Here is a 57,671-nt window from a genome sequence, read left to right as displayed (position 1 = left end):
CAATTGTGACCCGGAGATCCTGCAGGCGATCAGGGACAGGAGGTATGATCTGTATCTACTGACGTATATCGATATCCCCTGGGAGGAAGATCCTCAGCGCGAGCATCCTGACCCGGCTATGCGGGAATATTTTTACAATGTTTACCGGGAGCTGGTGATGGAATCGGGCGTACCCTGGGTGGAGATCAGGGGAAGTTTTGAAAAAAGAATTGCTTCGGCGATAGCAGCAGTTGATAAGCTGTTATAACGGACGGAGCTGAAAGCAATAAAAAAAAAGCGTCTTGCCTGTGGCGGACGCTTTTTTGTTATATCGTTGACTATGCGTGTTTTATTTGCTGCTGACCAGTTCGGAGATATCCGGGTCAGGCGCGATAAAACGCATTTGTTGTAATATCTTACGCTGGCGGAAGGAAGTGACCCGTGCCGGAGGTATAACGGTGTATTTCACCGGATTAGGCAGACAGGCAGCGATCATAGCGGCCTGTTCACGATTCAGGCTGGCGGCTCCTTTATGATAATACTGCTGGGCGGCAGCTTCTACCCCAAAGATCCCATCTCCCATCTGGGCCACATTCAGATACATCTCGAGAATGCGTTCTTTCCCCCATATTTTTTCGATCATAAAGGTGAAGTATACTTCAAGTCCTTTACGTATCCAGCTACGCCCCTGCCAGAGGAAAACGTTTTTAGCGACCTGTTGGCTGATGGTGCTGGCGCCTCTTATTTTCTTGCTTTTCTGGTTGTGCTTCATGGCCTTTTCGATGGACTTGAAGTCAAAACCATTGTGATCGGGGAACAGCTGATCCTCACTGGCCAGTACCGCCAGTTTGGCATGTTGGGATATCTCGTCGTAATTCACCCAGGTTTTATGAAAGTGTTTATCGGTACCTATCAGACTAAACCAGCTAGATATCATGGTCAGGGTGATGGGAGGATTAATCCACTTCAGAATAATGATGTAGACAAATTGTGCTATAAACAGAATAAGTGCGATCTTCTTGACCCTTCTCCATGTTCTCGGAACAATCCCTTTTGTATTCATCCGGATTGGTTTTTCAAATTGGCCGGAAAGATAGTAAGATTATTTAATGTGCAACAGGTGTTGGCCTGGAAATTGGGGCTGCTTCCGGCAGTAGTTTTGTAAATTTGTAATATGCTCTTAACAGTACATCCGGACAATCCGAATCCCCGTCATCTGAAGACGATCGTAGAGTGTCTGAAAGACGGAGGCGTGATCATATATCCAACCGATACCGTGTATGGTATGGGGTGTGATATCTGTCAGCCGAAGGCAGTAGAAAGAATCTGTCGTATTAAACATATCAACCCCGCCAAAGCCCAGTTCTCTTTTATATGTTATGACCTCAGTCATTTATCAGATTATGCTAAAAGTGTGGACACCCCCACTTTCAGGATGCTGAAGAAAGCGTTGCCGGGACCATATACATTTATCCTGTCGGCCAGCCGGGCAGTACCCCGTTTGCTGAAGCAGAAAAAGGACACTGTTGGTATACGTGTACCCGATAATAATATCAGCCGTGCAATTGTAAAAGAACTCGGTAATCCGATCCTGAGTACGTCTCTTCCGATAGAAACGTACGTAGAGGAATATACTGATCCCGAGATCATACACGAGAAATTTGGTAGTATTGTAGACATCGTGGTGGATGGCGGAATCGGTGGTATGACCTTCTCTACCGTGGTAGATTGTACCGGCGACGAACCGGAACTGATCAGAGAAGGTGCAGGTAGCTGGGAAGAATTAGTATAAGATCAATAAAATGAAATAAAGATGAGAAGAATTACGACCATAGCGGGATTATTGTTGATTGGTTGCCTTACACAAGTATCCGGGCAGACCAAATTGATAGTGGGACCACTTTATCCTTTGACCAAGTCAAGTAAATGGATGCCGGAAAGTAAAACAACGGTAGCGGCGCCGCTTTATTTTTCCTCTTTTCAGTTGCCTCAGCATAGTGCAAACCCAAGGGTAAATTCTCCCCTGAAACCAAATGATTATTATGATCAACATTTTGGTTTTTTCTGCAAAAAAGAATGGAACTGGGAGAAGCAAACACAGGTTCCTGTGAAGCTCAGATTAGGTACTTACCAGGAAGCGCAACGCATAGAAGGGAAATAAAACCTAAAGACAGGGAATTGGGGATTTCCTTTATAGTTGTGGTTTTGGTCTCTTAAATATGACTATGTCAACTAAAGTGCTTGCTTTAGTCAATAAAAATCAGACACTGCACCCCCGTGATTTTTATGCTGAATAAACCTCCCCCTCTCCAACAATAAAATTTTCCTGTTCCCAGCGTCTTTTTGACCAGAAAAACGCATCAAAAAGCATCCCCCAAAGGCAGGTAGTTGACTAAATCAAATATTCTTTTTTACGGAATCGTTCTCGGCATCGTTTGCGTAAAAATATACCCCTTGATTATGCTGTTATGTGTTGTTTTTAGATAATTTCGATCATCAACCTGTAGCAACCTTATCGAACACGGATCTGAATCAAAAGCGAACAATAATACGATAGTTCAACCCTGATGAAAGCCCAGCTTAATTAGCCCTTTTTCCATTTCAATCATTGCTGTTTTAAAACTGAACCTATATGGTACCGGCATCGTCATGCCTGCTATTCCACTGTATGAATTATTGATCATTTATAAATTCTACTGACATGAAAACAAATCAGATTTTATTGTCGGCTATGTTAGCCGGCGTTCTTGCTATGGGCTGTAAAAAGGAACACGCCTCCGATGTAGCAAACATTACTCCCGATGTAATTGCGGCAGTGGGTGTTGGTGCAATGGCCAACGTAACGATTACACAAACCATTATTGTAAAAGCAGGAGAAACCTATGACGGCAAGGGTAACACTATTATTGCGCAGGGTCTTGGCGATGGTAGTCAGGCAGAAAATCAGAAACCTATCTTCAGACTGGAGAATGGCGCAACATTGAAGAATGTAAAGATCGGTGCTCCTGGTTGCGATGGGGTGCATGTATATGGTAATGCAACGCTGGATAACGTAGAATGGATAGATGTAGGAGAAGATGCCATGACGCTGAAGTCAAAAGGAACGGTTACGCTGAACAACTGTATTGCGAAGAATGCATACGATAAGGTGTTGCAGATAAATGCAGATGGCACAATTAACATCAACAACTTCAGGGTGACGACTTTTGGTAAGGTATTACGCACGAATGGCAGCGGACAATATAATGTAACGGTTACGATCAATGGAGGTACTTTCTCCGGCGGTACCAATATCGTACGTACCGAGAGCAAGAACCTGAAAGTGCGTTACAGGAATATGACGACATCCGGTGTGACTAAACTCTGGGAAGTACCCAGTGCCTCACAGGTATCGACTTATTAAAATAAAGGAGGCGGTCTTTTACAGACCGCCTCCTTTATTTTGTTGAACACGCTTGTTAAGAGCATCAGCTTATCTTGAAGTACCAGTGTTTATTTGATACCCAGTTTCTTTGCTATATCGGCGGGGATTGCCTTTTTGTTCACCATGATGCTGGTGGTTTTGTACGCAAAGTAAGGCTCAGAAGCGTAGAAGTAACCGTTACCTGGATTGGCAGTACCCCATGAGTTTTTCACACGGAAGAATACTTTACCATTCTGGTCTTTCGCCATACCTACGATGTGCATACCGTGATCATCCTGTGTTTCGTAGTTGTCGAAAGCCTGCTGACGCAGTTCAGGAGTGATGGTCAGTTCTTTTACCGGCTCGGTGAATGCTTTCTGCAGCTGATCAGGTGTCAGGGCAGCAACATCCGGAACGATTGCCAGACCCTGTGCAAAGTTGAAACCTTTTTCGCTTACGTCAGCAGCCCAGGCGATAGTATAACCATTCTGGATTGCGTTTTCTGCAATGGTAGTCAGGTCGTTTAAAGTAACGTTGTACATTTTATCCCAGTTCCAGTTGTCTGGTACTTCCAGCACGAACTGTTCATAGTATGGGTGGTGTGTGAAGGAGGTGACCATTACATAGTCATCTGCATCCAGACCCAGGTCTTTTGCGAAAGTCCTGGAGGTATAAGATTTACCGTTGTATTCGAATTTTTCAGGAGCGTCGCCGATGTAAGCATTCAGGACACCGTCAACAGCTTTGTTCCAGTTTGGGTTGATGGTCGTTTCGGTAGCACCGATTTTTTTCACCACACCTTCCAGCAGCGCTGTCATTTCGGCATGATTGTATGTTTTTACGCGGTTGCCATCATATACGCTCTGAGGTACCAGACCATACTGACGGAGACACAGCAGGTCATCCGGGAAACCACCACCTTCTCCGAAGTTGGCTTTACCATGCATACGCACATAATTCGCTGCCTTCAGCGGGTACATTCTCCTAACAACGAACATTTCACTCAGGTTGACATCTTTACCCTTGCCATTGCGGAGAGCTTCTGCCTGGAAGAAAGAAAGACCGGAGAAAGACCAGCAGGTACCTGTGTTACCCTGGTTTTCAACATCACCTGCGTCCAGGTTCTTCACAACAGTGAATTTGTAATTACTGCCTTCTTTATTGGTTGTTTGTGCAATCGCCGCTGTAGAACAGAAAACGGCAAGGCATAGCGCCCATTTCTTCATTCTTAATGGTGTTTTAGCTTTTGTTGTAAAATAAAGAGGTCGAATCTAAGCTAAAACGGTCATTTTTAAAGACTAAAGATTGATGAATGGGGGATGCAATAGATTGCAGGTGGCTGGAATCTCAATCCTGCGGCCATTGGTATTGGTCGCGGGTTATTTCCCATTTCCAGAGTTGCTCGGGATCTTCTCCTACAAAATGCATCCCTGATTTCTGGAGCACTTTGACGGCTGCATTGTATTCTTCTTCTGTGTGGGCAACGACTTTGTTCACGTAGGAATGACTGAACGCGAAGCGTACGAGTGCCTGAGTCAGTTCTGTACCATAGCCTTGTTCCCGGTAGGGAGCAGAGATTTCATAACCGATTTCAACAGTTCCGTCTTTGTCGGGGCGTCCTTTAAAGCCACCGGCACCAATCAGGCATTTGTCTTCTTTGTGGATAACGAGGTAGAAAAACCAACCCAGCATAGAGGGGTCATTACGCAGTTTATCGTAAGCAACGAGGATTATTTCCGGATACTCGGTCCAGGGTTCGGGGATACGGATGTGGAGTAACTCACTCAATACCTCCTCGCCCTGCAACAGCGCTTCGAAATACTGCAGGGTACATGATAACAATTGGAGACGGGAGGTCAGGATCATGGCCGAAAGCTAGTAAACGATTTTGGAAAACGCAAGAGGCAAAGGAGGTTAAAAAATATTAATTATCAGGGATAAATACAGTAGCTGCAATGATGTTGCGAGGGAGTTTTACTATGTATTCCGGGGCTGTACTGTGGGTGGGACAATTACGAATGAGGGACGCTATCAGTGCCCGCCGGCATCATTCGTAATTGCTTTTCCACAGCTATATAATTGTAGTAATAAGACTCATATTAGTGGGCCTGTAACCAGTTGACGCCAATACCTATTTCAACATCTACCGGTACCGCCAGTGGCAGGGCATTGCGCATACCATCCTGGATCAGTGGTTTGATCTGCTCTATTTCATCTTTATGCACATCAAAGACCAACTCGTCATGTACCTGCAATATCATGCGGGAACGGAGGTTTTCTTTTTTGAGCGTTTTATGGATAGAGATCATCGCCAGTTTAATCATATCGGCCGCAGTACCCTGTATCGGCATATTGATGGCGTTACGCTCCGCGTAACCTCTTACCACCGCGTTGGAAGAGTTAATGTCTTTCAACCAGCGTTTACGACCCAGTAAGGTTTCCACATAGCCGTTCTGCTGGGCGGATTTTATCTGGTCATCCATGTACTTTTTGATGGATGGGTATTGTGCAAAGTAGTTGTCGATCAGTGTTTTGGCTTCTCCCCTGGCAATACCCAGGTTCTCCGACAGACCGAAGGCGCTCACCCCGTATATGATACCGAAGTTCACACTCTTGGCATTCCGGCGCATATCCGCAGTTACATCAGCCAGTTCAACACCATATACCTTTGCCGCGGTGGCAGCATGGATATCCAGTCCCTGACGGAAGGCATCGATCATGTGTACGTCGCCACTGATAGCGGCGATGATACGTAATTCGATCTGGGAGTAATCCGCAGACATCAATACGTAATCTTCATTTTTCGCAACAAATGCCTTACGTACTTCGCGACCTCTGTCGGTACGGATCGGAATATTCTGGAGGTTCGGGTTGTTGGAACTCAGACGACCGGTTACTGCTACTGCCTGGTTATAGGAAGTGTGTACACGGTTGGTACGCTTGTTCAGCATCAGCGGCAACGCATCCACATAGGTGGATTTCAGCTTGCTCAGTTCGCGGAATACCAGGATGTCTTCTACAATCTGGTGTTTATTGGCCAGTTTTGCCAATACGTCCTCACCGGTAGCGTATTGGCCAGTCTTGGTCTTTTTCGCTTTAGGATCCAGCAGCAGTTTTTCAAACAGCACCTCTCCCAGTTGTTTAGGAGATGCGAGGTTGAAGCGGACACCCGCCTGTGTATATACACTTTCTTCTGCGCGTTTGATCTCTGTTTCAAGTTCACGGGAGTAATCGGATAAAGCCTGAATATCCAGCGCAATGCCCTCATATTCCATATCTGTCAGTACTCTTACCAGTGGGTTTTCCACGTCATAGAATACTTTATCTACCGCTTTGAGGGGCAATAAAGGAGCGAATTTCTCTTTCAGCTGCAGGGTGATATCGGCATCTTCTACTGCATATTCCTTGATCTTGTCGATCTCCACATCCCGCATATTGCCCTGGCCTTTTCCTTTTTTACCGATCAGGGTTTCGATAGAAACAGGTTCGTATTGCAGGTATTGTGCACTGAGCAGGTCCATACCACGACGGCCTTCCGGCTCGATAAGGTAGTGGGCCAGCATGGTATCGAAGACAGGACCGTTGAATTCAACCCCGTACCATTTCATCACGATCATATCGTATTTGATATTCTGACCAATGAGGGTAATATGGGTAGTATTGAACAGTGGCAGGAAACTATCTACAATAGCTTGTGCCTGTGCTTTGTCAGCCGGAACGGGAATATACCAGCCCTCTCCTGCTTTGATGGAGAAGCTCATCCCCACCAGGTCAACCGCATTGGCATCTGTGCCGGTTGTTTCTGTATCAAAAGAGATCTCCTGTTGTTTCAGGAGGAGTTCTAAGAGCTCCGCTCTTTTTTCAGGCGTATCTGCCAGGATATAATTATGCGGAGTGTTGTTGATATTCTTATCAGCCACCATGATACTGAGCGGTACGTCCTGTGCTTCTTCGCTAACCGGTGGTGCGGCGCCCTGTATTTCATTGCCGAAAAGATCCAGCTGTACTTTAGGAGGCGTTGCCGGTTCTGCAGCAGGCGTTGCGAATCCATCACCCAGAATACGTTTACCCAGGGTTTTGAACTCCAGTTCTGTGAAAACTTCTATCAGCTGTTCCCTGTTAGGGTCTTTAATACAGAAATCTTCTTCATGGAAAGTAACCGGTACATCTGTGATGATGGTGGCCAGTTGTTTGGAAAGAACGGCACTTTCTGCACCGGCCTTGATCTTCTCTCCCATTTTTCCGCCGATCTTGTCCGCATTCGCAATCACTTCTTCTACGGAGTGATACTGAGACAAGAGTTTCATCGCCGTCTTCTCTCCCACACCAGGGATACCCGGGATGTTATCTACAGCATCCCCCATCAGTCCGAGGATATCTATTACCTGGTGAACATCGGTGATCTGCCATTTTTCACACACTTCCTTCGGACCAAGAATTTCTTCTTTGTTGCCCATGTAAGGAGGTTTGTAGATAAACACATTGTTTCTTACCAGCTGACCATAGTCTTTATCGGGGGTTACCATGTATACGTCGTAACCGGCATCAGCAGCCTGCCATGCCAGGGTGCCTATCACGTCATCTGCTTCATAGCCATCCAGTTCAACAACAGGTATATTGAAGCCTTTGATGATGCGTTTGATATCGTCCAGTGAATCGAGGATATCTTCCGGCGCATCCATACGGTTGGCCTTATAATCAACAAAGGTGGTGTGTCTTTCGGTGGGGGCATGCGTGTCAAACGCCACAGCCATGTGGGTTGGCTTTTCCTTATTGATGAGGTCCAGCAAGGTGGAGGTAAAACCGAACTGTGCGTTGGTATTTCTCCCGGTGCTGGTCAGGCGTGGATTTCTGATCAATGCATAGTACGCGCGATAGATGAGCGCCATTGCATCCAGTAAAAACAATTTCTTTTGCATCTGCCAAAAGTAAACAATTAGGAATTACGAATGACGAATTAGGAGTTGGGGAAAGAGAGTGTACGAGCTGTAATTCAGGTGAAAAAATCAAACAATAAGCAGGTAGAAATCAGTATTGGAAAGCGTCGGTTAATGACCTTTTTTCTGCTAAGAAAATTTGTACAAGGAAGCTTGACAGCGGGATGTGAAAACGGGCAATGTATGTGTGTATAACGCAAAGCGTGTTAACGTAAGCGGACAAGGGATGCGTTGGACATTGCCTGTAAAAAAGGATATTTGCGTAGCAAAGCGTAACGACATGAAGAAAATATATCATTTATCTACCTGCACCACCTGTAAGCGTATATTGGAGGAAGTGAAGGCAAAAGAGAACGGATTTGTGCTGCAGGATATCAAGACAGAAAAGATCACTCCTGCACAGCTGGAAGAGATGCATGCGTTGGCAGGTACTTATGAGGCACTGTTCAGTCGCCGGTCACAGAAATACCGTCCGATGGGATTGCATGAAAAAGAACTGACGGAGAATGATTACCGCGATCTGATATTGCAGGAGTATTCTTTCCTGAAGCGTCCGGTAGCGATTGTTGGCAAACAGATATTTGTGGGTAGTGATAAGAAAGCGGTAGAAGGATTAACTGCAGCTGCAGCGAAGTAAGTTACCTGAAAAGATAAAAAAGAGAAGCGTCCACCTTGGCGGACGCCTCTCTCTTATTTTATGTATATCCCGAATATGTTAGTTGTTCTGCTGGAGCTGTGCGACCCATTTCCTCACTACATCTTTATACTGCTCCATATCCTGCTCATGTTCAAATGATTTGAAGTCGAATTTATCGGCAGCTTCGAGTGCTTTTTTAAGGTCGAATGTATGCTGCGGGATATTGTAGAAATATCCTTTTTTCATGAGGAACTTACCCAGGTATTCCTGTTCTGACTGCCCAGGCGTCGGGATCAGGATGGCCTTTTTATTCAGCTTCACCAGGTCCATCAGTGTGGTATAGCCGGAACGGCTCAATACCATTTTGGACGCCAGCATAGCTTCATTCAATTCCTTGGCATTCATGTGGTTAACCTGCTGTACACCCGGAGCGATCTGTTTCTTCTCTGGGGTACCTGGTTTACCGCTGACGATCAGGGCGCTTATCTGTAAAGATCCGATCTGGTCAAGTATCATTTTCTCCAGGTTGGAACGTTGAGGTTCCGGACCGGAGATGAGTACCAGCAGATCATATTGTTGTTTTACGTCCTGACGGTCTTCAAAACGGCTGAGACAACCCAGGTAGGTTGTATTGGCCGGCAGCTTTGAAGGATGTGCCAGGATACCGGAAAGGTTATGGGTGTCAGCATAGTCAGGGATCCAGCAGGCGCCGTACCGGTTGATATAGCGGTAGTTGAGTGCCTGTAGCCACTTTTCGATGAAACCACCGAAAGGCGTCTTGATCAGTAACTGATGTGAGATGAAAACAGTAGGTATTTTGCTATGGTACAGACCAAAGCGGTTGTCCGAAATCACGGCATCTATCTGATGCGCTACCACCATTTTTTCCAGCCATTGCTGTTCGAATTTGATCGCATTCAGGATCTTAGGGATCTGCTGTATGATTTTCCAGCCGAAAAACCAGCCTTTTTGTGCGTATTCGATGCGATAACCAGGTAAGGGAAGGATCGTCAGTTCCGGGAACTCCTGCTGCAAGAGAGCGGCATGTTTACCCTCTGCTGCAATAACAACCTTGCAGCCAGCGTTTAATAGTTCATGGATAAGCGGGATGTCGCGGGTGGCATGTCCCAATCCCCAGTCGAGCGGGACTATGAGAATCGTTTTGCGCGTAGAAATTGTGGACAAATATTTGAAATTTTTACGAAATTAGCTTAATTTAGAAAAGCGCACTGTTAAGAAACGGTAAACTCTCGTACGGACAGGCTTTATAATAAAGTGAACTAACTTAAGAGTAATATGAGAATAAAAAAATGGATGACTATCTTTCTAGTGTGCGGTAGTCTTATCATTGTAAGTCAGGGTTGTAAGGTATTGAAGAAGAATGACTGCGGATGCCCTACCATGAATAAAAAACGTATGCACTAAGTAATAAGTACTTTGTCTTTTGCCGTTGAGTTCCCGATCTTGAAGGAAAACTTGTGACATCCAGTTGTTATATACGCCAAGCCGCTTACACCTATATGGAAACGCCTTTAACAATTTTAAGGGAACAGTCAAATTATTCAAATGAAACAGGTTGAGAGGGACTTATTGATCTTACTGCATGAGGATCGGTATAGCGAACAACAGATTCAATATGCAGTGAAGCAGATCAGCGATATGCTTACGATGGTTGAGACCATGGAATACCTATGTAATGTTATGGAAGTTGCTGATTGCAACAAAAACCGCATCACCAGCAAACGATCTGTACTACAGAAAGCATTTTCCAGGAAGGAGCATAAAGCATTCGAATTCATCGTCCACAAGAACTAATCTCACAGCTTCGCGGATTATTTCATGACCATACATTGATCATGTGACCCCTGATGTGCCCTATTGATAACAATCCGCTGTTCGTCTTTTCCAGACACAATAAATTCATAATTGATTCGTAGGTTTGCCGCCAAACAAAAGTTGTTGTGATGTCAGACTTTACGCATCTGCATGATTATCTGTTACCAATCTCCAAAGGCAGCCTGAATAATGACCAGGCATATGACGACTTCCAGATCGGCGGTGTTACCGATGCTTATGAGGAAGGTCATATCCCCAATCTCGATGCAGCAGACGTGGTCCTCCTCGGCGTAAGTGAGGACCGTGGATATGGTCCCGGTAAAAGAGGACCAGAATCGCCGGACATCGTCAGAAGCGAATTTTACAGTTTATATTACTGGCACAGAGACGTCAAAATAGCTGACCTGGGTAATCTTCGTAAAGGGGTTAGTCTGCAGGACACCTATGCCGCCTTAAAAACGGTACTGGCAGAACTGATCAATTCCAATAAAACAGTGATCCTGTTAGGCGGTTCCCATGACCTGACCTATGCACAATACAAAGCCTACGCTTCTCAGAAATATGTGATCGAAGTAACCGTTGCAGATGCCATCATCGATCTGAAGGAAGAATCACAGGTGCCGGCAGATAAGTTCCTGATGGAAATGCTGACGGAACAACCTAATTACATCCGCCATTATAATCACCTCGCTTTTCAGAGTTACTTTATACATCCCCATATGATTGAGACGCTGGACAAACTGCGTTTCGACTGTTATCGCCTGGGAAGGGTAAGAGAAAACCTGGAAGAGATAGAACCCGTACTGCGTAACACAGACCTTTTCAGCATCGATATCAATATTATCAAGCATAATGATGCGCCGGCCAATACCCTCTCTCCTAACGGACTGGGTGGTGATGAAGCCTGCACATTGGCACGTTATGCCGGTATGAGCGGAAGACTCAGCACCTTCGGTGTGTATGGCTACCGTCCGGAAAGAGACCGGGAGTCGCTGACAGCCAAACAGATTGCTCAGATGCTCTGGTATTTTGTGGATGGTATTGCCATCAGAAAAAAAGAAGCGCTGCTGGAAGAAAGAGACGGATTTTATGAATTCAATATCGTTTGTGCAGATATCGATACCGTGTTTTTGAAGAGTAAAAAGACCGGTCGCTGGTGGATGGAACTGCCGGGAAAAGGGAAATCAAAAGAGAAGAGTTTCCTGCCTTGCTCCTATGGTGATTATCTGATGGCGAGCAATAACGAAATACCGGAGAGGTGGTTGAGACATCAGGAAAGATTGTAAGTTTACAGATATGTCACAAACCAGGAAGACGCGTGCCCGCATTAGTTACATTCAGAATATTCAGGATATCGTATTGATCGGTATCGGAGTTTTACTGGCAGCCGTCGGGCTGAAAGGATTTCTGTTACCTAATGGCTTCCTCGATGGAGGTGTAACGGGTATTTCCCTGCTGATAAGCCGGCTCACGGGCTGGTCTATCTCGGTATTGCTGATTGTGATCAATATCCCGTTTATTCTGCTGGCGTACAGACAATTGTCTGTTGCGTTTACCATCAGGGCGCTCTGCGCGATCCTCGGACTGGCCGCTGCCCTGGTGTTTATTGATGTACCGACTATCACCAGTGACAAACTGCTGATCGCTATTTTCGGTGGCTTCTTTCTTGGTGCAGGTATTGGTATGTCAGTAAGAGGTGGTGCGGTACTTGATGGAACCGAAGTACTGGCGCTTTACATCAATCGGAAAACGGTGTTGTCTATGGGTGAAGTGATCATGTACTTCAACATTGTGATATTCAGTATTGCAGCAGTACTGATCAATGTGGAAACAGCCTTGTATGCGATGCTGACCTATCTGTCGGCCTCTAAAACCGTTGATTTTATCATCCAGGGTTTTGAAGAATACATTGCACTTACCATTATCTCCAATGAAAGTGAACTCATAAGAAAAACCCTGACCTTGTCACTTCGTAAAGGCGTAACTGTTTTTAAGGGACAGAGTGGATTCGGCAAACGCGGATCTGTTGACAGGGATATTGATATCATCTATACTGTTGTTACCCGTCTGGAAGTACACAAGATCATCGATGAGATCGAGAAGATCGATGAAAAGGCTTTCATTGTGCAACACAATATCAACGATACCAAAGGCGGCATGATCAAACGCCGCGCTACCCACCATTAAACTCAGGAGTGTTTGCCCAGGAGCTCTACGATACGTGTTTTCAGGAAAGCGGCTTTGTTATCGGTAACGATCATATCATCGTCCAGACCGGATAAGGTGAGCGGTCTTTTCTTTTCTACACGCACATCAATGTCTTTGAAATAGGTTTCTCTTTTTTCTTCCCATTGCTGTTGAGAGATCTGGAGGGTTTGCCGGCGATTGTTGTCCAGGTTATCATACAGTTCGGTGTATACGCTGTGCAGCAGGCTATCCATCTGCGTATAATACTGGAGGGCGCAATTAAAATTGCTTTTTCCTTCTGACAGACATTGCTGATAGCGCTTCTCAAGAGAGTCAACGGCAGTTTTGCTGGTTTGTGCGAAAACATTCAAACAGATGCACAACGGTAAACAAAGGATAAGGCGTTTCATAGGATTGAACAATTAGGGTTGCAAATATAATAAATTATAAATATGTGAGATTGGCTGTTTTCAGGGATAAAATGAAGACAATCTGCAAAAAAAAGAGGCTTCCACACATTGTGGAAGCCTCTTTTTTATAATAACAGCGATAAAACTGTAAAAATTAAAGCAGGATCAGATTACTACCAGTTCATAGAAGTCTTCAGGAGACAGGTATTCCTGTGCTAATTCCTGTAATTCTTCGGCGGTGATCGTCTTGATGGTATTGATGTTATTGTAGAAGTAATTTTCATCCAGTCCGTTCAGGATCAGATTTTTCCAACGCTGGATCACTTCGAATGCGCCATCCAGGTCTCCGAGAATAGAACCGATCATGAAGTTGCGCACCAGGTGCAGTTCTTCTTCAGGTACGATCTCTTTCTGGAGGGTACGCAGTTCTTTGTAGATCTCTTCGATGGTTGCTTCGCATACATCACGTCCGGCTTCTGTCTGGATATTGATAGCGCTGGACTGGCGGAAGTTATAGAGCTGAGAGTGTATCCCGTAGGTATATCCTTTTTCTTCGCGGATATTGCTCATCAGACGGGAGCCAAAGTAGCCGCCCAGTATGGTGTTCAACACCAGCATTTTAGGGAAGTCGGGATGGTAGCGGTTCGGAAATGGACGAGCCACACGAACGGCTCCCTGTACACCATTTTCATCATTGAAGATGCGGAACTTCTTCTCTTCTGCGGCCATAATAGAGATCTCAGGACGAATGATAGATGCTTCTCCGTTCCATTTCGTTTTACCGAAATATTCGTTCAGCATTTCTATCATATTTGCCGGCAGGTGACCTGCTACAAAGATCTTACAGTTATTGTAGGTGTAATGTTGTTTGTAGAAAGCCTGCATAGTGGCTGACTGCAAAGCGTCATAGGCTTCCATGCTGCTCACTCTGCCATATGGGTGAAACTCACCGAAGAGGTAGCGGTCAATATGCCTGTTGGCTACGAAGTCGCATTTCTGCAGATTTACCGCCAGTCTTTGTTTCATATTCTGACGGAAGATCGCGAGTTCTTCTTCTGGAAAAACCGGATCAAGGATCACTTCCTGTAATACGGGCACCAGATCAGCAAAGTGTTTGGTGAGGCAGTGCAGCGTATAGGTTGCATATTCATGATGACTGTTCCGGTTCAGATATGCACCGAAGTAGTCGATATTTTCATTGATCTGGAGGGCAGAAAGTTTTCCACTACCATTCTTCATAAGGAAGTTGGTGGCGGATGCAACCAGATTTTCTGATTCATACCAGCTGCCACCCGGGAATACCAGTTCCAGCTGTAAAGTATCCTGTTCGTCTGATTTGATGATATGGACAGGGATGCCATTGTCCAGTGTGACCTTTTCGTAAGGTCTCAGCTTGATATCGAAGGCCGTGGCATCTTTTATTTCAGGGGCAATTTTCCGGTTTATCATTAATCTAAAAGCATATTTATTTACAAAGGATTAAACGATGTCAGTTGTGTATGAACATCTTTATCCTGCGTAATAGTAAATCGTATTGGAATTTTTCTCGTCGAAAAGATGTTGTGCTTCTTCATGCATTTCGGCCGCTGTTACGGCTTCGTAATGACTGAATTCATTATTCATGAGAGAAGCGTCACCGATCAGTTCATAAAATGCCAGGTTATTTGCCCTGTTGAGCAGTCCCATATCTTCAAAAGCCAGCATACTTTCCACCCTGTTTTTTACTTTCTGTAATTCTCTTTCAGGGATGATGGTTTGCTGTACTTTATCGAGTTCTTCCTGCACGGCTTTTTCTGCATCTTTCATTTTCACACCTTTCACCAGTTTGCCTTCGATGGTCAGCAGACCGGCATCGAGTGTACCGAAATGATAACAGTCAATATTGCTGAACAGTTTTTTCTCTTTTACGAGTACCTGGTTGAGACGGGAAGAAGCGCCGCCACCCAGAATGTCAGAGATCAGGTCTGTGGCGTAATAACCTTTGCCTGTACGACCAGGCATGTGGTAGCATTTATACAATGCATCCAGTGGCACATTGGCTTTCACTTCCAGTTTATGCGCTGCCGTCTGTGGTGGTTCCGGTGCGATATTACGCTGCATGCGTTCTCCACCAGGAATATCACCGAACCATTTTTCTGCCAACGCTTTTACCTGTGCGGTCGTCACGTGACCACCTACCACGAGGATTGCATTGGCCGGACGGTAATGTTTGAAGAAGAAATCTTTTACATCCAGCAGTGTTGCATTTTCGATATGAGAGAGTTCTTTTCCGATGGTCATCCATTTATAGGGATGGGTGGAATAAGCAAGGTCTCTCATTTTGTGCCATACGTCACCGTAAGGCTTATTGATGTAGTGTTCTTTGAACTCTTCGGATACTACTTTACGCTGTACGTCCAGGCTTTTTTCGCTGAATGCGAGTGAGAGCATACGGTCGCTTTCCAGCCAGAATGCGGTTTCGATATTCTCTGCCGGCAGTTGTATATAGTAGTTGGTCAGATCGCTGGTAGTGTAGGCGTTGTTTTCGCCGCCGGCCATCTGTAAAGGTTCATCGTATTCAGGAATGTTGATGGAGCCGCCGAACATCAGGTGTTCGAATAGGTGTGCAAAGCCGGTCTTTGTTGGATCTTCATCACGTGCGCCCACATCGTACATCACGTTTACCACTGCCATTGGAGTGGTATGGTCTTCATGCACAATCACGCGCAATCCGTTGGCTAAAGTGAATTTATTGAAATGAATCATATTTCCCTGTTTATGAGAGTTGCAAGTTAACTAAAAGAATGGGAGAATGGACCGCTACTATTTTTCCAGGAATAACTCGCGTCCGGTATAATTAATCGTAATGGATTTGAACTGGCGCCATACCATATAACCAATAGAGCCGGCCATTTCGCGGATAGAGCCGGCATCATTCACATCTTTGCTATAGCTGGCTCCAACCTGTGTCAGCTTTGTGCTGCCCAGTTCAAGGGCGGGCAAACTGGTATTGGTGTAGGTTAAATCTTTATACAGATCACCTACTTTATCGGTGCTCAGGATGGGCAGACGGGTATTTAAGTGATGTTTTTCCACATAAGGGAAGTTAAAAAGGATACCGTATTCTCCGCCTGAAACGAGATGATAGTAACTGTTGAGCGTCTGACCGTCGGGCAGGGTAATTGTGCCTTCCAGTGCCGGCGTTTCAAAGTTCCTGGTGAGTGTCATTCTTTGTCCGGGTGTATTAGGCGGTGTCTTTTGTGCACGGTAAAGCTCTAAAACTTCTTTCTCATAATCGATCTTCACGATGAATGCCTTGAGCAGGTCTACGCCAATAATACCGTCGATAGTGACGGGAATATCATTGAATTCGGTGAGGGGTTCGATATATACTTTGACGAAAGGAAGCCTGGTCTTTTCAAAAAACAGGACGCTGAGCTCTGCGGTCGGTACTCTGACCACAACGGCATCTGTACCACTGAGTCCACCGTTGTTTTTCGTTTTCAGTTGCAGCCGGTCGGCTGTCTGTTGCCGCAGGGTAGTTACTTCTGCCCCGGTATCAAAAATGAAGTGCAGACTGTCTACAACACCGGTAGGCGTTACGCCTGAAAGGGCGCAGCTAATCACCATGTAACGGTCGAACAGCCGGAACGGGACCGTTGCAGTTGGTTTCTGAATGGCCGGTACCTGTGCAAAGAGGAATACCGGCAGGCATACGAGTATGGCAAAAAGGTACTTTCTCACGATGAACATTATCTCCTTTTAACGGGATGGCCCCACACAGATTTCTAACGGAGGAATGTGCAATGTATTATATCAGGCGCTTATAATATGCTTTTGATCTGCATTTTTTTTATCAGCAACTCTTTGTTGCGCATGATCAGGAGTGAAGGACGGGTGCCTACATTTTTCAGCAGATCGCGGTATATCTGCAAATTGTTGGAAAAGGTATTGTTGATCGCCATGATAATGTCGCCTTTCTGCAAACCGGCTTTTTCAGCGGGAGAACCTTTGATAATATCCGTGATCTCTACCCTGCCATCTATGAGGTAGATGATCAGGCCCGTGTAGGAGTAGTCAAAAGGGTCTTTATAATGCGAGTTAGGTATCAGGTAGATCTCCTTTTTGCCGTAGTTGAGTATCAGGTTAAACCGGCGCAGGAGGTCGTTGCCGACCATTCCTCCCAGGAAAGGATAGGCGGTGACATTGGTGACGTCGTCAAAGAGGTAAACGGGTACATTCCGGAAGGAGTAGTTGCCGATCTTGAATTCCTGTAAAGTGGTGATATCCATGTTCATTTTGCCGCCCAGTCCCTGTGCTTCCGTTTGAATGACTTTACGTTGTCTTTTCCGGGAAGACAGAATCGCGCTGTCCTGTACAAACTGATGGGACAGCAGCAGGCACATTCCTGCGCCGGTGTCAAAATAGTAGCGGTTGAAGTGCTGTGCTTTCCCGTTTTTCAGGAAAGCATTGACGATGGGGATCAGCGTCAGCGATGGGCGCATCAGGTGACCGCCTCTCGGATAATTGAATTTTCCTTTCTGGTAGATGGAAATGGTTTCTGTGTCGTAGTCGACCTGCACAATGTATTTACTTAACAGGCTATATCCTATAATACCATCGATCTGCAAGCCATATACCTGGCTGATAAGCTCATAATCATTGATGTGGAAGTCCAGGCTATCCACCTGTAAACCAGGCAATAACAGTGTTTTGTCCATGGCGAAGGCCACGGTTTTTGAACCTCCTACCCCTCTGACAATACGGTCAGTAGGCGTCAGTTTAATGCCCAGTTGCAGACAGGTACTGGTATCCAGCGAAATACCGGCGCTACCGGTGTCCAGGATGAACTGGAGTGTATCGGGAATGCCAGCCAGACAAGCCCGGATGACGACTACGCCACCATAATACTGTTTGAACGGGAAACGGGTAATCAGCTCACCTTCTTTAGGAGTGCTTACAGGTGCAGGTGTCGTTTGCGCAGAGGCAACGTGGAACAGACACATAATGGCAATTGATATGAGCCAACAGTGCTTCAACAGCGTAGAATTTTGCATACAGAGACCGTGACAGAATAACGGTGCTATAAATTTAACATTATTCCTACCTTTGTTCATCATGGAACTGAAAGATCTATACAGGAAAGCATTAAACTTCGAGTGGCTCACACCGGAAGAAGGGATTTACCTCTTTGAAAAGGCACCGCTTGCGGAACTGATGGATGTGGCGAATGAACTGCGTAAGCAGCAGGTACCTCATGGAAAGGTGACCTGGCAGATTGACCGAAACGTGAATACAACGAACGTGTGTACGGCCAACTGTAAGTTCTGCAACTTCTACAGGGTTCCCGGTCATGCTGAGGCTTATATTACCAGCATTGACGAATACAAGAAAAAGATAGAAGAGACGCTGAAATTCGGCGGAGACCAGCTGCTGCTGCAGGGAGGTCACCATCCGGAGCTGGGGCTGAAATTCTATGTAGATACTTTCAAACAGCTAAAGCAGTTATATCCTGCTGTGAAGCTGCACGCACTCGGTCCCCCCGAAGTAGCGCATATCACTAAACTGGAAAAGAGCACGCATATCGAGGTGCTGGCTGCATTGCAGGAAGCTGGTATGGCCAGTTTACCGGGAGCAGGCGCTGAGATTCTGAATGACCGCGTACGCCGTCTTATTTCCAAAGGAAAATGCGGTGCACAGGAATGGCTGGATGTCATGAGAGCTGCCCATAAACTGAATATTCCGTCATCAGCTACCATGATGTTTGGTCACGTGGAGACACTGATGGAACGTTTCCAGCATTTTGCCGACATCCGTCAGGTACAGAGTGAAAAGCCGGAAGGCCATTATGGTTTTACTGCGTTCATTCCGTGGACATTCCAGGATGTAGATACGCTGTTATCACGTATCCGTGGTGTACACAACATGACAAGTTCCGAAGAGTATATCCGTATGATCGCTATGAGCCGTATCATGCTGCCGAATATCAAAAACATCCAGGCTTCCTGGCTGACAGTAGGTAAGCAGGTAGCGCAGATCTGTCTGCACGCCGGTGCAAACGACTTCGGTTCTATCATGATCGAGGAGAATGTGGTGAGCGCTGCTGGTGCTCCGCACAGATTCACCTACCGCTCTATGCAGGAAGCGATCAAAGAAGCTGGTTTCGAACCGCAACTGCGTACACAGTTGTATGAGTTCAGAGAGATTCCGGCGGGCATACAGGAGCAGGTGATCAATTACTAATTAGGCAATTAGGAATTAGGAATTGAAATGCAGCGGAGATTAGTGCGGGTGATGTATTGAAATACTATCTTTTGTATTAATAAGAAGGCTTCATCCTTCATTGATCCTTCGTTCTTTTAACGAAAGATCAATGAAGGATGAAGCCTTCTCAGTTACTGGCGATTGTTTAAATAATGAAACAATAAAGGGTTTTAAAGACAATTATTAAATGAATTCCTAATTCGTAATTCCTAATTGACTGGAACTGTCTGGTTATCAAAGAAATGTTAATTTTCTTATTCAGTTGTAACTCTTTCTGTCTACCTCCGTCTAACAGGTAGTTAAAAGGAGGAATTATGAAAAAGTTAGGATTATTTTTTATGGCTATAGGGCTGTTGTCAATGACAGCCTGTACCAGCACCAAACTGACTTCGTCCTGGAAGACACCGGATGCCCGGATACAGCAGGAGAATAAGATCATGGTGATCGCGCTGGTACCTGCGAAAGAACGCAGTCTGCGTATACTGATGGAGGATAACCTGGTGTCAGAACTGAAGAAGGAAGGCTATAATGCGGTTTCTGCATATGCTACCTACGGGCCTGATGACAATCTTAGTAAAGGAGATGAAAAGGCGGCCCTGAAAAAATTCCGCGGCAGTGATGTGGACCAGGTGATGACGATCGCAATGGTGGACAAATCCCGAGAGAGAACCTATGTGCCGGGTTATGGCGCTTATGGTCCTTATGGTAATCCATACTATGGTGGTTTCTGGCCTTATTACAGAGGTTGGTACGGACGGATGTACGATCCGGGATACACCCAGGTCAATACGAAATATCAATGGGATACTAACCTGTATGACCTGAAAGAGAAGAAGTTATTGTACAATGCACAGTCTGCGTCAGTAGACCCTCCTACTGCTTACCGGCAGGCTTACCTGTTTGCAAAGCAGATCGTGAAAGATATGCAGAAGCAGCAGCTGATAGCAATGAAGTAGTAATTTATTAATTTTGAGGTTTGGCCGGACGCCAAACCTCATTTTATTTTATGCTGGAATTATCTGTTAATGAATCTCTTATACTAAGGCAACTGCAACCGGAACACGCGCCTGCCCTCTATCAGCAAATGGATACTTCCCGCAAGAGTCTTCGTCGTTTTCTTCCCTGGGTGGATTATAACACCCATTCAGATCATACACTGCGTTTTATTGAGATGATGCTGCGCAAAACAGAAGATCAGGAAGCCATTGCTTTTGGTATATGGTACCAGGAGCAATTGTGTGGCGTGGTCGATCTGCACAACTGGGATCATCCGCTGGAAAAAGCAGAGATCGGGTACTGGCTGGGCGAAAAGTTTCGTAGCAAAGGTATTGCCGTGAACGCCTGCAAAGCCCTTATCTCGTTTGCTTTTGAATCGCTGAGGCTGAATAAGTTAGAGATCCGCTTTGCTTTACAGAATGAGCGGAGTGCCCAGATCCCAATCAGACTTGGTTTTGCCAAAGAGGGAATTCTTCGCCACAGTGCCAAACTGCATGGGCAATATGTGGACACGGTGGTGATGGGGATACTGAAGCAGGACTGGAAACATTAGATATCACAGATCTCCACACCTTGTTTCAAAGACGCCAATTTATCAGCGCGTTTAGGCACAAATTCCTGGGCTACAAAGCCTTTGAAGCCTGTATCGTGTATCGCCTTCATAATAGCCGGGTAATAAAGTTCCTGCGTTTCGTCAATCTCATTTCTGCCTGGAACGCCACCGGTATGGTAATGCGCAAAATATTGATGATTATCCTGGATTGTACGGATTACGTCTCCTTCCATGATCTGCATGTGATAAATATCGTATAACAGCTTAAAACGATCTGAACCAATTGATTTACACAGCTCTACACCCCAGTTGGTGTGGTCACACTGGTAATCGGGATGGTTCACCTTACTATTCAGCAGTTCCATCACAATGGTTACTTTTTTCTTCTCCGCATAGCTCATAATGCGTTTCAATCCTTTTGCACAGTTTTCAATACCAGCCTGGTCGTCCAGTCCTTCCCGGTTACCGGAAAAACAGATCAGGTTTGTAAAACCGGCTTTCGATGTTTCATCTATCAGGTATTCATAGTATGTAACGAGCTGATCATGATGTGCTTCCCTGTTCCAGCCCCGGCCGATGTTCCAGTCTTTGTTGATGGAAGCCACCATGGCGCAGGTCAGGTCATATTTTTTAGCGGTGGCGAAATCTTTCGGATCCAGCAGATCAATAGAGGCAAGGCCGATTCTGTTGGCCGCCTTACACAGGTCTTCCAGTGGAATGTCATTGTAGCACCATGCACAAACGGAATGGTTGATCTGGCCTTTCAGTTTTTCTTCTACCTTGTTTTCGTGCGCCATCACACGGGTAGACAGGGATGCAAGAGATGTGGACGCAAACGCCATAGCAGCAGCCTTTTTAATCATATCGCGGCGGGAATTTTCGTTAAGCATGTTGGAAACAGTTTACGTGAAACTACGCAATTTAAAATTCCGTAGATCTGTAACGTTAAATACTTCGTAACTTTATATAGCGCCAATACGTTATACTATTTAGAGGACAATTATGTTTGATTATAGGATTACGAATACACAGAGAGAACAAATCAGCATTTTTTAATAGATTGTATTACAAAGATTTACTCCCAAAAAACGCCACAACGCCGCATCGTAATTCCCATACCGGTCAACCGTAATTTAAATTGGTAAGCTATTTGATTATACTTTGTTAACATTTAAAGCGGAGGTCTATGGAAAGAAGATTTACCCCTGCATTATGGACTTGTATTGTAATGGACCTGATAGGATGTGCAAGTTATGCCGTGCCGGTTTTAGGAGAGGTGAGTGACGTGATCTGGGCCCCAATTTCTGCTATTATTTTTTACAGGATGTTTGGCAGTAACCTGGGGGCTTTTGGAAGTGTGTTCAACTTTATTGAAGAACTATTCCCTGGTCTGGACTTCATTCCGACATTTACACTGAGCTGGGTAGTAAGAAAAGTCACGCAAAGCATCAGGGAACGCAAGACGGCTCAAAAAGTACGCAGGTACAAGGTAGCCGGTGTATAGTGCCATAAGCACCAACAAAAAAATACTAAGGTTGTAAGGTTTCAAAGCTGGAGGTATGAATGAGGAAGTACGCCCCCACCTTTGTTATCCTTTCAACCTTTCAAAAAATTCATCAACATCGGAGTCATTTTACATCAAATTTGAATAAAAAAAGGTCTCACATATATGTGAGACCTTTTACGTTTAATGTATTGTCTTACTAACCCCTTGGCATCATCATCGGAGCGCCCATCCTCATTCCCGGAGGGCCCATTCTGCGACGTTCATTTCCGCTTCCATTTCCACTACCTGCAAATTTGTTAATAAAGAAGGTGAAGCTGAGCATGAAGTATCGTTGCAATACCATGTTGTTCACGTCTTCAATATAATTTTCACCGGTATTACGTGCGATGCTTACATTCTGGTGTAACAAGTCGTAACCGGATAATTTGATCAGGCCTCGCTTATTTTTAAATACACTTTTTGAAACGAATGCATTCAGCATGGTAACGTCTACGTTGTAACCTTCAGCCCGGCCGGCATTGAGTGTATATGTGATATCACTGCCAATGATGAATCCGAGTGGCAGATTCACATTGTAGTCAAATGCAAACGAATAGTTGAAATAGTTCGTATTGTTGTTTGGCTGCACGGCATAGCGTGCACCACTGTAGTTAATATTGGCGCTGGTAGAGAAGTCAAACAGTTCCTTATAAGTATAGTTGAAATTGATACCCTGTGTAACACCAAAATTCTGTGTGTATGTTCTTGACAGTCTATCGAAATTATTTCTGCCACTTACAAAGCTTACATCTCTGAGATAATTGATGTTAGTGTTTAAACTCACGGTTGTGTTCAGTTTCTTAATCGGCAGACTGTTCACTGCATACGCACTCAAGGAGTATGCACCGTTTGCGTTCATTGGTTTCGTGTATTGTTTACCGGAAGTATCGACACGGTTGGCGTTTACAATTTTATTGCTCGTCAGACTAGCGTTGATACCGGTAAAGAAGCCTCGGAATGTGCTGTTATTGAACGTGTTATAACCCAGGTTCAGACTGTGTTGGAAGGATGGCTTCAGATCAGGGTTACCCTGTTGCACATATAGTGAGCTGGTCAGATCTGGCAGTGGTTGTAATTGTGTTACTGTTGGCTGTGAGGTACTACCATTATAACGCAGACGTAATCTCTTCCCTCTCTGGAAATTATAGTTGAATGATGCAGATGGATAGAAGTTTACGGTGTGCTGATCAATGCGTGTTTTACGGCTTACGTTATCATTCAGCAGACTTGCAAACTGTACATTCAGACCGAAGGTATAATCATACTTCAGTTTTTGTGTACGGATATCGATACCTGCCTGTTGTGTGGTGAATGTATTTTCAAATATGTTACTTAAACTATCATTCAGGCGATCGTATTTACCGTTATCACCATTGACATCGTAGGTAAGGTTTGTGGAAGAGCTGTAATTATTGTTCCAGGCGTAAGACAGTTCCAGGAAGCGATCTTTCATGAGCGGCTCTGTATAGGTGAGTCGTACACCCATATTGCGGCCACTGTTATCGGCCTGGGTCATTCTGTCGTAGCCGGTAAAGTAAGCATCTGTTGTATCAGAACCCAGATGTGTATCCTGTGTTTTGAAGAAGTTTTGCCTGTCGGTTGTGTTATAACCAAAAGTCAGGTTGGCGCTCAGGGTACGGCCTATTTTATGAAACTTTTTACGGAACAATGCATTCGTAGAAAAGTTAGGCGACGTAGCATGGCTTCTGTTATTGGACACACCATCAATGGTCTGGACCTTGTTTTCATCCAGGGACTGATAAGTGTTGGACGACGTTGTTCCGCCATCTGAATAGGAGAATGTAGGCGTTACAATCAATGAATGCATAGAGTCGATCTGGTATTCGACTTTCATGTTGACACGGTGATTTTTGTTATCAGTAACAGAACCTGACTGCTGATTATAATAATACGTAGTATCGGGCAGGAAGGTCTGTCGGTCACTCGTTCTCTTTGTTTCCGTTCTGGTATCGTTAATGAAATAGCTACCGTTTATTTTGAGTTTGGAATTGATATCCTGGTTATAGTTAAAACCGGCGTTCCAGTTGCGGGTGATACCGTTTGTACTATTACCACCCAGGTTGCTGATGGTGGATTGTGCCGCGCCGCGTCCGCCTCCGCCTGCACGGCCACCACCACCGCCTCCTCCCCCGCCGGAGTTACCTCCGCCGCTGAAATTGAAGACGTCATTGAATGTATAGCCGAGATTATTTACGTTGTTACCACTTCCGAGGAAGGACAATTGTTTGTTGTCGCGGAAGCTGTTCAGGCTTGCATTGACAGCGAAGCGGTCATTGTCGCCATAACCGGCGGATGCGCGGCCAAAGAAGCCCTGTTTCTTATCTTTTTTAATCGTAATGTTGATCGTTTTTTCTGTGTTTCCATCATCAATACCAGTGAATTGTGCCTGGTCTGATTTACGGTCGATCAATTGGATTTTGTCAATGATATCTGTCGGCAGATTTTTAGTAGCCAGTTTCGGGTCATCGCCGAAAAACGGTTTACCATCTACCAATACCCTTTTCACTGTTTCACCCTGTGCTGTTATAGTACCATCTTTATCTACGGTAACTCCGGGTAGTTTTTTCAGGAGGTCTTCGACCACGGCATTTTCTCTTGTTTTGAAAGAGCCGGCGTTGAATTCCAGTGTGTCTTTCTTGACGGTGATCGGCGGCACTTCCTGAATAATCTCTACCTCGTTCAGCAGCAGGCCCTTGCCTTTTAGCTGTATGGTCCCCATATCCAGCACCGGATCGGCGGCTGAAAGCGTGACGCTTTTAAATATTGGTTTATAACCCAGGAACGTGATATATATTCTGTAGTTGCCCAGGGAAACGCCTGAGAAAGAAAAGGCGCCTTTTTTATCGGTAAAGGCAGTAGCAGCAAGGGAAGAATCCCGGCCGTTCAGCAGGGCCACTGTTGCATCCGGTAAAGGATGTGCAGCAGACGAGTCGGTCAGGAGACCTTTTATCTGTCCCGTTTGCGCCTGTGTGGTCAGCGCAAACAGGAACAGTGTTATAGCAATAAGGGTAAATCTTTTCATGAAAAGAGTATTGGTAAAAGAGGAAACGATGCAAACTTACAGTTCTTAGCTAGTTTCCATTCTGCCGTTCACGGAATTTCTGCATCGCTTCGCGGCGCATATCACGCATCTGGTCTTCCGTTACTTTTTCTGCATTCGCAGGTATAGAGATGTCAGTAGTGACAGGTTTAAAATCTACTTTGATCGCGTTAAAGGAGCGACGGCTGCCTTCTGCGGAGAGTACAACGCCATTACCATCAGGCAGCAGACCGTTGATCGGGCTGTAACTGAAAGGAAGATCCTGGGTGTACCATACTGTATATTCTTCGTTACGTACGGTAACGGTAGCTTTCTTACAGGTTAAACCAGCGATCTTTTTGGTTTTGTCGCTCAGTTTTGGATCTTTTGCAGGGGTATAGGCTTCTTCGGCATAGTAAACCTTTGTCGTGTCTTCTGGTTTAGAGAAGATCTGGAGGTATTTCTTTCCCGTCAGGTCTACATAGGCATTTCCGAAGTTACGCATACCGCCGAAACGACCGCCGCCCCCACGTGGACCATTACCACCGGGACCGCCATTGCCGCCACCCGGACGCTGACCACCAAAGTTGCCACCGCCAAAGTTAGGACGTTCTGTGTCCAGCTTGCCTTTGCCACCGGTGAAGTAAAAATGCTGGTTAAAGGTGATTACCTGTTCTTCGCCATCGCCTTCTGTACCACCACGCTGGGGCATTTTTGCATTCACTTCGTAGTCGATTACGCCAGTATTTTTATCCTGTGCAAACGCCGTCATACCGGTAAAGGCAACCAGTGCGGCGCTGAGTAGAGTCTTTGATAAGTGCTTCATATGCGCTGATTTTTTCTGATACAAAAGTCATTATTCGGTTTTCATTTGTTGGTTAAATAGCTTTATTTACTGTTAATTATTGTTAATGGGATAGAGCGGGTATAGCAGGAACCAATAGTTTTGCAGCATACCCCCTTTGCCGGGGAGCTCATCTTAACAGTGAAAATTGGCAGTTATGCGTCAGCGGATCCGCAATATTCTGATACTAATGTGTGTATGTATAGTCGGCATTTACCTGTTTCAGGGATACTGGTTATACAACTCCTATCATATACAACTTGATCAGTTCAACAAGGATATTAATGAATCCCTGCGTACGGCTGTCTTCAACAAACAGTTTGCGGATGCCCGCCGTTACTTCAGGAATTTCGGGAAAGATCGTGACCGCGATTCGTTCCGGCTGTCGCCACATGATATGCCTCCTCCTTCCGGAGAACCGGACATGCGCACGATCCATCTGCAAAGGGAAAATGTAACAGATACGGTTAAACGTAGGAGAGAATTCCGCTATAACAATGATCCTTCCAAACGTGAATATGTTGATACCCTGGCACGGCAGATCTCAGATCTGATACTGCTGAATAACCTGACAAGCGATAGTGTGAAGCTGGTGAAACTGGATTCAGTATTTACCGCAGAACTGCATTCCCGCCAGATCCTGACAGGGTATGAGCTGGATACTTTCCATATCGATTTCAATGGTTATTCCAGGGATAGTTTCAGGGATAGTCTGCGTAAAAGACCTCCGTTACAAACCTCCAAGATTCCATTCAATCCTGCCAGCAATCTGTTTGTACAGGCGAAGTTTGAGTCACCTTTACAGTATATCCTGGCGAAGATGATGTGGACGCTGGTGGGCTCGCTGGTATTGCTGGTACTGACTACCATCTGTTTTGTGTATATGTTGCGTACCATATTGAAACAGAAGCGTTTGTCGGAGGTGAAAAATGATTTTATCAATAACATGACGCATGAGCTGAAAACGCCTATTGCGACCGTATACGCTGCGGTGGAAGCCATGCAGAACTTTAATGCGCTCAATGATCAGCGTAAAACCCAGACTTACCTGGATATCTCCAAGCAGGAATTGCAACGTTTGTCAGATCTGGTGGAGAAAGTATTGCATATTGCAGCAGAAGAAAGAGAGGAAATAGAACTGTTCAGGGAACCGACAGATCTCAGTGATATGATGGACAGCATCATTACCAATCACCAGCTGAAGTCCGGTCGCCCGGTACAGTTCCGGTTTGACAACCTGGTCGGAGAACGCCTGGTAAAAGTCGACAGAACGCATCTGACCAATGCGGTGAGCAATCTGGTAGACAACGCGATAAAATATTCCGGGGATCAGCCTTCCGTATATATCAAGACCTCCCTGGAGGGAAGCAGGTTGATAATCAAGGTGAAAGATAATGGTATCGGTATCCCGAAGATCTATCAGCAGAACATTTTTGATACCTTTTTCCGTGTGCCTACCGGTAATCTGCACAATGTAAAAGGGTTCGGACTGGGGCTGAGTTATGTGAAGAAGATCGTGGAACTGCATAGCGGTACTATCTCCGTCAACAGCGAACCGGAAAAAGGAAGTGAATTTATCATACAAATACTGGTTTAATACGTACAACTATGTCGAAAGTATTACTGATAGAGGATGAATGGCAATTGGGACAGATCGTGAAAGACAGCCTGGAAATGAGGGGCTTTGAGATGTTATATGCGGCAGACGGAAAAGAAGGACTCCGTTTGTATCAGGAACATCAGCCGGATGTGGTTGTACTGGATATCATGATGCCTAATATGGACGGCTTTACAGTGACCACGGAGATCAGGAAACTGGATAAGACGACGCCGATCATATTTCTGACGGCCAAATCCCAGACGACAGATGTGGTGAAGGGGTTTGAACTGGGCGGAAACGACTATCTGAAAAAGCCATTCAGCATGGATGAGCTGATCGTCCGTATCAAGGCCCTGCTGGAGCGGTTTAAGAATGCTCCTGGCGCTGCGCCTGCTGCCAGTAATGACAGCATTACGATTGGCCAGTATCACTTCAATTATACCAAGCAGACGCTGACCCGTAATAATCATACAGAGTTCCTCTCCCACCGGGAAGCGGAGATACTGCGGCGCTTATCGGAAAACCTGAACCAGGTAATGGAAAGGAAGACTGTTTTGATGGATCTGTGGGGAGATGACAGCTTCTTTAATGCCCGGAGTATGGATGTGTTTATTACCAAACTGAGAAGGTATCTGAAAGACGATCCGAGGGTCCAGATCGTGAATATAAGGGGGGTTGGTTATAAACTGATCTTTTAAATTATCTTTGCGACCTATGGAGCAGATAGAACAGCAAATAGCTGCCTACAAACAGGAGATTCTGGCTTTTGAACCAGCCACAGCTGCGGACCTTGAACAATACCGCATCAAATTCCTTGGAACCAAAGGAATTGTTAAGGCCATGTTTGGCGAAATGAAACAGGTACCTAACGAGCGTAAAAAAGAGTTCGGACAGGTCCTGAACGGCTTTAAACAGCTGGCAGAGGAAAGGTATACTCAATTTGAGCACCTGAAGGAAAACGGCGCTGCCGCCAGCACCGATATTGATCTGACACTGCCGGAAGAGCCACACAGACTGGGTTCCCGTCACCCGATCAGCGTAGTAAGAAATAAGATTATCAGCATATTTGAACGTCTGGGTTTTGCTATTGCAGAAGGTCCGGAAATAGAGGACGACTGGCATAACTTCACGGCGTTAAACCTGCCGGAAAACCATCCTGCGCGAGATATGCAGGATACGTTTTACATCAGCAAACATCCGGATTGGTTGCTGCGTACCCATACCTCTTCCGTACAGGTAAGAGCGATGGAGTCAGGCAAGCTGCCTATCCGTATCATCTGCCCGGGTCGTGTATACCGTAATGAGACGATTTCTGCGAGAGCGCATTGCTTCTTCCACCAGGTAGAAGGATTGTATATCGATGAAAATGTGTCATTTGCGGACCTGAAACAGACGCTTTACCACTTCGTGAAGGAACTGTTCGGAGACACTACACGTATCCGTTTCCGTCCTTCTTATTTCCCATTCACAGAGCCAAGTGCGGAAATGGATATTTCCTGCCAGATCTGTGGCGGTTCCGGCTGTAACGTTTGTAAACATACCGGCTGGGTGGAAATCCTGGGATGTGGTATGGTGCATCCGAAAGTGCTGGAAAACTGTGGTATCGATCCTGAGAAATATACCGGCTTTGCTTTCGGTATGGGTATCGAGCGTATTACCATGTTGAATTATCAGATCAAAGACCTGCGCCTGTTCTCCGAGAACGATACAAGGTTCCTGGAGCAGTTTGAAGGAGCGCTTTGACCGTAGACTATATTCTTTTTACAAGGAGAAAACGCGCGTTCGATATTACCGCCGTTTTCTCCTTTGTTTTTTACCCCTGAAAAATTCCACTATGTTGACGATCGATCAGATAAAAACTATCGTTGTATGCGGCGCCGGTACGATGGGCGCCGGTATCGCCCAGGTAGCGGCTATGAGCGGATATTATGCCGTTCTTTATGACCTGCAGACGGCTGCACTGGAAGGTAGTCAGCAGCGACTGGAAGAATATCTGGATAAGGCAGTCAGCAAAGGACGTATGACCCGGGAGGAAAAAGCGGGAACACTGCAACGCTACACTACCACCGCAGATATCAATAAATGTCAGGCAGACGTCGTTATTGAGGCGATTGTAGAACGACCAGACATCAAAAAGGACCTGTTTAGAAAACTGGCAGAGGTCAACGGACGAGATACCATTTTTGCCAGTAATACTTCTTCCCTTTCCATCTCGCTGATAGCAAAAGACATTATACATCCGGAACGGGTGGCCGGTATGCATTTTTTTAATCCGGCGCCTTTGATGAAGCTGGTGGAAATTGTGAGTGGCGATGAAACTGCGCCCGCGGTAGCGGAGTTGTTATATACCCTGGCCGGTAAAATGGGGAAAACACCCGTAATGGCGAAAGATACACCGGGGTTTATTGTGAACAGGGTGGCACGGCATTATTACCTGGAAGCAATGCAGATAGCCGCTGAAGGAGTGGCAGATTATAAAAAAATTGATCGTTTAATGGAAAGCGCTGGCTTTCGTATGGGGCCGTTTGCCTTGATGGACCTGATCGGTAATGATATAAATCTGGCGGTTACCCGTTCGATTTATACCGCGTATGACCAGGCGCCCCGTTTTACCCCCAGTTCGTTACAGATAGAGAAAGTAGAAGAAGGTGCACTCGGAAAGAAAACCGGGAAGGGATTTTATAATTATCTTTGACGCAAACGGGACTTACTTCATGATTTTAGTAACGGGAGGAACAGGTTTTTTAGGCAGTCATTTATTACGGAAACTGGTGAATGTCGGGGAGCCGGTACGTGCATTGTACCGCAAAAAAATTCCTCAGCAGGTAAAAGATATTCAGCATAAAATAGAATGGTTCCAGGGAGATGTACTGGACGTTATCTCACTGGAAGAGGCGATGGTGGGGATAGACAGGGTCTATCACTGCGCAGCTGTCGTGTCTTTTAGTCCCGGAGAACATGCAACCATGATGAAGGTGAATGTGGAGGGAACTGCGAATGTGGTCAACATGGCCATTGATGCCGGCGTCAGAAAGCTGGTACATGTGAGTTCCGTTGCTGCGTTGGGAAGAGCCAAAGCGGGCAGGCTGGATGAATCGTGTGAATGGCAGGAAAGTAAGAACAATTCCAAGTATGCTGTCAGCAAGTACTTCTCAGAAATGGAAGTATGGAGAGGTCGTGCGGAAGGACTAGAGGTGGCTATTGTAAACCCGAGTATCATCCTCGGATCAGGGTACTGGAATGATGGTTCAGGAGCGCTGATTAAAAACGCCTGGAAAGAATTTCCTTACTATACCCAGGGCATTAACGGATTTACCGATGTCCGGGATGTGGCTGAAGTCATGTACCGCCTGATGGAAAGTGATGTAGACGGTGAGCGTTTTGTGGTCTCTACTGATAACTGGAAGTACTATGACCTGTTCCGGCAGATGGCGGAACAACTGGGCAAGAAAGCGCCACATATACCTGTAAAGCCATGGATGGCTGAAATTGTGTGGAGAATGGAGGCATTGAAGAGCAAGATCACCGGTAAAAAGAGCATTCTCACAAAAGAAACTGCCCGAACCGCACAAATGCAGGTTTTTTATAATAGTGATAAGATGCAGCAGGCATTGCCTGATTTCACCTATATACCCCTTGAAAAGACGATTGCTGACATGTGTAAAGCCTTTCTACAGGACCAGCAACAGCAATAAAACAACATTATCTGACAAGCAGCGCGCCAATGGCCGCTGCAAGAATTGGTTGAAGCGCATTTCTCTCTATATCCGCGCTCATCCATACACGGGGATGTTCCCCGGTCACTACAGCCGCTACCACCTGTTTACGAAGGTGGAATTCATAACAGATGTTTTCATAGGAATTATGGGCGCCAAAACGGTTATTTGCCGTAACGCGCAGCTCCGTCTCCGGGGAACGCAGTACTCCTGCCGGTTTATTGTCATTCAACTCCAGGTAATTCATGTCTTTCAGGATAAGCTGCCATTGCTTTAAGGGCTCGTTTTTAGCCGCATTGATCCCTATGTAGGAGAAGAGTGCAGTCGCGGGCATTTTGTCCAGAAATGAGGGCAGAGAGAGTCCGGAAAAGGCAATATGGGCCGCTTGTGCCACCTGTATAAGTATGTCCTGCTCTTGTCCTTTTACCCGGATATTAAACGCATGCTGGGGAGATTTGATGAAAGAGAGGTCTATATTCCGGTCGATGCCGTTTTTGCGGGAGGAGGTGCTGTAAGGGCCAAAAGTAAGTGTACGGGCAGTAAACCAGCCATCGTCGATCTTCACCGGCCATTCCTGGGAGGCATCATACAATCCTTTCTGGGAGAAGCCTGCTGTAGCGGAGGCAATAACGAGTACTACTGTAAGGAGATAACGGAACATATGTCGTGCTTAAACAAACAAAAAGGCTTCATGCGTAGTGTCTGCATGAAGCCCCTTTTATAGAAAATATCAATTGCCACCCAGTTTCTGCCAGATCTCAGGGATACGTTTGATCCAGGAGAGTTCTTTCATTTTGGTGCGGGCATCTTCTACCGGCGAACCAAAATAAGTCTTACCTCCTTCGAGAGAAGAAGGAACACCACTTTGTGCAAGCACGATGGCGCCTTTACCGATGGTAAGGTCTTTGGATACGCCTACCTGACCCCAGAGTATTACGTTGTCTTCGATGTGTGCTTTACCACCTACACCTACCTGACCAGCGAAGAGACAGTTACGGCCGATCACCGTACCGTGTCCTATATGGATCATGTTATCGAATTTTGTGCCACGACCGATGATGGTATCACCACTCACCCCTTTGTCTATCGTACAGCTTGCGCCGATCTCCACGTCGTCTTCGATGATCACTCTTCCACAGCTTTCCAGTTTGTCATACATCACTTCCCTGTTCGCTCTTTTCTTGAAGTAGAAAGCATCCGCTCCGATTACGCTACCGGCATGTATGATCACATTGTTACCGATGATGGAGTTGTCGTAAATAGTTACGTTCGGATGGATGATGCAGTTGGTGCCGATGGTGACATTATTACCGATGAATACATTCGGCTGTATGATAGTGCCCTCGCCTATTACAGCAGTATCGCTGATGGGACTGGTGGAAGGTTGGAATGGTCGGAAGCGTTTAACCAGTTTTACATAAGCGCTGAATGGATCGTCTGTTATCAGTAAAACTTTACCCGGAGGGCAAGTAACTTTTTTATTGATGATGATAATCGTCGCCGCAGAACGCAGACAGGCATCATAGTACTTTTCGAAATCCACGAAAGAGATGTCACCTGGTTCAACCTTATGTATTTCGTTGATGCCGGTGGCCATCAGTTTCTCGTCGCCTTCCAGCGTAGCGCCTATGAATGCTGCTATTTCCGTTACCGCGATCGGTTCGTTAAACTTCATGTTTTCTGTTGTTTAGTAAGGCAAAGGTAGTAGAGAATCCGATATTATTGTTCATGCGTTACGTTTCATGAAGATGAGAGACAAAGTTTTAACGCTTCTTTGTAACTGTTGTTATCCACACTTTTTTTAGTGGTGTGAATAAAAAAGTTTGCAATTTTTTTCTTTTGTGATGAAATTCTTTTTAATATTGTGTAGGGAATTTTTGTTCCCTGTACTTACTAACCCATTCACATAACAAGAAAGTCTGATTGTAAACACGGTCAGACTTTTTTAATGCCCGCCAGAATCCACACCCCACAAGCATTTCCGCCGATCATACTTTCTAGATTTTCATTGCTTCGATAAGCAGCCCTAAGCTGTTTTTATCGTGCTTCATATCTGCTGTTTAGAAATTCCATTTTTTGGAAAAAGTATCCCGCATTTGGATAACGGGATACAGTTGCTTATAAAGTGATAATAATGAAGTAAATAAGTGAAAGTTGTATCAGATTGCGTTGCTGAACAGTTGGGAATGCGGCAGCTTTCTCCACAAGCGGGCATCAAACGCCATACAGATATTACGGATGAAAGGTCTGCCTTTTTCTGTGACGGTAACGCTGCCATACTGTATATCCACCAAGCCATCTTTCTCAAGCTCAGTAAGCCTTTGCAGGCTTTCTTCCATTACGCTGTCAATATTGTCGTCCGGTGTCCAGCGGGTATCTAAACCACACATGAGTGCGTGGATATGACGACGAAGGAGCAGATCTTCCGTATCGAGTATGTGTCCTCTTACAACCGGGAACTGACCACTGTTGACCAACTGTTGCCAGGTAGTAATCTTCTTTTCATTCTGTGCATATGCATACCAGCTATCTCCTATGGAAGAAGCACCTAAGCCGATCATCAGTGAGGTATGGTGATCGGTATAACCCATAAAGTTCCTGTGCAGTGAACCCTGTTTGCAGGCGTGGTATAAGCTGTCGTGCGGCAGGGCAAAGTGGTCCATACCAATCTCTGTATAACCGCTTTCAGCAAACATTGTTTTACCCAGTTCATAGAGGGCTCTTTTCTCTTCGTCCTTTGGAAGATCTTCTTCAGCATATCGCCTTTGTCCGACACCTTTCACCCAGGGAACATGTGCATAACTGTAGAAGGAAATTCTATCAGGCCGCAGCTGCATGACTTTGCTGATGGTATCCTTTACACTTGTGATAGTCTGCAAGGGCAATCCGTATACCAGGTCATAGTTAATGGAGGTATAACCGATTTCTCTGGCGGCAGCGGTTACCCGCTCTACCGTTTCATAAGGTTGTATACGGTTGATGATATCCTGTACCTGCGGATCGAAGTCCTGGATGCCGAGACTCATACGGCGAAAGCCGAGATTGTAGAGTGTAAGCATGTGTGCCGTGGTGGTGTTATTAGGATGGCCTTCGAAACTGAGGGTTGCATCCGGTAGCAGGTCGGCCTGCATATAGATGCCTGATAAGAGCTGATGAAGATTCTCCGGACTGAAGAAAGTCGGTGTGCCTCCACCGAGATGTATTTCCCTGATGCGTGGCCGTTTTTTGAATAATTCCAGGTATAATGACCATTCCTTCAGCAGCGAATCAATATAAGGCGCTTCTACCCCGTGATTGACTGTAATATGCTTATTACAGCCACAGTATGTACACAACTGTTCACAATAAGGCAGGTGGATGTAAATGCTGATTCCTTCGGTATCGTTTGTGGCGCGGAAGGATTGCAGCAAAGCCTGCTTCCAGGTATCGGTATTGAAAGAAGATTCATCCCAGTAAGGTACTGTGGGATAACTGGTATAGCGGGGAGCAGCGGTATTATATTTTCTGATGAGTTGCATATCAGGAAGGTTTATAACAGTGTTGCATTACCCTTTCGTTGGGAGCAGGTAATACCGGACTGACGTAAGGAATGTTGAGATTGAGCCCGCGCATGATCAGGAGCAGTGCCATGATCGTCATTGCGTAAGGTATACAGTGACGTAAACGGTTACGCAGGTTGATACTGATAAGATCGTTGCACCAGGTAATAGCGATCATTGCAGGTAAGGTACCCAGACCGAAAGCCATCATGAACAGAGCGCCCTGGATGTAGCTACCGGTGGCAATTGCACCGGTGACAGCAAACCAGACAAGTCCGCAGGGTAAGAGCCCGTTCAGGAAACCGATGCCATATAGCGTATGTAATTGCCTGCGCCGCAGGAGATCGCCCAGCATTCTTTTGATGTGGCGATCATAAAAGCTGGTATTCATCCGGATATGTACCTTGTTCAGGACATAGCGGCATAAGATGAACAACAGTATACCACATCCAAGCGTTACTGATAACCATTGCTGTAATCCTCCCAGGAAGAACTGTCGTCCAAGCCATCCGGCAATAGTGCCGGGAATGGCATATGCGGTGATCCTGCCGGCATTGTATAAAAGAATGCCCGTTTGTTTACGTACACCGTCCAGGTGCTGTACCGGTAAGGTAAGCGCAATGGGACCACACATACCGATGCAGTGGAAGCTGCCGATGAAACCCATTGATAAGGCGTATAACAAGGTCAGGAACATTTGCTATTAGTTGATGGTGACTAAGTTCTCCTGGAAGTAGTTTTTACCACCGGCTTCCCATTGTAACTGCACCCGGTAGTTCCCTTTCCTGAAACTCCGTTTGCTGACCAGCATCAGTCCGTTTTCGTCCGTTTTGAGTGGAACGGAAACATCCTGACGGGAATCGGATGCGCGGTAGAACAATACAGTGCCTTTCAGGGCGACTCCGTGCATCTCAGCCGGAAAAAGTACCCCAATGGATTGTACTGACTGGTTGATGCTGACAGGTGCGGAAAGCGACTGCGCTTCCCTCCTGCCATCGATCACCTGCTGGTACTTGAGTTCTTCCGCATAGTAGTCGGGTGTGACCATATCGATGCGTGTATGCATACTTTTGGTTACGAGGGTAAGGATACCTGCTGCAAAGAGTATGAATACGATGATGATTTTATGACCCCAGTTCATGACTGTAAATTTTACTGTTGTGAATTATCTGGCCGGTCCCAGAAATGTGGTGTTGAGTGTACCGGTCTTTTTATCTCCTTCATAGAGGGAAATGCGAAGAGGCGTCTTACGTTTGCTGATCGCTGTACGGGGTAGTATCACAAAGAAAATACCCTCACCCTGATCTTCTTCTTTTACCAGTATCTGCGGGTGACCCAGCAACTCTATTTTACCGTGTACATCTTCCAGTCTGAGCGTCAGGGGGATGTCGGCGGTTGTCTTGTTGACAAGTTTGATACGGTAAAGATTAGAGATACTGTCTAGGCCTCTTTCCTGGTATAACATACCTGCGGTACGGATAATTGTACCGCTGACAGGTTTGCGGCTGGCCAACATCCAGGTGATGGCTGTCAGCAAAATAACCAGTATGGAAGTATAGATCTTCAGTCGTGGTGTAAAGCGTAAAGGCTGTTTATTGGCGATCCCATTTTCGGAGGCGTAACGGATGAGATCCAGCGGGCGACCTACTTTTTCCATCATGAAGTTACACGCGTCTATGCAGGCGGTACAATTCACACACTCAAGCTGTGTACCGTTGCGGATGTCGATACCAGTCGGACAAACCTTCACACATTGATTACAATCAATACAATCACCCAGGTTATTGTCCGCATTCTTTTTGAAATGCCCGCGTGGTTCACCTCTGGTATAATCATAAGCGACTACGACAGAATCCCTGTCCAGTAATACACCCTGTAAGCGTCCATATGGACATACTATGGTACACACCTGCTCTCTGAAGAAGGCAAATACGCTGTAGAATACGCCTGCAAAAACGATCATGGTGGCCAGTCCGCCGGTATGCTCAGTTACTGGTCCGGTAATGATCTCCGTCAGGCTTTTCATACCGATGATATAAGCCAGGAAGGTATTGGCAATCAGGAAAGACAGGAGGTAAAAGAGGATATGCTTGCTGGTTTTCTTAATTATTTTGTCGGTATTCCAGGGCGCCTGTTGCAGCATTTTCTGTGCGGCGGCGTCTCCTTCGATCCAGTATTCTATTCTGCGGAACAGCATCTCCATAAAGATGGTTTGCGGACATGCCCATCCGCAGAACAGGCGGCCAAAGGCCATGGTAAATAATACGACAAACAGAATGAAGGCCACCATAGCCAGACCGAAAATGAAAAAATCCTGTGGCCAGAATATGGCGCCAAACAGGATGAACCGACCTTCTACAACATTGAATAAAAACAGGGGCCGGCCGTTCAACTGAATGAACGGTCCGGCAAAAAACGCAAGAAAATAAAGGAAGCTCAGCACACTCCTTGCGTTATAAAATTTTCCTTTCGGTTGCTGGCTGAATATCCAGCTTCTTTTTCCCTGTCTATCAACAGTAGCGATGCTATCTCTGAACGTTTCTTCCATCACAAATGCTTTTTCTTATTCTTTTTCCAATGCGCCCTGTGCTTCTTTCGGATTAGGAGGATTGGAGCCGTGAATGCTTTTGATATAGCTGGCCAGTTGTGCCAGTTGTTTCGGCGAGAAGTCATCTTTCCACGATTTCATACCCTTTTCAGGTACCCCATATTTGATGGTGGAGAAGACAGCTTTTAGTTTCCCTCCGTGCAACCAATAATCATCCGTCAGGTTAGGACCAACGATCCCTTGTCCCTGAGCGCCATGACAAGGCGCACAATTGGAGGAGAAGAGTTTTTGTCCGGTAGCGATATCATCTGCGCTGTTCAGCAGGCTGACGTTGTTTTCGTCAATATTGTTGGCGGCGTTCTTCAGGTATTCTTCTTTTGCCTCAGCAGCAGCAGCTTCTGCGATGGCTAGTTCTTCCAGCTGTGAAGGCGCGGAATGCGAGATCTGGAAGCGCCAGACATAGACAAGCGCAAATACTATACTGCAGTAGAAACCCCATCTCCACCATGGTGGCGTTGGATTGTTCAGTTCGCGGATACCGTCATAATCATGGCCCATGTCTTCATCCTGTTCAGATGCCTCATCCAGCGTCCTGGTGTCATTAAGACGCTCAAACCAGTGTTTTACAGGTTTGCCGGGAACTGCTACTTTCGGTTTCCTTTTCTTTTCCATGCCCACCAGTACACGTAATGTATAGAGCAGGGAGAAGATGATCATGATCTGTAATGCGATTACGGAGATCAGGAGATAAAAAGAGGTGTCGGAAAGTCCGCTGATGATATTGGGTGCAACGCTGACTGCTGCTTCCTTTGCATCCTGTGCAAACAGGCTGTTGGCAGAAAGTATACCAGCGAGGAGCAGTATAGCGGAAACAACTGTTTTGCTCTTTTCATTCTTCACACGTTCTCTGTAAATATCCATTGCACTGATTACAGCGCTGCCCAGTACCACGATTGCGATGAGTAGTCCGATGATGACAGTCAGTAACACAATCGCAACCGGATGTCCCAGCTCTGATGGTGGCTCAGGTTTGTACTGTGCATCTGCTGGCAGGGCGCTCAGCAGGCACAGGGAGAAAAGGCTTGTTATAGTGATTGATTTCTTGTTCATAATGTTGCAATTGGAGAATAGTAAAATGCGCATGTTGTCACCGGTGATCATCCAGCGGAATGTTGCTGATATGATCTATCATGCCTTTATCTGCTTTGAATGCCCACCATGCAGCCAGTACGAAGAATACTGTAAAGATGACCAGAGAAGAAAGCGGATAGATGCTTACGCCGGTGATGGATTCCAGGTAGTTGATAAACTTCATGTCTTGCTTGATTTACAATGTTCAGATTATTTTTTCTCCACGATTGTATTTGATTTGATGTCTGTACCAAGGCGTTGCAGATAAGCGATCAGTGCGACGATTTCTTTATCTGAGGATACTTCCAGTTTGTCTTTCTTCAGCGCTGCAGCGATTGCTTCACCCTGTTGCTGCATGTCGGCATTTGCTTTCGCTTCATAACCTGCAGGATAAGGCACACCCAGTTTACGCATGGCATTGATCATTGCCGGTGTCTTGGCTTTGTCGATCTTCTCGTCAAATAACCATGGATATTGCGGCATGATAGAGCCAGGAGACATAGAGGTCGGATCGAGCATGTGGTTGTAATGCCATGAGTGCGGATACTTGCCTCCTATTCTCGCCAGGTCAGGACCAGTTCTTTTTGAACCCCATTGGAACGGGTGGTCATAAATGAATTCACCGGCTTTGGAGTATTCACCGTAACGGGCTACTTCATCGCGGAATGGACGGATCATCTGAGAGTGGCAGGTGTAACAACCTTCTCTGATGTATACATCACGACCGTGCAGTTCAAGCGGTGTGTATGGTTTTACGCTGGTGATAGTAGGGATATTGCTTCTTACGAGGAAGGTCGGAATCAGTTCCAGGATACCGCCTATGCCGACTACAATCAGACTGAAAACAGCGAGCTGTATAGGTCTGCGTTCGATCCAGTTATGCCAGTGAGATTTACCGTGTGTATGTACTTCTTTTGGCAGAGGTGCTGCTTCAGCAGGCTCGTTGGCAACGAATGATCCGCTGCGCACAGTCTTAGCCAGGTTGAAGATCATCAGTACCACACCGGAGATATACAGTACGCCACCTAATCCGCGAAGCGCATACATCGGCACAACAGTCGCAACCGTTTCCAGGAACTGGAATTTCAGCTGTCCTTCCGGAGTAAATTGTTTCCACATCATGCTTTGTGTGAAGGCGGCCCAGTACAGCGGAATAACATAGAAGATAATACCCAGTGTACCCAGCCAGAAGTGTGTGTTCGCCCATTTACGGGAATACAGCTGTGTAGAGAACAGACGAGGTAACATCCAGTACAGGATACCGAATGTGAGGAATCCATTCCATCCCAGGGCACCTACGTGTACGTGTGCGATAGTCCAGTCAGTATAGTGGCTGATGGCGTTCACATTTTTCAGTGACAGCATCGGGCCTTCGAAAGTAGCCATACCATAACAGGTCAGCGCTACTACGAAGAACTTGAGAATAGCGTCTTCTCTTACACGATCCCATGCACCACGCAGTGTCAGCAGGCCGTTCAGCATACCTCCCCAGGATGGGGCGATCAGCATGATAGAGAATACAGTACCCAGTGATTGTGCCCATTCAGGCAATGCGGTATATAGCAGGTGGTGAGGTCCTGCCCAGATATAGATGAATATCAGCGCCCAGAAGTGGATGATAGACCAGCGGTAAGAGTATACGGGTCTGTTAGCCGCTTTAGGCACGAAGTAATACATGAGTCCAAGGTAAGGCGTGGTCAGGAAGAAGGCCACCGCATTGTGTCCATACCACCATTGAACCAGAGCATCCTGTACACCTGCATACCAGGAGTAACTTTTCAGGAAGGAAACCGGCATTTCAAAGGAGTTCACAATATGGAGCATCGCAATAGCCACCCATGTACCGATGTAGAACCAGATGGCTACGTACAGGTGCATTTCACGACGACGGAGGATTGTACCAAGCATGTTTGCACCGAATACAACCCAGATCAGTGTGATAGCGATATCAAAAGGCCATTCCAGTTCTGCGTATTCTTTACCGGTAGTACAACCCATCAGCAAAGTGATAGCGCCACCCGCGATGATGGCCTGCCATCCCCAGAAATGAATCTTACTCAGCAGATCGCTGAACATGCGCGCTTTACAAAGGCGTTGGAGGGAGTAATACACACCCATGAAGATACCGTTACCTACAAAGGCGAAGATGACAGCGTTGGTGTGAACGGGCCTCAGACGGCCAAATGTTGTAGGTGCATAGCCAAGATTCAGATCGGGAAGCACGAGCGCCAGTGCAGCCCATAATCCAGCGAGCATACCGACCAGCCCCCAGCCGATACAGGCGTATGCAAACCATTTCACGGTACGGTTATCGTACGAAAATTTTTCGAGAGACATGTTTGTTCAATTACGAATGATAAGAGATGCGTTGCTAGTATAAAGAGGAGCGTTAGTTGTGCTGGCAGATGCGTGATTTACAGTTGGTGTTTGTACATGCATTCCCTGATTTGCAGGTCGTTTCGGCCGGTTTGGTTTCGAACAGTACACGATGTGCAGGAGAGAAATTATCTTCAAATTGTCCATTCCTTACTGACCATATAAAAGCCGCCAGAAAGAATAGGGCTACCAGCAGGCTGGCTCCGAGAAGGATGATGATCACGCTCATAGTAATTGTTTTTAATTTCTATGAACAAAGCTAGTTTGTTGTGGATGGGGGTACGATGATGCTGCTCAACCAGTATACTGATTCATATCATGATCTGTTCATCCATTCACTCAGGCCGTAGGTCAGTAATACAATGCTGATAGAGCTGGCGGGCATCAGTATAGCGGCCGTCAGCGGAGAAAGAATGCCCTGTACTGCAAAGAAAAGACCAATGAAATTGTAGAGTAATGAAATGATGAATGTAATGATGATGATACGTCTGTTATTACGGCAGGTGCTGATCAGCCGGGGTAAATGTATGAGTGATGCTGCTTCAAGGATACCGTCGCTGGCGGGTGTAAAATTGTTACTGTTTTCTGTCAGTGAGATGCCAACGTCGCTTTGTTTCAGCGCACCGGCATCATTCAGCCCATCTCCTATCATCAATACACGATGTCCCTGCTGCTGTAATGAAACGACGTAATTCAGTTTGTCGGCTGGTTTTTGTGCAAAATGGAGACTGGCGGAAGGGCCCATGATCTTTTGGAGATAAGCGCTTTCTGCATCGTTATCGCCGGAGAGTAAGGATAAATGATATTGTCGTTGTAGCTGTTGGAGCAAAGATTGTATACCATTTCTGTATTGATGACGAATGATAAAACGGCCGACCTGATGACCGTCAATTTTTACATACACGGTGCTGCCATCGGAGCTTACATTGGTGTCTGCTCCTATAAAGGCGGCGCTTCCCAGTTGAATGAAATTATATTCTATCCAACCGCTGATCCCATTTGCTTCAATGCTGCGGAAATTGCGGACAGGTAAACGCTCGTCCCTGCCAAAGAAGCTGGCGATCATTTTACTGAGCGGGTGACTGGATTGTGCGGCCAGGGTACCGACGGCGATCAGTTTTTCCGGTGTAAGTGTTTCTCCTTCATATGAAATAGTGGCTTCTGCTTTACCGGTAAGCGTGCCTGTTTTATCGAATACGATGTGATCTATTGTCGCCAGGCGTTCAATCGCTTCTGCATTGCGCAGATATAGATGACGACGACTGAGGATGCGTAGAATATGCCCATTGGTAAAAGAGGCGGCCAGTAATAATGCACAAGGACAGGCAATGATCAGTACAGCTGTTACAGCCGGCCATATACGGGCGGCATCATGCATCCACCAGTAAGTAGCGGCAATGACAGCAATACTCAGTACTACCCAGGTGAAATAACGGCTGAGCATATGGATAAAGGACACCTGTTTCTCCTGGGGAGAGCGGAGTTCTTCCCTGTTCCAGAGACTAGTCAGGTAACTTTGTGCCACTTCTTTAATGGTCAGGATTTCAATATTTCCTTCCAGTTGTTTGCCGCCTGCATATACGATTTCTCCTGTGGCTTTATGTACGGGTACCGCTTCTCCTGTTACAAAGCTGTAGTCTATGATGGCATCGCCTTTTACCAGGATCCCGTCTGCAGGAATCAGCTCCTGATTGTGAATAAGCAGGGTATCATTATTACGGATATCGGGTAGTGCCATAGGTACTTCCCGGCCCTTTTTCAGTACAGAGACCGCGATTGGGAAATAGGCGGTGTAATCACGATCAAAAGAAAGTCCCTGGTATGTTTTGTCCTGCAATATTCTGCCAACAAGCATAAAAAAGACGATCCCGGTCATGGAGTCAAAATAGCCCGCCCCCTGTCCGCTGAATACATCAGTCAGACTACGGATGAAAGTAACAATGATGGCCAGGACGATTGGTACATCAATATTGAGGAATCCGGTTTTCAGGCCACCCCAGGCCGAGCGGAAAAACACCTGGGCGCTGTAGAAGAAAACAGGCAGGGACAGACTGAGATTCAGCCAGCGGAAAAGATGGTTCATTTTTTCATCGGAATAGCCGTAACTGGAGAAATACTCCGGGAAACTGAGCAGCATAATATTGCCAAAGCAGAAACCGACTACACCGAGCCGGTATACGAGGTCGCGTTGTATACGAGGTTTTTTCTGCCGCAGATCCTGCAGGCTGATATAAGGTTCATACCCGATACTGGTCAGGGTTTCTGCGATATGCCGGAGGGAAGTTTCGTCCTGTCGGAACACGACGAGGGCTTCTTTGCGGGTAAAGTTGACTGTGACCCGTTGTACGCCGGTATCCAGACGATGCAGGTTTTCCAGCAACCAGAGACAGGAACTGCAATGGATATGTGGGATGTAAAAGGTGATATGGGTCTGGCTGTCGTCCTGGAATTGTATCAGCTGTTGTTGTATTTTTTTATCATCGAGGAAGGCAAATTTGTCTTTACGAACGGAGATACGTTGCGACTGACCAGGATTTTGGTTCAGGGTATAATAGTCGCAAAGTCCGTTTTCGTTCAGGATCTCGTATACCAGTTTGCATCCTTCGCAGCAGAAGTGATTGTTTTCCAGTACAATTTTGTTGTTTGGACAATCTTCTCCACAGTGAGCACATTGCAATTTTGTATCAGGAGTGACAGCGGTATTTGCCATAATAAATGGTTTGCTGCAAAACTACCCGGATGTAAAAAGGGGGGCAATGATGGGTATCAAAGGGAGGACTGATCTGTGTCAGTAAGCAGGGAAAATGCGTGTAATATCTTTGTGGAGGAAACAGATTAATCCTGCAGGTTGGCGGTCCGGGTCAGTTCTTCCGGATTCAGCAGGCGGATTTTTTTGCCCTGGAGCTCAATAAGACCATCTTTTTTAAATTCAGACAGCAGGCGGATGGCCGATTCAGTGGCTGTTCCGACCAGGTTGGCGATCTCTTCGCGGGAAAGGCGAACGTTGAGGGTGCTGCCATCCTGTTCTACCCCATAGGTTTCTCTGATGAAAAGAAGTGTTTCGGCGAGGCGTTCACGCACAGGTTTTTGTGCCAGGTGCGTGATCTTCATTTCGGCTTTTCTGAGTTCACTGGCGAGAATGCGCATCATTTCCAGGGAAAGGCTGGCATCTTTCTGCAACACGCTCATGAAAAGATCTTTTGGAATGAAGCAGACGGAGGAGTCGTCGAGGGCTATTGCCGAAGCTGTATATCGTTCGGCGCTGAGCAGCGCTTTATAACCTATAATATCGCCGGGTTTGGCCAGACGAACGATTTGTTCGCGGCCATCATCTCCGCAGTGGGATAATTTTATCTTGCCTGTATTTACGCAATAAATGCCGAACGGGTAAGCGCCTTCCTGGAAAACGATCTGTCCTTTTTTGTAAGTAGTACAAACTTTTGCGGACTCTATCTCTTCCAGATTACACTTCTCTGCCTTGAATAAAATTGATCCAAAGCGGTCCTGGCAATTCGCACATGAGGCATTATGGTAAGGCGTACACATAAGTTTCAGTTGGCAAAATTACTAATTTACAGCCAAAATAAACGTACGACCTTACTACTTCGGGTATGCCTTTTAAATATTATATAATATATAAGCCTTTCCAGGTACTTACGCGTTTCGGGAAAGAAGAGGGAAAGGCCAGTCTGGCGGACTATTTCGACGTACCGTCGGACGTATATCCGGTGGGCAGATTGGACTATGACAGCGAGGGATTACTGATCCTCACGAACGATAAATCCTTAAATCACCGTTTACTGGACCCCAAATTTTCGCACGAGCGGGAGTATTGGGTGCAGGTGGATGGTGCGGTAAATGCGGAGGCGATACAACAGCTGAAGCAGGGCGTTAAGATCGCTATAGATGGGAAGCCCTATCAAACCCGCCGTTGTCAGGCGGCTATCTTTGAGGAGGAACCACCGGTACCGGAGCGGAATCCCCCTATCCGTTTCCGTAAGCTGATTCCGGCGCCCTGGATCAGATTGACCCTTGGAGAGGGAAAAAACCGGCAGGTCAGAAAAATGACTGCTGCGGTGGGTTTCCCGACGTTGAGACTTATACGTTACCGCATAGCCCGTATTACGGTGGAGGGCTTAGAACCGGGCCAGATGCGGGAAATGGACCGGAAAGAGATCTTCGATCTGCTGTTTTAGGCGGCATACACGGGGAGGCCCCGACGGGCGTTGAGCCGGGGCGTACAGAAACAGTATATGGTTTGCCTGCACGTATTCTTTGCGTTTTGGGCTAATTTAGGTAGGTTTGTTGCCTACAAATCTCTATTATGCTGAAATCAATGACCGGCTTTGGAAGGGCGGAAATAACCAAGGGGGAAACTACGATTGTTGTGGAAGTGAAATCGCTGAACGGGAAGCAGTTTGAGGTGAACCTTAAAATATCGCCATTACTAAAGCCTTATGAGTTTGACATCCGTAATATAATGCAGCAGTCTTTGTTGCGTGGTACATTGGATGCGACGGTAAATATCAGGCAGAATGGAGCTACGCGTCCGGTGGTAATCAACACTGATCTTGCGAAGTATTACCATCAGTCCATCAAGACGCTGGCTACAGAACTAAACCTTCCGCAGGAGGATATGCTGAATGTGTTGATGAAATTACCGGAAGTGGTATCGCCTGCGACAGAACAGATCTCTGAAGAAGAGTGGCAGGAGGTGGAGAATGTGATCAGACAAGCGGTAGCTGATCTAGATGCACATCGTGCGGATGAAGGAAAGATGCTGTCAGCCGATCTGCTGTTGCGTATAGAGAACATAGGAACCTATTGTGCAAAGGTGCGTGAACTGGATCCGCTGCGTAAAGACAAGGTACGTCAGCGTCTGGAAGCGCTGCTGGCAGAACATGTGGGTAAGGAAAATGTGGATGAGAACCGTCTGGAGCAGGAGCTGATCTTTTATTTAGAGAAACTGGATATCTCAGAAGAGCTGATAAGACTGGAGAATCACTGCCGCTATTTCAAGGAAATCCTGGCAGACGGTGATCCGGGGAAAGGTAAAAAACTGGGATTTGTATTGCAGGAAGTGGGTAGAGAGATCAATACAACCGGTTCAAAAGCCAATGACGCCAGCATCCAGCAATGGGTGGTGTTGATGAAGGACGAACTGGAAAAGGCGAAAGAGCAGGTATTGAATGTATTGTAAGAGGACGTCGATCTTTACCTAATAAACGTATTTTCAATAAAATATGAATAGACTCTGCCGGATGATGGCGGCCGCGGGAATGTTGCTTGCAGCAGCTTCCTGTCAGCCCCTGAAAATGGAAACCTATGAAAAGAACCTGGATATTCCGGGACATGAGTGGGCTTATGCGACTAAACCCGTTTTTGAGGTGACCGTGCAGCCTCAGGATACGGCTTATCTTTATAACATTTATGTGAATGTAAGGCATAAGGACTCCTACCCTTACAGCAATATCTGGCTGCTGGTCCATACACAGTTCCCTGGTGATAAACCGGTGGCACAGCGGGTGGAACTGCCCTTGGCCGATGTGTCGGGCAAATGGTTAGGTAGCGGCCTGGATGACATCTACGAGCACAGGATCCCTATTCAGCAGAATGCAATGCTGAACAGGGTGGGAACCTACAAGTTTACTTTTGAACAAAACATGCGGCAAAATCCGTTGCCCGATATTATGAATGTAGGCCTGCGGATCGAGAAAGCCGGTTTACGAAAAAATGAAAAAGCTATTCCGTAATATGCAGGAAGGGAGAGCAATCTCCTTTATTTATCTTTTTGTGCTGGCATATACCATTCTCGCACTGGTATGGTGGGGGGTGCTGCTGTTTAATCAAAGCGAGCAGATCACCCGGTTTGAGATACAAAACCTCGTTTTACGTACTGACAGTATTGCACATCCTGTCGAATATCACCAGGAACTGACGCGTATACAGACGACGGAAGAGAGACGTTCTGTCATGTTCTTTGGAGAAGGCCTTATTTTTCTGGCCATCATTTTACTGGGTGGATTCTTCGTTTATCGTGCTATCTGGAAGCAAATGCGCCTTTCCCAGCAGCAGCAGAACTTTATGATGGCGGTAACGCACGAACTGAAATCGCCTATAGCCGCCGCCAAACTAAATCTTGAAACACTTCGCAAACACAAGCTGGACGAAGATAAGCGACTAAAGCTACTGGATAATACCATCCGGGAAACCAACCGTCTGGACCAGCTTTGTAATAATATATTGCTGGCTTCACAAATGGAGTCACAGCGTTACCAGTTGTTTCGTGAGGACATGGACTTTTCTTCCCTGCTGGAAAACGGGGTGAAGGAAATCCAGTCACGCATTTCGACACATACGATACAGGCACATATTTTGCCTGATGTCTGGGTCAACGGAGATAAATTCATGCTGCAGATCTTACTGAGCAATCTCGTAGAAAATGCCGTGAAATACGCCCCCCGGAATACCAGGATCGATGTGTGTCTGGAGGAATGCAATAACAACCTGTTAAAGCTGAAAGTTACGGATGAAGGGCCAGGCATACCGGCAGATGAACGGGAAAGGATATTCCTCAAGTTTTATCGTATAGGCAATGAGAATACGCGTAAGGCGAAGGGGTCCGGACTCGGGCTGTTTCTCAGCAGAAAAATCGTACAGCAACATGGAGGAACGATTGTCGTGAAAGATAATATACCCGCAGGCGCCAGTTTTGAGATATCCTGGCCGGTATATTCCATTCAAAGAGTGTAAATTAGTGATAGCAATTATTAACTATGAAGGAAGCTACTAAAGCATCCATACTACTGGTAGAGGACGAAGAGAACCTCCAGGAGGCGCTGAAGCTGAACCTGGAACTGGAGGGATATGAAGTAACGGCTGTAGATAATGGTACCGCTGCTTTAAAGGCGGTAAAGAACGAATATTTTGACCTGATCATACTGGATATCATGCTTCCGGAAATGGACGGTATCGCCGTTTGTGAGAACATCCGTATTCAGAATAACGAAGTACCTATCCTGTTTTTAAGTGCCAAAAACAGCAGCGCTGACCGCGTACTGGGTCTGAAAAAAGGCGGGGACGACTACATGACCAAGCCTTTCAACCTGGAAGAACTGCTGCTGAGGGTAGAGAAGCTGATCGTAAAAAACAAACGCATACAAGATAAGGACAGTGTTTCTACCGTATACCACTTCGGTAGCAATGAGATTGACTTTGCCGCCCAGGAATGTATCGGCAAAGATGGTAAACACTATGAGCTGAGTAAGAAAGAAACCATGCTCCTGAAACTGCTGATCGAGAATAAAGGCGAGGTCGTGACCCGTGAAAAGATCCTGCAGGTGGTTTGGGGGTACAACGTCTACCCTACTACCCGTACTATTGATAACTTTATATTGAACTTCCGTAAATATTTCGAAGAAGACAGCCGGAACTCCAGGTATTTCCATTCCGTAAGAGGTGTGGGCTATAAATTTACCGAATAAGCATTGTTACCAGTTACCCTGATTTTTGCCCCGGTTGTTCTGTAAATGCTGCCTTGTAATAATTGCCCCTTTCCCGGCAAGCGGAATTGATGGATATTTAACACCAGTCTTGACTACATTGCATGATCGTGCCTGCCGGAGCGTACGACTTTGCAAGGGACTTATATTATATCCTTTCGCAAACCTTTACAAATTTGGTTTTTTGCTCTAACATACTCAATGCAGTAGGTTGGCCGTACTGGGTGTTTTTTCTGTTGAGTTTGATCATGATCTGCTGTGTCTTCTATGTCAGGGAGCGGCGCATAAAGCAGGCATCAACAAAAGAGATAAGCAGGCAACAGCAGCTGATACACCTGGAAATGCATGCATTCCAGGCGCAGATGGATCCGCATTTTATCTTTAACAGTCTGAATGCTATACACCACTACATCCTTACTACCAGTACCGATCTTGCGTCCCTCTACCTCACACGGTTTGCCCGTCTGATGCGGCTTATTATACGTAACTGCAACAAGGAATGGGTCAATTTAGAAGAAGATATAGAGGCTTTAGAACTGTATCTGCAGCTGGAACAGCTGCGTTTTGGTGCGCAGTTCGACTATGAACTGGACATCGCCCCGGATGTATTCCAGCAGGTTACTTTTGTGCCGCCATTAATTATCCAGCCCTATATCCAGGAGGCTATCTGGAGACGCCTGCTATTAAGACCCACAAAAAGCGGTGGTTGCCTCCGGATCTGTATCAATCGTGCCAATGAAATGCTGATTGTCAGAATTGAAGATAACGGTGTTAACCAGGACCCACGCGCAGATGAAGCTCACCTCTCCAAGGGTATCAGTATCGCCGTGGCGAGATTACGGGCCATTAATGAGCGGTATAACATGCATGCCGGCATTACTGAGCAGGCGCTTTACAATGATCTGAAACAACCTGATGGTCACGTTGTTATAATTAATATGCAGCAGGCTGCTGCCAGAGAAGGGGTAATGTAATGTATAAAAACGGCATCTGCGTAAAAGAAACTTTCACATCTTTACACTAAATATTGTATTTTTTATAAGCCCTCGCCTATGCTATTCTTATGCTGACGGAGGGTCTTTGGGGACAAGAATAAATACGACATGCGCACCATTATCGTGGATGATGAAAAACTTAGCAGAAGCGTTTTGAAGCTTTTGCTGGAGAAGCATTGCCCTGCAGTTAATATAGTGGCAGTTTGCGCTGACGGGATTTCTGCATTAGAGGCAATAGAAAAGTACCAGCCAGACCTGCTTTTCCTGGACATTGAGATGCCGGGTCTGAATGGATTTGAGGTACTGAAGGCGTGTAAAGACGCCAGCTTTTCCATTATTGTTACCACTTCATATGATCATTATGCACTGGATGCTATCCGGCATAATGCGCTGGACTATTTGCTAAAACCCATCATCAGGGACGACCTGACGGATGCTGTTGATAAGGCCATGGCCCGTCACCAGCAAAAAGCACAGCCAGAAAGTAAATCGGATACTTCCATACTGGAAGTATTGCATCAACACCTCTATCCTGGAGAAAGACTGGCGCTACCAAGCCCGGAAGGATTACGGATACTCCTGGTAAAAGACATTTTATACTGTGTAGCCGATGGGGAAACCACCCTCGTACACCTGGTAAATACAACAGCGCCTTCCCTGGTATGCCGTTCACTCAAAGAAGTGGAAGGACAGCTGAAGAACAAGGGCTTCTTCAGGGTACATCACAGCTATGTGATCAATCTTAATTATATGGACCGGTATATCAAAGGAGACGGAGGAGATATTATTATGAGCGATGGTAGTTGTATACCGGTGTCCCGTCATCGCAAGCAGGAGTTTATGGATAGGATAGAAAAGCTTTAAGCCGCAAACTACAGGCTTCAGAAAAGAAGTATATCGTATCCAACCGGATGCCCGTAGTTTGCGGCTTGTCTACAACCTCTTGATCTCTGCACAAGCCAGCCAGCCGGTCTTGCCATCCGGCAGCGATATCTTACAGAATTCCTGGGTCGCATCTGTTACCTGCACTTTTACTCCTTCATGCAGTTCAAACATGTCTTTACTTTCATTATCAGGCGCCGCTTTTACCTTTACAGCAGTACCCATAATGATACCCTGATCGTGTGTATTGGTGGTCAGGTATGCACTGATACCCATGATCAGATAAAACAGAAATCCAGTCGCCAGAACGCCTGCCCCCCATCGCATCAATACTGGTTTGAATGCAGGAATGAGCAGCAATACAACGATGCCGGTGATGGAAAGCCAGAATAAAAGAATGGCCCCTGTGGCCCATCCATCCGGACTATGAAAATGTAATACATGCAACCACCACTGCTGAAAGAATAACAGCGGCAGGTCATTGACATATCCTTCTACTCTTTGATTGGCAACTGCCAGGTTGTGAGCCGCCGACTTATTGAAAGGGTCCGCTGAAAGCGCCTTTTCATAATTATAAACGGCCAGGCCTGTTTTATTGGCCTTGTACCAGGCGTTGCCGGCATTGAGATATAGTTCCGGCTGACCAAATCCCTGGTCGATCAGCTGCTGGTAAATGTTGGCAGCTTCTGTATATTGTTTCTCTTTAAAAAGGCCGTTGGCTTTTTCAAATGCCTGCTGTGGCGCTGAAGCAGCGCCTGCTATGTGATACAGCAGTAAGAAAGCACATATAACGGTAAATATCTTCTTCATCCTTTCCTTAATCGTTAGCAGGGTTTATACTACGCTTTTTGCACGCTGAAGTTCTTCTTCCAGTTGGCTGATGACCTCAACCGCCTGTTGATAAGTACCCTGCATCCTGTCATTGTTGTGCATGGGTGTATACAGGGCCATTTCACAGTCGTCCAGCAGGTCAAACAGTTTGGCAGTATATTGTTCGCTCACCTGTTGCTGTGCAAGTTTGTCCTGGATCAGCTGTTTACTGAGATCTGCGAAAGGCACATGCAGTTTATTACTCAGATATCCCCAGATCGCCCTGGACGTTTCTTCATAAAATGCCTTGTCTTTGTCTTCTTTCAGATAACGGGCCGCCAGTTCAAGCCGTTTCAGGGCCACTTTGTTGGCGTAGCGGTACTTGAGGAATGCAGCATTGTTTTGCTGGTAGTTTCTTTTGTGGCGGTAGATCAGCGCAGCAACGAGCGCCAGTAAAGGCAGCAGCAGTAATATGTAGAACAATGGGCTGACCAGCAGGAAACTGCCTTGTTTCACCCAGTTGAGTACACCGTTGTAGTTGGGCGTAATTGTATTTCTGTTGACGCTGAAATCTTCTTTTTCACGTTTGGTCTGCTTACCAGGCGTGACATGAACAGCAAAAGCTTCAGAGCGGATAGTTTTGTAGCTGTTGGAGGCGATGTCGAAATAAGAGAATTCCACCGGCGCAATCGTCTGATCGCCTGCTTCCTGTGGCATCAGCACATATTCAAACTGGCGGGAGCCTGATAAAGGGTTGCTGTTTTTCTCAATATTGTCGGTCACCTTCGGATCGTATTTTTCGAAACCTGCCGGTACATCGACTTTAGGTCCGTTCAGCAGGTTTACGTTCCCCTGACCCGATACGATCACTTTCAGGGTCAGCGCGTCATCTGTGCTCAGGTTTGTCTTGTCGATGGTAGCCGTCATATTGAATTTACCCACAGCACCGGCAAAACTGGCAGGGCGGGTATCAAGAGGGAGCGGTTTCACCGTCACCTTTACAGGAGCCGTTTGTATTTTATACGGTACATCCTCATAAGTCACTTCAGGACGATTAAAGATGTCGTCAAAGAACGGATCATCAAAAGGATCTTTAAGAGACGGGTCATTAAACAGATCTGCAAACGGGTCTCTTGCGCGTTTGTTATTGTTCTTGACGAGTTTTACCAGCCGTACATGGTTATCCACTTCTACCGGGTCCAGTTCCAGGGTACCGGATTGTAATGGGAACAGCAGTGTTTTACGGATGGTAAATACGCGGAAGCGTACGCCATTGATCACTTCTTCCGTCGCCTGTGGCGGATTGGGTAATTCGATGTCTTTGGCAGAAAAGCCTTTAAACGCCGGCACCTTAGTAACACTGGAGTTGGTCGGGAGCCGGGTATATAATTTATAGGTAGCGGTCAGTTGCTCGCCCTCATACAGGGAGGTCTTATCCACATCTACCTTTACGAAAATATTCTTTTTCAGTTTTGCGTTGATGTCTTCTCCATTCCGGAGTACGCCTTCCATTTCGTCCTGCTGTTGCTGCTGACGCTGTGCCCGGGTTTGCGGATAATTCTGTTGCGGAGCCGTCTGCTGGGGCGCCTGACCACGACCGGAATTGGATTTTAACACCTCAATAGTGACCGGGTTAGAGCGCACGACTTTCCCGTCGGAACGGGCTGTGGCTCCCGGCAGGGTAAAGTTACCTACCCTTTTGGGCTGGACTACATAGATCAGCGCAATGTATTCGGAACGGCGTCCGTTCATAATAGACTGCCCCTGCATCTGGGATGGCCCTTGCAGGATTTCAAAATCATTGAAAGCCGGAGGTGTAAAGCTGGTAACGTTTGGCGCATTTTCCAGCATGAATTGTATCTGAAACGGTTCATCCACCGCGACCTTATTACTGCTGACGCTGGTAGTGAACCTGAATTCCTGCGCCTGCAGGCACGTAATTGCGCCCAGACAAAAGAACAGGGATAATACAAACTTCTTTATACTAACAGTAGTGACATTCATAATGCAAAACAAATTTAACCAAAGCCAGCCCTGTTGGCGCTGAAACCCCAGTTAAAAGTTAGTTAAAAAAATAATCTATATAAGCCCGGAAGTGCTTGCTGGTGAAGGGTTTATGAGATATCGCCCAATATCGGCCGCATGATGACCTCTTCCACAACGGCTTGTTCTGACAGTGTATATGCCCCCCACAGGAGCTTTGCAACGTCTTCCGGTTCCATCATTCTGCGGGGCGGCGCTTCGAAGCCTTCCCAGGAAGCAGTTAAAGTAGGACCAGGACTAAGTGAGGTGACTTTTACATTGTGCGATTTTAATTCTTCTCTCAGGTTCCTGGAGAAACCCAGCAGGGCAAACTTTGTGATACTATAAGCGCCTCCATTCGGGTAAGAGGTGTAGCTGGCAGTGGAACACATATTAAAAATATGACCTTTCCGGTTGGCCTTCATTCCTTCCAGTAACTGGCGGGTAAGGTGATAGGCACTGTATACGTTGGTCGCCATCAGGCTTTCCAATAGGCCGTCTTCCTGCTCGTGCAGTGAACCGGGAACAAAGAGACCTGCATTATTGACGAGGACATCTACTGTAGTAAAGGTGGACTTGATCCGGTCAGCAAACGCCAGTACTTCGTCTTTCTTACCCATATCTACCGGTATGGCTAGGACCTGTATGACCGGATTGACCAATCGGATATCAGCGGCTGCTTTTTCCAGCGTCTCTGCATTTCTGGCGCAGATGGCTACATTAAATCCTTCACTGGCCAGCTTTTCCGCTATCGCCTTGCCTATTCCTTTACTGGCTCCTGTAATAACTGCGTTCATATCTGTTGATTAAAGAATCCGGAAAATAGTAAAAAATGTGCTTCCCTACGTAATGAGTATCTTTGTGGCAGCCAAGGAGAGTCAGCAAATGAAATACAAGCATATATTTTTCGACCTCGACCACACATTATGGGATTTTGAAACGAATTCCACACTGGTGCTTGAGAAGTTGTACCATGCATACAATCTGGAAGGACGTGGAGTACCCTCTTTCAAAGCATTTTACGATGTCTATACGGTGTATAATGAGAAACTCTGGGACCGTTTCCGGAAGGGTTTCATCACCAGAAACGATCTGCGTAACAAACGTTTTCGCTTAACCCTATTGGATTTTAAGATCGGTGATGAAAAGCTGTGTGAAACACTGAGTGTACAATTCCTGGCAGAATTGCCTACACAGACAGCCTTGTTCCCGCACGCGAAAGATGTGCTGGAATATCTGGCCGCTAAAAACTATCCTATCCACATGATCACCAATGGGTTTGAAGAGACACAATACCTTAAAATGAGAAGCTCGGGGATAGATCAATTTTTTACACATGTGATCACTTCAGAGTCAGCTGGCAGTCTGAAGCCTTATAAGGAGATCTTTGATTATGCTGTTACCAAAGCGGGCGCGACTACGGATAGCAGTATTATGATCGGAGATGCTTTAGATATTGATATTATCGGAGCGCATAATGCGGGAATCGACCAGGTATATTTTAATACCCTGAAACCTGTAACCGGAGATCTGCAACCAACATATGTGATTAACAGCCTGCACGAACTGAAAGGCATTCTGTAAGCAGTACAGGTTTACCAATAAAAAAAGTCCCTTCTCCGATCTATGGAAAAGGGACTTTTTATCAATAGTCAATTGTTTATTTTCCTGCTGGCTTTGCTGTCGGAGCTGGCTGTGCCGGTTTGGCCGGTTTAGCAGCAGCAGTACGTAAAGTGGCCGTTTTAGAAGGCTGTTTGCAGCATACGCCGCCTTTTTTGTTGGCCGCCTTTGAACATGCGACACCCTCTTTAGCTGATTTATTGCAGCAGGAATGGTCTTTAGATTTATCCTGGGCATATACAGCAGCTGCAAGGAATAATACGGTTGTGGTCCCTATGATGAATTTCTTCATTACTGTCTGTTTTATGCTGATAAATATAACCAATTATATGGTAGCGATCACTGTCTGACCACCACGTACTACCTGTTCCAGCTGAACTGATACAGGGGTACCGATTGGCAGATAGATGTCTACTCTGGAACCGAATTTGATGAAGCCCAGTTCTTCGTTCTGCGTCACCTGCATGCCTGGTTTCAGGTAGTTTACGATACGGCGGGCCAGTGCGCCTGCGATTTGTCTAACCAGGATGTCAGCTTTACCGTTGCCGATTACTACTGAGTGGCGTTCGTTTTCAGTGGAAGATTTCGGGTGCCATGCTACCAGGTATTTACCTGCGTGATACTGAGATAATTTTACCTGACCACTGATAGGGTTCCTGTTCACGTGTACGTTAGCAGGGCTCATGAAGATGGACACCTGTAAACGTTTGTCTTTGAAATACTCAGGCTCATAGGTCTCTTCAATTACCACAACTTTACCATCGCATGGAGCAATGACCAGGGATTCGTCCAGTTTCATTTCTCTTTTCGGAATACGGAAGAAGGAAATGATAAAAAGGAATAATACCAGGGAGAAACCAGCTACTATTCTGCAAAGCAGTGGCATATGTCCCAGGAAGTAGAAAATTACGCCGTTGATCAGTGCAAGAACAGCAAAAGTCAGTAAAATGGTGGCTAATCCTTCTCGATGGATCTTCATTGTTGTTGTGTTATTTTGTGCGAAGTTAAATCATTGCGAAGAAATGTACATATAACCAGGCGAATGGAGCCGCCAGCAGCAAAGAATCAAAGCGATCCATGAAGCCGCCGTGACCCGGCATAATGCTGCCGGAATCCTTCACACCCGCCATACGTTTCAGTTTGGATTCGATGAGGTCGCCGGCTGTTCCGAAGACAGCGGCAATGCCTGCCAGCACCAGCCAATGTTGTAATGCGAGGTACTGTTCACCCCAGAAATGTCCATATACACCCGCCGCGGCGATTGCCAGGATCATCCCTCCCACTGTTCCTTCGATGGTTTTCTTCGGAGAAATAGCAGGTGCAAATGGTGTACGACCGATCAGTGAACCGACGATATAGGCCATGGTATCATTAATCCAGATAAAGGCGATCAGCAGTAAAGGAATCAGCCAGCCGGGGCCGGTACCTGTTGCTGTTTCGGTGAACTGGATTGTTTTATAATTCAGGCAAAGGTGTATCAGCAGTCCGAGAGACAGGGTGATATACGCCAGTCCTAATGCGGAATAACCCATGTTTTTGAGCTGAAAGTCCTTACTGAGCAGTATCTCTCCTATCGGCATGATCAGGAGGAAGATGACCGTCATCCACCAGCCAAGAAAACCCAGGGACAGATTCGCAGAAGAAGAAAAATGTTCTCCGGTAAAGGCCATGATAAGGGCGCAGCTGGCTACCAGCAAGCCTGTCTTATGCCAGGCAGAGATATTGGCATAATCCGGATCAATGTGACGGATCAGCTTGAAGTACTCCTGTAAGGCAAAGAAGTTGATCAGAAAGAACAGCAGGAAAAAAGTAAAAGGACTATATAAGATCCCGCCCAGCATTACCGCCACAAAAACCAGCGCAGTGGCCGTACGGGTAAAGAATGTTTTCATGTAGAAAAGACGATTGGTTTATAAATATGCACCTGTATCAGGAGAGGTTTTCCGGATTTTCAGTCAGCAGGCGACGGGCCTCCTCTTCCTGAGAGTTGTGAACGAACAATTCAGCCATGCCCGGCAGTGCTGACAGATAAGAAGAATCCAGTCTGTTGATAAGAACGACATTAATACCGTTTTCTTCCAGCATTCCTTTGACAATTTCCGCTCGGAATATCTGGTTGGTATAATAAATTTTCACCCAGTCTTTTTCCATAATACTCTGTTTGTTAGGGCTAAAGTACAAATTACTTCCCGATTGATTCAATATTGTCTGTAAAGTCTGTCCGGTGTTGCGGAAAGTTCCTTTCTGCCGGAGGCGTCCGTTGGTACAGCTGCCAGGCGACTACAATTGTCATCGCCAGACTGCCGACAGCCAGGTACC

At 46.1% G+C, this 57,671-nt stretch carries 58 protein-coding genes (2 of these 58 cut by a window edge); 25 read left to right on the top strand and 33 right to left on the bottom strand.

Annotated features, from left to right (window positions below):
* Positions 1–247, top strand: partial view of an ATP/GTP-binding protein gene (locus CPIN_RS03550; protein WP_012788393.1) — the 3' portion only. 269 nt of this gene lie to the left of the window's left edge; 247 of the gene's 516 nt are visible here — the last part of the coding sequence; the start codon falls outside the window, past its left edge; its stop codon occupies positions 245–247.
* Between the two features lie 81 nt (positions 248–328).
* On the opposite strand, the gene mtgA is transcribed toward CPIN_RS03550, so the two are convergent.
* Positions 329–1,042: a monofunctional biosynthetic peptidoglycan transglycosylase gene (gene mtgA, locus CPIN_RS03545; RefSeq protein ID WP_012788392.1), complete on the bottom strand. Its 714-nt coding sequence runs from the start codon at positions 1,040–1,042 to the stop codon at positions 329–331.
* A 111-nt stretch (positions 1,043–1,153) separates the two neighbouring features.
* Between mtgA and CPIN_RS03540 the strand changes: the two genes are divergently transcribed.
* The 3 genes from CPIN_RS03540 to CPIN_RS03530 all read left to right on the top strand — a co-directional run bounded on the left by CPIN_RS03540 (position 1,154) and on the right by CPIN_RS03530 (position 3,382).
* The gene (locus CPIN_RS03540; RefSeq protein WP_012788391.1) at positions 1,154–1,771 is read left to right on the top strand and encodes an L-threonylcarbamoyladenylate synthase; all 618 of its coding nucleotides are present in this window, start codon (positions 1,154–1,156) and stop codon (positions 1,769–1,771) included.
* A gap of 21 nt (positions 1,772–1,792) precedes the next feature.
* Complete coding sequence (locus CPIN_RS03535) at positions 1,793–2,140, top strand: hypothetical protein (RefSeq protein ID WP_012788390.1); 348 nt, start codon at positions 1,793–1,795, stop codon at positions 2,138–2,140.
* A 540-nt stretch (positions 2,141–2,680) separates the two neighbouring features.
* Positions 2,681–3,382, top strand: coding sequence for a pectate lyase (locus CPIN_RS03530; RefSeq protein WP_012788389.1), 702 nt, complete (start codon positions 2,681–2,683; stop codon positions 3,380–3,382).
* Between the two features lie 89 nt (positions 3,383–3,471).
* Here CPIN_RS03530 and CPIN_RS03525 read toward each other — a convergent pair whose 3' ends face one another.
* The 3 genes from CPIN_RS03525 to polA form a co-directional block, all read right to left on the bottom strand.
* Positions 3,472–4,608, bottom strand: coding sequence for a C1 family peptidase (locus CPIN_RS03525; protein ID WP_012788388.1), 1,137 nt, complete (start codon positions 4,606–4,608; stop codon positions 3,472–3,474).
* Positions 4,609–4,729: 121 nt separating this feature from the next.
* Positions 4,730–5,248: a GNAT family N-acetyltransferase gene (locus tag CPIN_RS03520; protein WP_012788387.1), complete on the bottom strand. Its 519-nt coding sequence runs from the start codon at positions 5,246–5,248 to the stop codon at positions 4,730–4,732.
* A 233-nt stretch (positions 5,249–5,481) separates the two neighbouring features.
* A complete protein-coding gene (polA, locus tag CPIN_RS03515; protein WP_012788386.1) occupies positions 5,482–8,301 on the bottom strand; it encodes a DNA polymerase I in 2,820 nt (939 codons plus the stop codon).
* Positions 8,302–8,599: 298 nt separating this feature from the next.
* Between polA and CPIN_RS03510 the strand changes: the two genes are divergently transcribed.
* Complete coding sequence (locus CPIN_RS03510; protein WP_012788385.1) at positions 8,600–8,956, top strand: arsenate reductase family protein; 357 nt, start codon at positions 8,600–8,602, stop codon at positions 8,954–8,956.
* A gap of 78 nt (positions 8,957–9,034) precedes the next feature.
* On the opposite strand, the gene CPIN_RS03505 is transcribed toward CPIN_RS03510, so the two are convergent.
* Positions 9,035–10,141: a glycosyltransferase gene (locus CPIN_RS03505; RefSeq protein WP_012788384.1), complete on the bottom strand. Its 1,107-nt coding sequence runs from the start codon at positions 10,139–10,141 to the stop codon at positions 9,035–9,037.
* Between the two features lie 381 nt (positions 10,142–10,522).
* Between CPIN_RS03505 and CPIN_RS03500 the strand changes: the two genes are divergently transcribed.
* The 3 genes from CPIN_RS03500 to CPIN_RS03490 all read left to right on the top strand — a co-directional run bounded on the left by CPIN_RS03500 (position 10,523) and on the right by CPIN_RS03490 (position 12,979).
* Positions 10,523–10,771, top strand: coding sequence for a hypothetical protein (locus tag CPIN_RS03500; RefSeq protein ID WP_012788383.1), 249 nt, complete (start codon positions 10,523–10,525; stop codon positions 10,769–10,771).
* 149 nt (positions 10,772–10,920) lie between these two features.
* Positions 10,921–12,078, top strand: a complete 1,158-nt coding sequence (locus CPIN_RS03495) for a formimidoylglutamase (protein WP_012788382.1) — start codon at positions 10,921–10,923, stop codon at positions 12,076–12,078.
* Positions 12,079–12,088: 10 nt separating this feature from the next.
* Entirely contained in the window at positions 12,089–12,979 is an 891-nt protein-coding gene (locus CPIN_RS03490; protein ID WP_012788381.1) for a YitT family protein, read from the top strand.
* Between the two features lie 2 nt (positions 12,980–12,981).
* On the opposite strand, the gene CPIN_RS03485 is transcribed toward CPIN_RS03490, so the two are convergent.
* The 5 genes from CPIN_RS03485 to CPIN_RS03465 form a co-directional block, all read right to left on the bottom strand.
* Positions 12,982–13,389 (bottom strand): lysozyme inhibitor LprI family protein, encoded by a 408-nt coding sequence (locus CPIN_RS03485; RefSeq protein WP_012788380.1) that lies wholly within the window; start codon positions 13,387–13,389, stop codon positions 12,982–12,984.
* 165 nt (positions 13,390–13,554) lie between these two features.
* Positions 13,555–14,838, bottom strand: a complete 1,284-nt coding sequence (locus tag CPIN_RS03480; RefSeq protein WP_012788379.1) for a M16 family metallopeptidase — start codon at positions 14,836–14,838, stop codon at positions 13,555–13,557.
* A gap of 60 nt (positions 14,839–14,898) precedes the next feature.
* The gene (locus CPIN_RS03475; protein WP_012788378.1) at positions 14,899–16,134 is read right to left on the bottom strand and encodes a M16 family metallopeptidase; all 1,236 of its coding nucleotides are present in this window, start codon (positions 16,132–16,134) and stop codon (positions 14,899–14,901) included.
* Positions 16,135–16,191: 57 nt separating this feature from the next.
* Positions 16,192–17,112 carry a retropepsin-like aspartic protease gene (locus CPIN_RS03470; RefSeq protein ID WP_187294737.1) on the bottom strand — a complete coding sequence of 307 codons (921 nt, stop codon included), beginning with the start codon at positions 17,110–17,112 and terminating at the stop codon, positions 16,192–16,194.
* A gap of 80 nt (positions 17,113–17,192) precedes the next feature.
* Complete coding sequence (locus CPIN_RS03465) at positions 17,193–18,407, bottom strand: aspartyl protease family protein (protein ID WP_187294736.1); 1,215 nt, start codon at positions 18,405–18,407, stop codon at positions 17,193–17,195.
* 79 nt (positions 18,408–18,486) lie between these two features.
* Here CPIN_RS03465 and mqnC point away from each other — a divergent pair, with 79 nt between their 5' ends.
* From mqnC to CPIN_RS03450, 3 genes are all read left to right on the top strand, one after another.
* Entirely contained in the window at positions 18,487–19,611 is a 1,125-nt protein-coding gene (mqnC, locus tag CPIN_RS03460) for a cyclic dehypoxanthinyl futalosine synthase (protein WP_012788375.1), read from the top strand.
* 335 nt (positions 19,612–19,946) lie between these two features.
* On the top strand, positions 19,947–20,588 hold the full coding sequence (locus CPIN_RS03455) for a hypothetical protein (RefSeq protein ID WP_012788374.1): 642 nt from the start codon (positions 19,947–19,949) through the stop codon (positions 20,586–20,588).
* A 50-nt stretch (positions 20,589–20,638) separates the two neighbouring features.
* On the top strand, positions 20,639–21,181 hold the full coding sequence (locus tag CPIN_RS03450) for a GNAT family N-acetyltransferase (RefSeq protein WP_012788373.1): 543 nt from the start codon (positions 20,639–20,641) through the stop codon (positions 21,179–21,181).
* Here the strand turns inward: CPIN_RS03450 and CPIN_RS03445 are convergent.
* On the bottom strand, positions 21,178–22,071 hold the full coding sequence (locus tag CPIN_RS03445) for a hydroxypyruvate isomerase family protein (RefSeq protein WP_012788372.1): 894 nt from the start codon (positions 22,069–22,071) through the stop codon (positions 21,178–21,180). The genes CPIN_RS03450 and CPIN_RS03445 overlap by 4 nt on opposite strands.
* A 296-nt stretch (positions 22,072–22,367) precedes the next feature.
* Between CPIN_RS03445 and CPIN_RS03440 the strand changes: the two genes are divergently transcribed.
* Positions 22,368–22,685, top strand: a complete 318-nt coding sequence (locus CPIN_RS03440; RefSeq protein ID WP_012788371.1) for a hypothetical protein — start codon at positions 22,368–22,370, stop codon at positions 22,683–22,685.
* 199 nt (positions 22,686–22,884) lie between these two features.
* Here the strand turns inward: CPIN_RS03440 and CPIN_RS03435 are convergent, their stop codons facing one another.
* Positions 22,885–25,770: a TonB-dependent receptor gene (locus CPIN_RS03435; RefSeq protein WP_012788370.1), complete on the bottom strand. Its 2,886-nt coding sequence runs from the start codon at positions 25,768–25,770 to the stop codon at positions 22,885–22,887.
* Between the two features lie 49 nt (positions 25,771–25,819).
* Positions 25,820–26,593 (bottom strand): GLPGLI family protein, encoded by a 774-nt coding sequence (locus tag CPIN_RS36295; RefSeq protein WP_012788369.1) that lies wholly within the window; start codon positions 26,591–26,593, stop codon positions 25,820–25,822.
* Between the two features lie 175 nt (positions 26,594–26,768).
* Between CPIN_RS36295 and CPIN_RS03425 the strand changes: the two genes are divergently transcribed.
* The 5 genes from CPIN_RS03425 to CPIN_RS03405 all read left to right on the top strand — a co-directional run bounded on the left by CPIN_RS03425 (position 26,769) and on the right by CPIN_RS03405 (position 31,906).
* Positions 26,769–28,208 carry a sensor histidine kinase gene (locus CPIN_RS03425; protein WP_012788368.1) on the top strand — a complete coding sequence of 480 codons (1,440 nt, stop codon included), beginning with the start codon at positions 26,769–26,771 and terminating at the stop codon, positions 28,206–28,208.
* Between the two features lie 11 nt (positions 28,209–28,219).
* On the top strand, positions 28,220–28,909 hold the full coding sequence (locus CPIN_RS03420) for a response regulator transcription factor (protein WP_012788367.1): 690 nt from the start codon (positions 28,220–28,222) through the stop codon (positions 28,907–28,909).
* Positions 28,910–28,925: 16 nt separating this feature from the next.
* Positions 28,926–29,954, top strand: coding sequence for a phenylalanine--tRNA ligase subunit alpha (gene pheS / locus CPIN_RS03415; protein WP_012788366.1), 1,029 nt, complete (start codon positions 28,926–28,928; stop codon positions 29,952–29,954).
* Between the two features lie 91 nt (positions 29,955–30,045).
* A complete protein-coding gene (locus CPIN_RS03410) occupies positions 30,046–30,906 on the top strand; it encodes a 3-hydroxyacyl-CoA dehydrogenase NAD-binding domain-containing protein (protein ID WP_012788365.1) in 861 nt (286 codons plus the stop codon).
* 19 nt (positions 30,907–30,925) lie between these two features.
* Positions 30,926–31,906, top strand: coding sequence for an NAD-dependent epimerase/dehydratase family protein (locus tag CPIN_RS03405; protein ID WP_012788364.1), 981 nt, complete (start codon positions 30,926–30,928; stop codon positions 31,904–31,906).
* A 7-nt stretch (positions 31,907–31,913) separates the two neighbouring features.
* On the opposite strand, the gene CPIN_RS03400 is transcribed toward CPIN_RS03405, so the two are convergent.
* The 12 genes from CPIN_RS03400 to CPIN_RS03345 form a co-directional block, all read right to left on the bottom strand.
* Entirely contained in the window at positions 31,914–32,588 is a 675-nt protein-coding gene (locus CPIN_RS03400) for a hypothetical protein (protein WP_012788363.1), read from the bottom strand.
* 69 nt (positions 32,589–32,657) lie between these two features.
* Positions 32,658–33,602 carry a UDP-3-O-(3-hydroxymyristoyl)glucosamine N-acyltransferase gene (locus CPIN_RS03395; protein WP_012788362.1) on the bottom strand — a complete coding sequence of 315 codons (945 nt, stop codon included), beginning with the start codon at positions 33,600–33,602 and terminating at the stop codon, positions 32,658–32,660.
* Positions 33,603–34,086: 484 nt separating this feature from the next.
* Positions 34,087–35,445, bottom strand: a complete 1,359-nt coding sequence (gene hemN / locus CPIN_RS03390) for an oxygen-independent coproporphyrinogen III oxidase (protein ID WP_012788361.1) — start codon at positions 35,443–35,445, stop codon at positions 34,087–34,089.
* Position 35,446: 1 nt separating this feature from the next.
* Positions 35,447–36,163, bottom strand: coding sequence for a sulfite exporter TauE/SafE family protein (locus CPIN_RS03385; RefSeq protein ID WP_012788360.1), 717 nt, complete (start codon positions 36,161–36,163; stop codon positions 35,447–35,449).
* Positions 36,164–36,169: 6 nt separating this feature from the next.
* The gene (locus CPIN_RS36290) at positions 36,170–36,607 is read right to left on the bottom strand and encodes a FixH family protein (protein ID WP_012788359.1); all 438 of its coding nucleotides are present in this window, start codon (positions 36,605–36,607) and stop codon (positions 36,170–36,172) included.
* Between the two features lie 24 nt (positions 36,608–36,631).
* Positions 36,632–38,014 carry a cytochrome c oxidase accessory protein CcoG gene (gene ccoG / locus CPIN_RS03375; RefSeq protein WP_012788358.1) on the bottom strand — a complete coding sequence of 461 codons (1,383 nt, stop codon included), beginning with the start codon at positions 38,012–38,014 and terminating at the stop codon, positions 36,632–36,634.
* Positions 38,015–38,029: 15 nt separating this feature from the next.
* Complete coding sequence (locus CPIN_RS03370; protein WP_052306730.1) at positions 38,030–39,124, bottom strand: cbb3-type cytochrome c oxidase N-terminal domain-containing protein; 1,095 nt, start codon at positions 39,122–39,124, stop codon at positions 38,030–38,032.
* Positions 39,125–39,161: 37 nt separating this feature from the next.
* Complete coding sequence (locus tag CPIN_RS03365; protein ID WP_012788356.1) at positions 39,162–39,329, bottom strand: hypothetical protein; 168 nt, start codon at positions 39,327–39,329, stop codon at positions 39,162–39,164.
* A gap of 26 nt (positions 39,330–39,355) precedes the next feature.
* Positions 39,356–41,482 carry a cytochrome-c oxidase, cbb3-type subunit I gene (gene ccoN, locus CPIN_RS03360; protein ID WP_012788355.1) on the bottom strand — a complete coding sequence of 709 codons (2,127 nt, stop codon included), beginning with the start codon at positions 41,480–41,482 and terminating at the stop codon, positions 39,356–39,358.
* 52 nt (positions 41,483–41,534) lie between these two features.
* The gene (gene ccoS, locus CPIN_RS03355) at positions 41,535–41,750 is read right to left on the bottom strand and encodes a cbb3-type cytochrome oxidase assembly protein CcoS (RefSeq protein ID WP_012788354.1); all 216 of its coding nucleotides are present in this window, start codon (positions 41,748–41,750) and stop codon (positions 41,535–41,537) included.
* 87 nt (positions 41,751–41,837) lie between these two features.
* Positions 41,838–44,231 carry a heavy metal translocating P-type ATPase gene (locus CPIN_RS03350; protein WP_012788353.1) on the bottom strand — a complete coding sequence of 798 codons (2,394 nt, stop codon included), beginning with the start codon at positions 44,229–44,231 and terminating at the stop codon, positions 41,838–41,840.
* Positions 44,232–44,356: 125 nt separating this feature from the next.
* Positions 44,357–45,067: a Crp/Fnr family transcriptional regulator gene (locus tag CPIN_RS03345; protein ID WP_012788352.1), complete on the bottom strand. Its 711-nt coding sequence runs from the start codon at positions 45,065–45,067 to the stop codon at positions 44,357–44,359.
* A gap of 65 nt (positions 45,068–45,132) precedes the next feature.
* On the opposite strand from CPIN_RS03345, the gene CPIN_RS03340 reads away from it, so the two are divergent.
* From CPIN_RS03340 to CPIN_RS03310, 7 genes are all read left to right on the top strand, one after another.
* Positions 45,133–45,717 (top strand): pseudouridine synthase, encoded by a 585-nt coding sequence (locus CPIN_RS03340; protein WP_012788351.1) that lies wholly within the window; start codon positions 45,133–45,135, stop codon positions 45,715–45,717.
* 128 nt (positions 45,718–45,845) lie between these two features.
* Complete coding sequence (locus tag CPIN_RS03335) at positions 45,846–46,721, top strand: YicC/YloC family endoribonuclease (RefSeq protein WP_012788350.1); 876 nt, start codon at positions 45,846–45,848, stop codon at positions 46,719–46,721.
* Positions 46,722–46,764: 43 nt separating this feature from the next.
* On the top strand, positions 46,765–47,274 hold the full coding sequence (locus CPIN_RS03330) for a gliding motility lipoprotein GldH (RefSeq protein ID WP_012788349.1): 510 nt from the start codon (positions 46,765–46,767) through the stop codon (positions 47,272–47,274).
* Entirely contained in the window at positions 47,255–48,274 is a 1,020-nt protein-coding gene (locus tag CPIN_RS03325; RefSeq protein ID WP_052306728.1) for a sensor histidine kinase, read from the top strand. Before CPIN_RS03330 ends, CPIN_RS03325 begins: the two co-directional genes overlap by 20 nt.
* Positions 48,275–48,297: 23 nt before the next feature.
* The gene (locus tag CPIN_RS03320; RefSeq protein ID WP_012788347.1) at positions 48,298–49,005 is read left to right on the top strand and encodes a response regulator transcription factor; all 708 of its coding nucleotides are present in this window, start codon (positions 48,298–48,300) and stop codon (positions 49,003–49,005) included.
* A 266-nt stretch (positions 49,006–49,271) separates the two neighbouring features.
* The gene (locus CPIN_RS03315) at positions 49,272–49,997 is read left to right on the top strand and encodes a sensor histidine kinase (RefSeq protein ID WP_187294735.1); all 726 of its coding nucleotides are present in this window, start codon (positions 49,272–49,274) and stop codon (positions 49,995–49,997) included.
* 129 nt (positions 49,998–50,126) lie between these two features.
* Positions 50,127–50,882, top strand: coding sequence for a LytR/AlgR family response regulator transcription factor (locus CPIN_RS03310; protein WP_012788345.1), 756 nt, complete (start codon positions 50,127–50,129; stop codon positions 50,880–50,882).
* A 69-nt stretch (positions 50,883–50,951) separates the two neighbouring features.
* On the opposite strand, the gene CPIN_RS03305 is transcribed toward CPIN_RS03310, so the two are convergent.
* The 3 genes from CPIN_RS03305 to CPIN_RS03295 form a co-directional block, all read right to left on the bottom strand.
* A complete protein-coding gene (locus CPIN_RS03305) occupies positions 50,952–51,710 on the bottom strand; it encodes an SH3 domain-containing protein (protein ID WP_012788344.1) in 759 nt (252 codons plus the stop codon).
* Between the two features lie 24 nt (positions 51,711–51,734).
* Positions 51,735–53,714 carry an aerotolerance protein BatD gene (locus tag CPIN_RS03300; protein ID WP_012788343.1) on the bottom strand — a complete coding sequence of 660 codons (1,980 nt, stop codon included), beginning with the start codon at positions 53,712–53,714 and terminating at the stop codon, positions 51,735–51,737.
* Positions 53,715–53,824: 110 nt separating this feature from the next.
* Entirely contained in the window at positions 53,825–54,529 is a 705-nt protein-coding gene (locus CPIN_RS03295) for an SDR family oxidoreductase (protein ID WP_012788342.1), read from the bottom strand.
* Between the two features lie 52 nt (positions 54,530–54,581).
* Here CPIN_RS03295 and CPIN_RS03290 point away from each other — a divergent pair, with 52 nt between their 5' ends.
* The gene (locus CPIN_RS03290; RefSeq protein ID WP_245552080.1) at positions 54,582–55,316 is read left to right on the top strand and encodes a YjjG family noncanonical pyrimidine nucleotidase; all 735 of its coding nucleotides are present in this window, start codon (positions 54,582–54,584) and stop codon (positions 55,314–55,316) included.
* A 76-nt stretch (positions 55,317–55,392) separates the two neighbouring features.
* Here the strand turns inward: CPIN_RS03290 and CPIN_RS03285 are convergent, their stop codons facing one another.
* The 5 genes in view from CPIN_RS03285 to CPIN_RS38880 are tightly spaced (at most 37 nt apart) and all read right to left on the bottom strand, a layout consistent with a single transcriptional unit that may run on beyond the window.
* The gene (locus CPIN_RS03285; RefSeq protein ID WP_012788340.1) at positions 55,393–55,644 is read right to left on the bottom strand and encodes a hypothetical protein; all 252 of its coding nucleotides are present in this window, start codon (positions 55,642–55,644) and stop codon (positions 55,393–55,395) included.
* A gap of 33 nt (positions 55,645–55,677) precedes the next feature.
* On the bottom strand, positions 55,678–56,331 hold the full coding sequence (locus tag CPIN_RS03280) for a phosphatidylserine decarboxylase family protein (protein ID WP_012788339.1): 654 nt from the start codon (positions 56,329–56,331) through the stop codon (positions 55,678–55,680).
* Between the two features lie 25 nt (positions 56,332–56,356).
* Positions 56,357–57,244 carry a phosphatidate cytidylyltransferase gene (locus CPIN_RS03275; protein WP_012788338.1) on the bottom strand — a complete coding sequence of 296 codons (888 nt, stop codon included), beginning with the start codon at positions 57,242–57,244 and terminating at the stop codon, positions 56,357–56,359.
* A gap of 37 nt (positions 57,245–57,281) precedes the next feature.
* On the bottom strand, positions 57,282–57,503 hold the full coding sequence (locus CPIN_RS03270) for a putative signal transducing protein (protein ID WP_012788337.1): 222 nt from the start codon (positions 57,501–57,503) through the stop codon (positions 57,282–57,284).
* Between the two features lie 31 nt (positions 57,504–57,534).
* Positions 57,535–57,671, bottom strand: the 3' end of a protein-coding gene (locus CPIN_RS38880; protein ID WP_052306727.1) for a CPBP family intramembrane glutamic endopeptidase. It continues 481 nt past the right edge of the window; only the last 137 of its 618 coding nucleotides appear in the window; its start codon lies off the right edge, out of view — the gene reads right to left on this strand; the stop codon is at positions 57,535–57,537.

The organism is Chitinophaga pinensis DSM 2588 (genome assembly GCF_000024005.1).
Taxonomy (GTDB): domain Bacteria; phylum Bacteroidota; class Bacteroidia; order Chitinophagales; family Chitinophagaceae; genus Chitinophaga; species Chitinophaga pinensis.
Note: the sequence above shows the minus strand (reverse complement) of the source record. Positions and strands in the feature narration are given on the sequence as shown.

Bases quoted from the DNA above. Each gene is read 5' to 3' on its own strand.
- CPIN_RS03535 (WP_012788390.1), top strand. From the start codon at position 1,793: ATGAGAAGAATTACGACCATAGCGGGATTATTGTTGATTGGTTGCCTT.
- CPIN_RS03315 (WP_187294735.1), top strand. From the start codon at position 49,272: ATGATCTGCTGTGTCTTCTATGTCAGGGAGCGGCGCATAAAGCAGGCA.
- polA (WP_012788386.1), bottom strand. From the start codon at position 8,301: ATGCAAAAGAAATTGTTTTTACTGGATGCAATGGCGCTCATCTATCGC.
- CPIN_RS03480 (WP_012788379.1), bottom strand. From the start codon at position 14,838: ATGATAAACCGGAAAATTGCCCCTGAAATAAAAGATGCCACGGCCTTC.
- CPIN_RS03330 (WP_012788349.1), top strand. From the start codon at position 46,765: ATGAATAGACTCTGCCGGATGATGGCGGCCGCGGGAATGTTGCTTGCA.
- CPIN_RS36295 (WP_012788369.1), bottom strand. From the start codon at position 26,593: ATGAAGCACTTATCAAAGACTCTACTCAGCGCCGCACTGGTTGCCTTT.
- CPIN_RS03540 (WP_012788391.1), top strand. From the start codon at position 1,154: ATGCTCTTAACAGTACATCCGGACAATCCGAATCCCCGTCATCTGAAG.
- CPIN_RS03410 (WP_012788365.1), top strand. From the start codon at position 30,046: ATGTTGACGATCGATCAGATAAAAACTATCGTTGTATGCGGCGCCGGT.
- CPIN_RS03485 (WP_012788380.1), bottom strand. From the start codon at position 13,389: ATGAAACGCCTTATCCTTTGTTTACCGTTGTGCATCTGTTTGAATGTT.
- ccoS (WP_012788354.1), bottom strand. From the start codon at position 41,750: ATGAGCGTGATCATCATCCTTCTCGGAGCCAGCCTGCTGGTAGCCCTA.
- CPIN_RS03425 (WP_012788368.1), top strand. From the start codon at position 26,769: ATGCGTCAGCGGATCCGCAATATTCTGATACTAATGTGTGTATGTATA.
- CPIN_RS03500 (WP_012788383.1), top strand. From the start codon at position 10,523: ATGAAACAGGTTGAGAGGGACTTATTGATCTTACTGCATGAGGATCGG.
- CPIN_RS03350 (WP_012788353.1), bottom strand. From the start codon at position 44,231: ATGGCAAATACCGCTGTCACTCCTGATACAAAATTGCAATGTGCTCAC.
- CPIN_RS03405 (WP_012788364.1), top strand. From the start codon at position 30,926: ATGATTTTAGTAACGGGAGGAACAGGTTTTTTAGGCAGTCATTTATTA.
- pheS (WP_012788366.1), top strand. From the start codon at position 28,926: ATGGAGCAGATAGAACAGCAAATAGCTGCCTACAAACAGGAGATTCTG.
- CPIN_RS03530 (WP_012788389.1), top strand. From the start codon at position 2,681: ATGAAAACAAATCAGATTTTATTGTCGGCTATGTTAGCCGGCGTTCTT.
- CPIN_RS03490 (WP_012788381.1), top strand. From the start codon at position 12,089: ATGTCACAAACCAGGAAGACGCGTGCCCGCATTAGTTACATTCAGAAT.
- CPIN_RS03285 (WP_012788340.1), bottom strand. From the start codon at position 55,644: ATGAAGAAATTCATCATAGGGACCACAACCGTATTATTCCTTGCAGCT.
- CPIN_RS03290 (WP_245552080.1), top strand. From the start codon at position 54,582: ATGAGTATCTTTGTGGCAGCCAAGGAGAGTCAGCAAATGAAATACAAG.
- CPIN_RS03455 (WP_012788374.1), top strand. From the start codon at position 19,947: ATGAAAAAGTTAGGATTATTTTTTATGGCTATAGGGCTGTTGTCAATG.
- CPIN_RS03325 (WP_052306728.1), top strand. From the start codon at position 47,255: ATGAAAAAGCTATTCCGTAATATGCAGGAAGGGAGAGCAATCTCCTTT.
- ccoN (WP_012788355.1), bottom strand. From the start codon at position 41,482: ATGTCTCTCGAAAAATTTTCGTACGATAACCGTACCGTGAAATGGTTT.
- CPIN_RS03510 (WP_012788385.1), top strand. From the start codon at position 8,600: ATGAAGAAAATATATCATTTATCTACCTGCACCACCTGTAAGCGTATA.
- CPIN_RS03320 (WP_012788347.1), top strand. From the start codon at position 48,298: ATGAAGGAAGCTACTAAAGCATCCATACTACTGGTAGAGGACGAAGAG.
- CPIN_RS03525 (WP_012788388.1), bottom strand. From the start codon at position 4,608: ATGAAGAAATGGGCGCTATGCCTTGCCGTTTTCTGTTCTACAGCGGCG.
- CPIN_RS03440 (WP_012788371.1), top strand. From the start codon at position 22,368: ATGGAAAGAAGATTTACCCCTGCATTATGGACTTGTATTGTAATGGAC.
- CPIN_RS03520 (WP_012788387.1), bottom strand. From the start codon at position 5,248: ATGATCCTGACCTCCCGTCTCCAATTGTTATCATGTACCCTGCAGTAT.
- ccoG (WP_012788358.1), bottom strand. From the start codon at position 38,014: ATGGAAGAAACGTTCAGAGATAGCATCGCTACTGTTGATAGACAGGGA.
- mqnC (WP_012788375.1), top strand. From the start codon at position 18,487: ATGGAACTGAAAGATCTATACAGGAAAGCATTAAACTTCGAGTGGCTC.
- CPIN_RS03280 (WP_012788339.1), bottom strand. From the start codon at position 56,331: ATGAAGATCCATCGAGAAGGATTAGCCACCATTTTACTGACTTTTGCT.
- CPIN_RS03275 (WP_012788338.1), bottom strand. From the start codon at position 57,244: ATGAAAACATTCTTTACCCGTACGGCCACTGCGCTGGTTTTTGTGGCG.
- CPIN_RS03305 (WP_012788344.1), bottom strand. From the start codon at position 51,710: ATGAAGAAGATATTTACCGTTATATGTGCTTTCTTACTGCTGTATCAC.
- CPIN_RS03310 (WP_012788345.1), top strand. From the start codon at position 50,127: ATGCGCACCATTATCGTGGATGATGAAAAACTTAGCAGAAGCGTTTTG.
- CPIN_RS03295 (WP_012788342.1), bottom strand. From the start codon at position 54,529: ATGAACGCAGTTATTACAGGAGCCAGTAAAGGAATAGGCAAGGCGATA.
- CPIN_RS03335 (WP_012788350.1), top strand. From the start codon at position 45,846: ATGCTGAAATCAATGACCGGCTTTGGAAGGGCGGAAATAACCAAGGGG.
- CPIN_RS36290 (WP_012788359.1), bottom strand. From the start codon at position 36,607: ATGAACTGGGGTCATAAAATCATCATCGTATTCATACTCTTTGCAGCA.
- CPIN_RS03450 (WP_012788373.1), top strand. From the start codon at position 20,639: ATGCTGGAATTATCTGTTAATGAATCTCTTATACTAAGGCAACTGCAA.
- CPIN_RS03495 (WP_012788382.1), top strand. From the start codon at position 10,921: ATGTCAGACTTTACGCATCTGCATGATTATCTGTTACCAATCTCCAAA.
- CPIN_RS03365 (WP_012788356.1), bottom strand. From the start codon at position 39,329: ATGAAGTTTATCAACTACCTGGAATCCATCACCGGCGTAAGCATCTAT.
- CPIN_RS03435 (WP_012788370.1), bottom strand. From the start codon at position 25,770: ATGAAAAGATTTACCCTTATTGCTATAACACTGTTCCTGTTTGCGCTG.
- CPIN_RS03385 (WP_012788360.1), bottom strand. From the start codon at position 36,163: ATGTTCCTGACCTTGTTATACGCCTTATCAATGGGTTTCATCGGCAGC.
- CPIN_RS03400 (WP_012788363.1), bottom strand. From the start codon at position 32,588: ATGTTCCGTTATCTCCTTACAGTAGTACTCGTTATTGCCTCCGCTACA.
- CPIN_RS03300 (WP_012788343.1), bottom strand. From the start codon at position 53,714: ATGAATGTCACTACTGTTAGTATAAAGAAGTTTGTATTATCCCTGTTC.
- CPIN_RS03345 (WP_012788352.1), bottom strand. From the start codon at position 45,067: ATGTGTACGCCTTACCATAATGCCTCATGTGCGAATTGCCAGGACCGC.
- CPIN_RS03395 (WP_012788362.1), bottom strand. From the start codon at position 33,602: ATGAAGTTTAACGAACCGATCGCGGTAACGGAAATAGCAGCATTCATA.
- CPIN_RS03340 (WP_012788351.1), top strand. From the start codon at position 45,133: ATGCCTTTTAAATATTATATAATATATAAGCCTTTCCAGGTACTTACG.
- CPIN_RS03475 (WP_012788378.1), bottom strand. From the start codon at position 16,134: ATGATTCATTTCAATAAATTCACTTTAGCCAACGGATTGCGCGTGATT.
- hemN (WP_012788361.1), bottom strand. From the start codon at position 35,445: ATGCAACTCATCAGAAAATATAATACCGCTGCTCCCCGCTATACCAGT.
- CPIN_RS03420 (WP_012788367.1), top strand. From the start codon at position 28,220: ATGTCGAAAGTATTACTGATAGAGGATGAATGGCAATTGGGACAGATC.
- mtgA (WP_012788392.1), bottom strand. From the start codon at position 1,042: ATGAATACAAAAGGGATTGTTCCGAGAACATGGAGAAGGGTCAAGAAG.
- CPIN_RS03445 (WP_012788372.1), bottom strand. From the start codon at position 22,071: ATGCTTAACGAAAATTCCCGCCGCGATATGATTAAAAAGGCTGCTGCT.
- CPIN_RS03270 (WP_012788337.1), bottom strand. From the start codon at position 57,503: ATGGAAAAAGACTGGGTGAAAATTTATTATACCAACCAGATATTCCGA.
- CPIN_RS03370 (WP_052306730.1), bottom strand. From the start codon at position 39,124: ATGAACAAGAAATCAATCACTATAACAAGCCTTTTCTCCCTGTGCCTG.